This window comes from Pseudomonas sp. IT-P395 (genome assembly GCF_949767675.1).
GTDB lineage: Bacteria > Pseudomonadota > Gammaproteobacteria > Pseudomonadales > Pseudomonadaceae > Aquipseudomonas.
In genome coordinates, this window is the sequence record NZ_CATKPW010000055.1 from 54,583 (window position 1) to 111,889 (window position 57,307).

General features: G+C 60.9%; 52 protein-coding genes (1 of these 52 cut by a window edge). 26 read left to right on the forward strand and 26 right to left on the reverse strand.

Annotated elements, in window-relative coordinates; all coding sequences use genetic code 11:
- Positions 1-197 precede the first annotated feature (197 nt).
- A complete protein-coding gene (locus ACM6IN_RS22405) occupies positions 198-2,291 on the forward strand; it encodes a mechanosensitive ion channel family protein (RefSeq protein ID WP_414916718.1) in 2,094 nt (697 codons plus the stop codon).
- Positions 2,292-2,433: 142 nt separating this feature from the next.
- Here ACM6IN_RS22405 and ACM6IN_RS22410 read toward each other — a convergent pair whose 3' ends face one another.
- On the reverse strand, positions 2,434-6,720 hold the full coding sequence (locus ACM6IN_RS22410) for a DEAD/DEAH box helicase (RefSeq protein WP_414916719.1): 4,287 nt from the start codon (positions 6,718-6,720) through the stop codon (positions 2,434-2,436).
- A 323-nt stretch (positions 6,721-7,043) separates the two neighbouring features.
- Between ACM6IN_RS22410 and ACM6IN_RS22415 the strand changes: the two genes are divergently transcribed.
- Both ACM6IN_RS22415 and ACM6IN_RS22420 read left to right on the forward strand, forming a co-directional pair.
- Positions 7,044-7,928: a sugar nucleotide-binding protein gene (locus tag ACM6IN_RS22415; protein WP_095113992.1), complete on the forward strand. Its 885-nt coding sequence runs from the start codon at positions 7,044-7,046 to the stop codon at positions 7,926-7,928.
- Positions 7,921-8,853 (forward strand): NAD-dependent epimerase/dehydratase family protein, encoded by a 933-nt coding sequence (locus tag ACM6IN_RS22420; protein ID WP_007910966.1) that lies wholly within the window; start codon positions 7,921-7,923, stop codon positions 8,851-8,853. The genes ACM6IN_RS22415 and ACM6IN_RS22420 overlap by 8 nt, the downstream gene beginning before the upstream one ends.
- A gap of 366 nt (positions 8,854-9,219) precedes the next feature.
- Here the strand turns inward: ACM6IN_RS22420 and ACM6IN_RS22425 are convergent, their stop codons facing one another.
- The 5 genes from ACM6IN_RS22425 to ACM6IN_RS22445 all read right to left on the reverse strand — a co-directional run bounded on the left by ACM6IN_RS22425 (position 9,220) and on the right by ACM6IN_RS22445 (position 13,413).
- On the reverse strand, positions 9,220-9,918 hold the full coding sequence (locus tag ACM6IN_RS22425; protein ID WP_007910962.1) for an OmpW/AlkL family protein: 699 nt from the start codon (positions 9,916-9,918) through the stop codon (positions 9,220-9,222).
- A 248-nt stretch (positions 9,919-10,166) separates the two neighbouring features.
- Positions 10,167-10,685, reverse strand: coding sequence for a DUF3299 domain-containing protein (locus tag ACM6IN_RS22430; RefSeq protein WP_007910961.1), 519 nt, complete (start codon positions 10,683-10,685; stop codon positions 10,167-10,169).
- 11 nt (positions 10,686-10,696) lie between these two features.
- Complete coding sequence (locus ACM6IN_RS22435) at positions 10,697-11,962, reverse strand: ABC transporter permease (protein WP_095122172.1); 1,266 nt, start codon at positions 11,960-11,962, stop codon at positions 10,697-10,699.
- Position 11,963: 1 nt separating this feature from the next.
- Entirely contained in the window at positions 11,964-12,674 is a 711-nt protein-coding gene (locus tag ACM6IN_RS22440; RefSeq protein WP_016984101.1) for an ABC transporter ATP-binding protein, read from the reverse strand.
- Between the two features lie 139 nt (positions 12,675-12,813).
- Positions 12,814-13,413 (reverse strand): DUF2796 domain-containing protein, encoded by a 600-nt coding sequence (locus ACM6IN_RS22445; protein WP_007910957.1) that lies wholly within the window; start codon positions 13,411-13,413, stop codon positions 12,814-12,816.
- 135 nt (positions 13,414-13,548) lie between these two features.
- Here ACM6IN_RS22445 and ACM6IN_RS22450 point away from each other — a divergent pair, with 135 nt between their 5' ends.
- Positions 13,549-13,908 carry a hypothetical protein gene (locus tag ACM6IN_RS22450; RefSeq protein ID WP_095113996.1) on the forward strand — a complete coding sequence of 120 codons (360 nt, stop codon included), beginning with the start codon at positions 13,549-13,551 and terminating at the stop codon, positions 13,906-13,908.
- An 88-nt stretch (positions 13,909-13,996) separates the two neighbouring features.
- On the opposite strand, the gene trxA is transcribed toward ACM6IN_RS22450, so the two are convergent.
- The 3 genes from trxA to ACM6IN_RS22465 all read right to left on the reverse strand — a co-directional run bounded on the left by trxA (position 13,997) and on the right by ACM6IN_RS22465 (position 16,182).
- Positions 13,997-14,869, reverse strand: coding sequence for a thioredoxin (gene trxA, locus ACM6IN_RS22455; RefSeq protein ID WP_123375850.1), 873 nt, complete (start codon positions 14,867-14,869; stop codon positions 13,997-13,999).
- 198 nt (positions 14,870-15,067) lie between these two features.
- Positions 15,068-15,721 carry a class I SAM-dependent methyltransferase gene (locus ACM6IN_RS22460; RefSeq protein WP_414916720.1) on the reverse strand — a complete coding sequence of 218 codons (654 nt, stop codon included), beginning with the start codon at positions 15,719-15,721 and terminating at the stop codon, positions 15,068-15,070.
- Complete coding sequence (locus ACM6IN_RS22465; protein ID WP_414916721.1) at positions 15,718-16,182, reverse strand: YbaY family lipoprotein; 465 nt, start codon at positions 16,180-16,182, stop codon at positions 15,718-15,720. The genes ACM6IN_RS22460 and ACM6IN_RS22465 overlap by 4 nt, the downstream gene beginning before the upstream one ends.
- 128 nt (positions 16,183-16,310) lie before the next feature.
- Here ACM6IN_RS22465 and nrdR point away from each other — a divergent pair, with 128 nt between their 5' ends.
- From nrdR to ACM6IN_RS22525, 12 genes are all read left to right on the forward strand, one after another.
- Entirely contained in the window at positions 16,311-16,775 is a 465-nt protein-coding gene (gene nrdR, locus ACM6IN_RS22470) for a transcriptional regulator NrdR (RefSeq protein WP_007910946.1), read from the forward strand.
- Positions 16,772-17,905, forward strand: a complete 1,134-nt coding sequence (gene ribD, locus ACM6IN_RS22475) for a bifunctional diaminohydroxyphosphoribosylaminopyrimidine deaminase/5-amino-6-(5-phosphoribosylamino)uracil reductase RibD (protein WP_414916722.1) — start codon at positions 16,772-16,774, stop codon at positions 17,903-17,905. The genes nrdR and ribD overlap by 4 nt, the downstream gene beginning before the upstream one ends.
- A 47-nt stretch (positions 17,906-17,952) precedes the next feature.
- Positions 17,953-18,630, forward strand: coding sequence for a riboflavin synthase (locus ACM6IN_RS22480; protein ID WP_007910941.1), 678 nt, complete (start codon positions 17,953-17,955; stop codon positions 18,628-18,630).
- 16 nt (positions 18,631-18,646) lie between these two features.
- Positions 18,647-19,738 (forward strand): bifunctional 3,4-dihydroxy-2-butanone-4-phosphate synthase/GTP cyclohydrolase II, encoded by a 1,092-nt coding sequence (gene ribBA / locus ACM6IN_RS22485; protein ID WP_007910939.1) that lies wholly within the window; start codon positions 18,647-18,649, stop codon positions 19,736-19,738.
- 91 nt (positions 19,739-19,829) lie between these two features.
- Positions 19,830-20,306 carry a 6,7-dimethyl-8-ribityllumazine synthase gene (gene ribE, locus ACM6IN_RS22490; protein WP_003228649.1) on the forward strand — a complete coding sequence of 159 codons (477 nt, stop codon included), beginning with the start codon at positions 19,830-19,832 and terminating at the stop codon, positions 20,304-20,306.
- Positions 20,303-20,803 (forward strand): transcription antitermination factor NusB, encoded by a 501-nt coding sequence (gene nusB / locus ACM6IN_RS22495; RefSeq protein ID WP_007910937.1) that lies wholly within the window; start codon positions 20,303-20,305, stop codon positions 20,801-20,803. Before ribE ends, nusB begins: the two co-directional genes overlap by 4 nt.
- 27 nt (positions 20,804-20,830) lie before the next feature.
- A complete protein-coding gene (thiL, locus tag ACM6IN_RS22500) occupies positions 20,831-21,796 on the forward strand; it encodes a thiamine-phosphate kinase (RefSeq protein WP_414916723.1) in 966 nt (321 codons plus the stop codon).
- Positions 21,793-22,296 carry a phosphatidylglycerophosphatase A gene (locus ACM6IN_RS22505; protein ID WP_007910933.1) on the forward strand — a complete coding sequence of 168 codons (504 nt, stop codon included), beginning with the start codon at positions 21,793-21,795 and terminating at the stop codon, positions 22,294-22,296. Before thiL ends, ACM6IN_RS22505 begins: the two co-directional genes overlap by 4 nt.
- A 37-nt stretch (positions 22,297-22,333) precedes the next feature.
- Entirely contained in the window at positions 22,334-23,086 is a 753-nt protein-coding gene (locus tag ACM6IN_RS22510) for a substrate-binding periplasmic protein (RefSeq protein WP_414916724.1), read from the forward strand.
- A 221-nt stretch (positions 23,087-23,307) separates the two neighbouring features.
- Complete coding sequence (ribA, locus tag ACM6IN_RS22515; protein WP_016984117.1) at positions 23,308-23,925, forward strand: GTP cyclohydrolase II; 618 nt, start codon at positions 23,308-23,310, stop codon at positions 23,923-23,925.
- Entirely contained in the window at positions 23,922-24,341 is a 420-nt protein-coding gene (locus ACM6IN_RS22520; RefSeq protein WP_122661425.1) for an MFS transporter, read from the forward strand. Before ribA ends, ACM6IN_RS22520 begins: the two co-directional genes overlap by 4 nt.
- The gene (locus ACM6IN_RS22525) at positions 24,341-25,141 is read left to right on the forward strand and encodes a cobalamin-binding protein (RefSeq protein WP_414916725.1); all 801 of its coding nucleotides are present in this window, start codon (positions 24,341-24,343) and stop codon (positions 25,139-25,141) included. The genes ACM6IN_RS22520 and ACM6IN_RS22525 overlap by 1 nt, the downstream gene beginning before the upstream one ends.
- A gap of 108 nt (positions 25,142-25,249) precedes the next feature.
- On the opposite strand, the gene ACM6IN_RS22530 is transcribed toward ACM6IN_RS22525, so the two are convergent.
- From ACM6IN_RS22530 to ACM6IN_RS22545, 4 genes are all read right to left on the reverse strand, one after another.
- The gene (locus tag ACM6IN_RS22530) at positions 25,250-27,136 is read right to left on the reverse strand and encodes a TonB-dependent receptor domain-containing protein (protein WP_095114004.1); all 1,887 of its coding nucleotides are present in this window, start codon (positions 27,134-27,136) and stop codon (positions 25,250-25,252) included.
- A gap of 139 nt (positions 27,137-27,275) precedes the next feature.
- The gene (gene dxs, locus ACM6IN_RS22535) at positions 27,276-29,174 is read right to left on the reverse strand and encodes a 1-deoxy-D-xylulose-5-phosphate synthase (protein ID WP_414916726.1); all 1,899 of its coding nucleotides are present in this window, start codon (positions 29,172-29,174) and stop codon (positions 27,276-27,278) included.
- 91 nt (positions 29,175-29,265) lie between these two features.
- A complete protein-coding gene (gene ispA / locus ACM6IN_RS22540; RefSeq protein ID WP_095114006.1) occupies positions 29,266-30,153 on the reverse strand; it encodes a (2E,6E)-farnesyl diphosphate synthase in 888 nt (295 codons plus the stop codon).
- Entirely contained in the window at positions 30,150-30,392 is a 243-nt protein-coding gene (locus tag ACM6IN_RS22545; RefSeq protein WP_003228627.1) for an exodeoxyribonuclease VII small subunit, read from the reverse strand. Before ACM6IN_RS22545 ends, ispA begins: the two co-directional genes overlap by 4 nt.
- A 355-nt stretch (positions 30,393-30,747) precedes the next feature.
- Here ACM6IN_RS22545 and ACM6IN_RS22550 point away from each other — a divergent pair, with 355 nt between their 5' ends.
- From ACM6IN_RS22550 to ACM6IN_RS22575, 6 genes are read left to right on the forward strand one after another with little or no spacing between them, the layout of a single operon-like run.
- Complete coding sequence (locus tag ACM6IN_RS22550; RefSeq protein ID WP_007910916.1) at positions 30,748-31,539, forward strand: YfaP family protein; 792 nt, start codon at positions 30,748-30,750, stop codon at positions 31,537-31,539.
- A 36-nt stretch (positions 31,540-31,575) separates the two neighbouring features.
- Entirely contained in the window at positions 31,576-33,288 is a 1,713-nt protein-coding gene (locus ACM6IN_RS22555) for a DUF2138 domain-containing protein (RefSeq protein ID WP_414916727.1), read from the forward strand.
- Positions 33,273-33,923, forward strand: coding sequence for a DUF1175 domain-containing protein (locus ACM6IN_RS22560; RefSeq protein WP_007910912.1), 651 nt, complete (start codon positions 33,273-33,275; stop codon positions 33,921-33,923). Before ACM6IN_RS22555 ends, ACM6IN_RS22560 begins: the two co-directional genes overlap by 16 nt.
- Positions 33,920-38,494 (forward strand): alpha-2-macroglobulin family protein, encoded by a 4,575-nt coding sequence (locus ACM6IN_RS22565; protein ID WP_414916728.1) that lies wholly within the window; start codon positions 33,920-33,922, stop codon positions 38,492-38,494. The genes ACM6IN_RS22560 and ACM6IN_RS22565 overlap by 4 nt, the downstream gene beginning before the upstream one ends.
- 1 nt (position 38,495) lies before the next feature.
- Positions 38,496-40,115, forward strand: a complete 1,620-nt coding sequence (locus tag ACM6IN_RS22570; RefSeq protein WP_095114010.1) for a DUF2300 domain-containing protein — start codon at positions 38,496-38,498, stop codon at positions 40,113-40,115.
- Between the two features lie 3 nt (positions 40,116-40,118).
- Positions 40,119-40,931, forward strand: coding sequence for a YfaP family protein (locus ACM6IN_RS22575; RefSeq protein WP_414916729.1), 813 nt, complete (start codon positions 40,119-40,121; stop codon positions 40,929-40,931).
- Between the two features lie 54 nt (positions 40,932-40,985).
- Here the strand turns inward: ACM6IN_RS22575 and ACM6IN_RS22580 are convergent, their stop codons facing one another.
- From ACM6IN_RS22580 to ACM6IN_RS22630, 11 genes are all read right to left on the reverse strand, one after another.
- Positions 40,986-41,282, reverse strand: coding sequence for a type II toxin-antitoxin system RelE family toxin (locus tag ACM6IN_RS22580; RefSeq protein WP_016984129.1), 297 nt, complete (start codon positions 41,280-41,282; stop codon positions 40,986-40,988).
- Complete coding sequence (locus ACM6IN_RS22585) at positions 41,272-41,511, reverse strand: type II toxin-antitoxin system RelB/DinJ family antitoxin (protein WP_123375863.1); 240 nt, start codon at positions 41,509-41,511, stop codon at positions 41,272-41,274. The genes ACM6IN_RS22580 and ACM6IN_RS22585 overlap by 11 nt, the downstream gene beginning before the upstream one ends.
- Positions 41,512-41,941: 430 nt before the next feature.
- On the reverse strand, positions 41,942-42,688 hold the full coding sequence (locus ACM6IN_RS22590; RefSeq protein WP_042704877.1) for a helix-turn-helix transcriptional regulator: 747 nt from the start codon (positions 42,686-42,688) through the stop codon (positions 41,942-41,944).
- A 223-nt stretch (positions 42,689-42,911) separates the two neighbouring features.
- Positions 42,912-43,439 (reverse strand): inorganic diphosphatase, encoded by a 528-nt coding sequence (gene ppa, locus ACM6IN_RS22595; protein WP_003205933.1) that lies wholly within the window; start codon positions 43,437-43,439, stop codon positions 42,912-42,914.
- A 112-nt stretch (positions 43,440-43,551) separates the two neighbouring features.
- Positions 43,552-44,364, reverse strand: a complete 813-nt coding sequence (locus tag ACM6IN_RS22600) for a zinc-dependent peptidase (RefSeq protein ID WP_007910894.1) — start codon at positions 44,362-44,364, stop codon at positions 43,552-43,554.
- A 4-nt stretch (positions 44,365-44,368) separates the two neighbouring features.
- Positions 44,369-45,019, reverse strand: coding sequence for a DedA family protein (locus tag ACM6IN_RS22605; RefSeq protein WP_007910892.1), 651 nt, complete (start codon positions 45,017-45,019; stop codon positions 44,369-44,371).
- 229 nt (positions 45,020-45,248) lie between these two features.
- A complete protein-coding gene (locus tag ACM6IN_RS22610) occupies positions 45,249-45,710 on the reverse strand; it encodes a GNAT family N-acetyltransferase (protein ID WP_007910890.1) in 462 nt (153 codons plus the stop codon).
- 115 nt (positions 45,711-45,825) lie between these two features.
- Complete coding sequence (gene eutC / locus ACM6IN_RS22615) at positions 45,826-46,650, reverse strand: ethanolamine ammonia-lyase subunit EutC (RefSeq protein WP_123375936.1); 825 nt, start codon at positions 46,648-46,650, stop codon at positions 45,826-45,828.
- A 5-nt stretch (positions 46,651-46,655) separates the two neighbouring features.
- Complete coding sequence (locus ACM6IN_RS22620) at positions 46,656-48,050, reverse strand: ethanolamine ammonia-lyase subunit EutB (RefSeq protein ID WP_038361972.1); 1,395 nt, start codon at positions 48,048-48,050, stop codon at positions 46,656-46,658.
- A 52-nt stretch (positions 48,051-48,102) separates the two neighbouring features.
- Complete coding sequence (gene eat / locus ACM6IN_RS22625) at positions 48,103-49,554, reverse strand: ethanolamine permease (protein ID WP_007910884.1); 1,452 nt, start codon at positions 49,552-49,554, stop codon at positions 48,103-48,105.
- A gap of 178 nt (positions 49,555-49,732) precedes the next feature.
- A complete protein-coding gene (locus ACM6IN_RS22630) occupies positions 49,733-51,253 on the reverse strand; it encodes an aldehyde dehydrogenase family protein (protein ID WP_414916730.1) in 1,521 nt (506 codons plus the stop codon).
- Between the two features lie 301 nt (positions 51,254-51,554).
- On the opposite strand from ACM6IN_RS22630, the gene ACM6IN_RS22635 reads away from it, so the two are divergent.
- From ACM6IN_RS22635 to ACM6IN_RS22650, 4 genes are all read left to right on the forward strand, one after another.
- Positions 51,555-53,468 (forward strand): sigma-54-dependent Fis family transcriptional regulator, encoded by a 1,914-nt coding sequence (locus ACM6IN_RS22635; protein ID WP_414916731.1) that lies wholly within the window; start codon positions 51,555-51,557, stop codon positions 53,466-53,468.
- Between the two features lie 266 nt (positions 53,469-53,734).
- The gene (gene mpl, locus ACM6IN_RS22640; protein ID WP_414916732.1) at positions 53,735-55,084 is read left to right on the forward strand and encodes a UDP-N-acetylmuramate:L-alanyl-gamma-D-glutamyl-meso-diaminopimelate ligase; all 1,350 of its coding nucleotides are present in this window, start codon (positions 53,735-53,737) and stop codon (positions 55,082-55,084) included.
- Positions 55,081-55,728 carry a flavin prenyltransferase UbiX gene (gene ubiX / locus ACM6IN_RS22645; protein ID WP_007909567.1) on the forward strand — a complete coding sequence of 216 codons (648 nt, stop codon included), beginning with the start codon at positions 55,081-55,083 and terminating at the stop codon, positions 55,726-55,728. The genes mpl and ubiX overlap by 4 nt, the downstream gene beginning before the upstream one ends.
- A complete protein-coding gene (locus ACM6IN_RS22650; protein ID WP_007909569.1) occupies positions 55,721-56,005 on the forward strand; it encodes a YceK/YidQ family lipoprotein in 285 nt (94 codons plus the stop codon). Before ubiX ends, ACM6IN_RS22650 begins: the two co-directional genes overlap by 8 nt.
- Positions 56,006-56,132: 127 nt before the next feature.
- Here ACM6IN_RS22650 and ACM6IN_RS22655 read toward each other — a convergent pair whose 3' ends face one another.
- Positions 56,133-56,774: an oxidoreductase gene (locus ACM6IN_RS22655; RefSeq protein ID WP_007909571.1), complete on the reverse strand. Its 642-nt coding sequence runs from the start codon at positions 56,772-56,774 to the stop codon at positions 56,133-56,135.
- Between the two features lie 27 nt (positions 56,775-56,801).
- A protein-coding gene (locus ACM6IN_RS22660; RefSeq protein WP_414895089.1) for a C13 family peptidase crosses the window boundary here: on the reverse strand, positions 56,802-57,307 show its 3' end. The gene runs 1,222 nt beyond the window's last position; the window shows 506 of its 1,728 coding nt (coding positions 1,223-1,728); its start codon lies off the right edge, out of view — the gene reads right to left on this strand; the stop codon is at positions 56,802-56,804.

A 57,307-nucleotide genomic window follows, 5' to 3' on the forward strand; every position in this document is an offset into this window, starting at 1 on the left:
ACAAGGGGGAAGGGAGCTGGTTTTTATGGTTTTCAGGGTCTGAGTTCGACTCCGGACTTTCAGATCGGTGCAGCCGGATCAGGCAACTCGGTCAGTTCCCTCTCCCTCTGGGAGAGGGCTAGGGTGAGGGGGCTCTTGAACTTGCCACACAAAACTTGATCAGTTCCTTACAGGTTCAGCCAAGGGAGATCGGAGTTTTGGGCAAGTTCAGGATCGCTATTCTGCTGGGAGCACTGCTGTTTCTCGGCGCCAGTGAAATCGACGCCGCCGCATTGCCGGGCGTCCCGGCCGCCACCGAAGAAGCGGCCAAACCCGAACCGATTGTGCAGGGCGGGCTGCTCGGTGCGATCAGTTCGAGCATCGATGATGTACAAGACAAACTCGATCTCAACGAACACCTGGTCGATGCCTGGCGCCTGCGCGCTGATCGCGCCGCCGATGAAGTGGACAAACTGGTCAACCAGCCGTCGAATCGCTCGGGCTGGAGCGTCGCCGGGGATTTCCTCTCTTTGTCCGGCACTTGGCTCGGCAGTTTCGCGCTGCTCACCGTGCTCGGCAGCCTGTTGACCAAACGCCTGCGCGAGGGTCGCTGGTTGCGCACCCGTCAGCGTAGTCAGGATCTGATTGGTTACTTGCTGCCTTACACCATTCCAGCGCTGATCTGCCTGCCGCTGACCCTCTACGTCAGCCATTTTCTGCAAGCCTCGGTGGGACGCGCGCTGGCGCTGTGTCTGGCCTACGCCACCAGCAGCGGCATCTTTTCCACCTCGATGTTGTTGTGTGTGGTGGTGATGTTCAACGTCGGCCACAAACGCCCGGCGGCGCGGATCATCCGTAATTACTGCCCGCGACCGCTGTTCCTGATCGGCTTTCTCGCCGCCCTCAGCGATGCGCTGACCAGCCCGCAGATCGCCCGCCAACTGGGCGGCAATATCACCAGCAGCGTCGCGGTATTTACCGGCCTGATCGCCTCGGTGATTTTCGGTCTGCTGGTGATTCGCCTGCGTCGCCCGGTGGCGCATCTGATCCGCAATCGTTCGCTGAGCCAGCGCTTGAAACAACCCTCGTTACAGGAATCGCTGCGAATCTTTTCCGGGCTGTGGTATTGGCCGATCGTGCTGATGGTGCTGGTCTCGGCGGTCAATCTGATCGGCATCGGCGAGGACAATCAGAAAGCCCTGCGCTGCGCGCTGTTCACCACGGTTTTGTTAATCGGCACGGTATTCCTCAGCACGATCCTGCAGCACTTGTTCAAGTCACGAAAGGCCGAAGCGATCCAGCGCAGCAGCGCCTACAAGGAACGATTCCTCAGCCTGTTGCATGCGTTGCTGCGGATCGTCATCGCCATTGCCTTCATCGATATCCTCGGACGGATCTGGGGCGTGTCGTTGCTCGATTTTGCCCAGAGCAGCACGGTCGGAAGAGCAATCAGCAACGCGTTAAGCAGCATTGGTTTGATCTTCCTGGTGACGTGGTTGTTGTGGGTGGTACTCGACACGGCGATCCAGGAAGCGCTGAAGCCGCCGCTCAGCAAACGCGCGGCGCGCCAGCCGAGTACGCGGGTAAAAACCATTTTGCCGCTGCTGCGCAACGCGATCAAAATCATCCTCGTGGTGATCTGTGCGATCACCACCATGGCCAATCTGGGGATCAACGTCGCGCCATTGCTGGCCGGAGCCGGGGTGGTCGGGTTGGCCATCGGTTTCGGCTCGCAGCAACTGGTGCAGGACGTGATCACCGGGCTGTTCATCATCATCGAAGACACCCTGTCGATTGGCGATTGGGTGGTGCTCGATTCCGGGCACGCCGGTACAGTCGAAGGGCTGACCATTCGCACGCTGCGCCTGCGTGACGGTAAAGGTTTTGTGCACTCGGTGCCGTTTGGTCAGATCAAGGCAGTGACCAACCAATCGCGGCAGTTTGCCTTTGCTTTTTTTTCGGTGCAGTTCACTTATGACACGGATGTGGATAAAGCCATCGAGCTGATTCGAGAAACCGGTGATTCGATCCGCGAAGACCCGTTCCTCAAGTACAACCTGCAAGGGCCGCTGGATGTGTTTGGCGTGGACAGGATGGATTTGAACGGCGTGGTGCTGACGGCGCAGTTCCGCACGGTGTCCGGTGGGCAGTATGCGGTGAGCCGGGCATTCAACCAGCGTTTGAAGAAGCTTGTGGATAACAGCCCTGAGGTGCATTTCGCGCAGACTTATCCACAGCAGGTTTTGTTGCCAAAGCGGGAGCAGGAGGGGGAGGTGGTGGCGAGCGAGGTGCCGCAAGAGTCGCGGACTTAACCGGTAGATTTTTTGGTGTTAGTGCTGACCTCATCGCTGGCAAGCCAGCTCCCACAGGGTTTTGGGTGATGCTGGAATAGAAGGCATACCACAAATCACTGTGGGAGCTGGCTTGCCAGCGATGAGGCCAGAACAGTCGCCCTCAATGCCGGATCAGCTTGCTGCGCACCTGCTCCATATCAATCTGATCCAGCTCCAGCCAGAATTGTTGCTTGCCGGCAATCTCCGCCGCTACTGGCAAACCATCGCGATACACCAGCCGATTACTCACCAGCGCCGGCACTTTCACCCCCGGCAATAATGTCCCGGCCAGATTCAGCGGATCAACCCCACACACCGCTACCAGACTGCCGTCATGCGGCCGCCGACGGACTTCGCGCAATAACGGAATCGCCTCAGGCAAGGCAAACTGTTCCCCCGCCAAACCACTGACAAACCGCCCGCCACGAATCTCGCCCCGCGCTTCCAGCCGATGAAACGTACGCAGCAATTCTCGCCAACTCGGCAACCAGTCCGCTTCGCGCTCCAGCAAGCGCCAGAACACCACGCCATAGCGCCGCAACAACGTCATCGCGACGTGCTCCAGCGTCTCGCTGTTATCCACAGCCGCGCCACGCCGCAACAACGCCCAGCGCCCGGCATCGTCCATCCCACCGATAAACGCCCCGCGCCCACGCCTACTGCTGCGCTGCTGGCGCTTGCTTGCCGGGGTGATCAACGCGCGCAGGCCGGCGAAGCTGTCGGCATTCACCAGGCCGGCGCCGACCAGCTCCTGCAAGGCGATCTCCAGCTCGGTGCGCAGCAGGTGCGCTTCATGAATCAGCTCATCGAAAAACAGCGCACCGTGCTGACTCAAAGCGTCAAATACCTTCTGGGTTTTCGGCGAGAGTTCGCTCACTGGGGTCTGTTCGGCCAACGCGCTCCACAAACCGACCTGACTGCGTGGCAGCAACACGATCGGCGTGCTGCGCAATGCCGTGCCACTGACTTTTTGCCGGGCACTGAGGCGCATCCACACCAGTCTGCCGTTGCGGCACAGGTCATCCAGCCAGCTCGGTGAATAGTCCTTGAGACGGGCCGGGAGAAGGTCGCTGTCCCACGCCGAAGCCGCCGCCGCGTAACCTTCGAACTGGCCGACAATCGCAGGCAATACGGCGCTGCCCTGACCGCGAATCGCGGGCGAAAGATGCTGCCAGTCGAACAGAAAGCGCATGAAATCCTGCAACGCCACCGGCTCGATTTCCCGGCGCAGGCGCTTGACCGTGTAGCGATGAATGCGCGCGAGCAGATGCCGTTCGCACCATTCTTCAACGTTGACCTTGGGCGTGAACTGACCGCGCAGCACATAACCTTCGCGTTCCAGTTGCGCGAGGGTTTGATGGACTTGAGCGGTCGGCAGCGCGAGCGGTTCGGCAATCGCGGATAACGGCAGTGGTCCGAAGGCACCGAGGCGTGCGCGGATCACCTCGACCAGTGCTGCATCGAACGTCCAGATTTCAGCGAATCCCGGCAACGCCTCCAGCTCGGGTTGCAGAATCGCCTGTGGATAAAGCGTTTGCAGGCAGGTCAGGCGCTCGCGCGCGAGCCATAAACAATGCTCGGAGTCGATCTGCAAACGGCAGGCGCGCCCGCTGCGGGCCAGGGTTTCCAGCCATGCGCGCCAGCCTTCGTTCGCTTGCACTTCCTCATCGCTGATGCACGCCAGGCTCATCAGCGCCTCATGCATTTCGTCCACAGCGTTCGGCGTCGGCCAGGCTTCTTCACGCACGGCGGCAATCGCGTCCGCATCCAGTGCACCGAGATCATCGGTCGATTGCGGATCGCTCCAGCGCCGGTTGATCACCGCCTGAGTACGGCGTTCTTCCAGCGGTGCGTCGTCGAGAAAGGTGTACGGCCGCGCACTGAGAATTTCAGCGGCGAGCGGCGAGGGCGCCGGCAGGTCGCGGCTGATCAAACGCACCTCGCCACGCTCCATGCGCCGCAGCAGATTGAGCCAGCCTTCGCTGTCCATCGCCTCATGCAGGCAATCGTCCAGTGTCTGCTCGATCAACGGATGCTCGGGAATTTCGCGTTCACCGGCGAGGTTTTCCAGGCAGGCAATCTGATCGGGAAACACGCTGGCAATCAGGTCTTCGCTTTTCATCCGCTGCAACTGCGGCGCAACTTTGCGCCCGCCGGTGAAACGCGGCAGCGCCAGCGCCACCCCGGCGTTCCAGCGCCAGCGCACGCCGAACAGCGGCGCATCAAGCACCGCTTGAATGAGGATGTGCTCGGCGCTGTTGCTGTGCAGGTAACGCCAGATATCGTCGAGTTCAAAGCTGTGGCTGGTGGACAGCGACAGCACGATGGCGTCCTCGCTGGCGGCGGCCTGCAATTCGAAGTTGAAGGTGCGACAGAAACGCTTGCGCAGGGCCAGGCCCCAGGCGCGGTTGATGCGGCTGCCGAACGGTGAATGGATGATCAGTTGGGTGCCGCCGGACTCGTCGAAAAACCGCTCCATCAGCAGCGTGTCCTGCGAAGGCAGGGCGCCGAGGGTTTGCCGGGCGCGAGCGAGGTATTCGACCAGTTGTTCGGCGCTGGCGCGGTTGAGGCCGAGGGTCTGCGTCAGCCAGTCGAGCGCCGGTTGCAGATCGCCGGGGCTGGCACCGAGTAGCTCGTCGAGTTGTGCTTGCAGACGTGCGACAGCGGATGACAATTCATCGCTGCGCCCCGGCGCTTCGCCGAGCCAGAATGGAATGGTCGGCGGCTGGCCGTGGGCATCTTCGACACGCACCTTGCCGGTTTCCACGCGCAGGATCCGGTAGGAGGTATTGCCAAGCTGGAACACATCGCCGGCGATGCTTTCCACCGCGAAGTCTTCGTTGACGCTGCCGATGTTCAGGCCTTGCGGTTCGAGCATGACGCTGTAGTCGGCGTTATCGGGAATGGTGCCGCCGCTGGTCACGGCGGTCAGTTGTGAACCGCGACGGCCACGCAAGGTGCGACTGACGGCGTCGCGGTGCAGGTACGCGCTGCGAATGCCTTGGCGACCGTTGTAGCCTTCGGAGAGCATGCTCAGCAGGGCCTGATAGTGTTTTTCGTCGAGGTCGCGATAAGGCGAGGCTTGGCGGAACATCGCCAGTAAGGCGTCCTCCGGCCATTCCTGACAACTGACTTCGGCGATGATCTGCTGCGCCAGCACATCCAGCGGCGCTTCGGGGATGTGCAGGGTATCGAGCTCGCCACGGCGCACGCAGTCGAGCAGGGCGGCGCATTCGATCAGGTCGTCGCGGGTGGTGGCGAACAATCGGCCCTTGGGTGTGCCGCCCACCTGGTGCCCGGAACGGCCAACCCTTTGCAGAAACCCGGCGATGGAGCGCGGCGAAGCAATCTGGCAGACCAGATCGACTTCACCGATATCGATGCCCAGTTCCAGCGAGGCGGTAGCGATCAATACCTGCAGTTCGCCGCGCTTGAGGCGTTGTTCGGCGTCGAGGCGAAACTCTTTGGCCAGACTGCCGTGATGCGCGGCCACCGCGTGCTTGCCGAGGCGTTCGCTGAGGTGCCGGCTCAGGCGCTCGGCGAGGCGCCGGGTGTTGACGAAAATCAGCGTGGTGCGGTGCTCGCGAGCGAGTTCAGCGAGGCGGTCGTAGACCAATTCCCAGACATCGTTGGCCATGACTGCCGATAGCGGCACTGGCGGCACTTCGATGCCCAGATCCCGTGGCCGGGCGTGGCCTATGTCGATGATTTCGCAGGGGCGCTCATGGCCGACAAGAAATTGCGCCACGGCTTCGACCGGTTTCTGCGTAGCGGATAGACCGATACGGGTCAGCGGTTCGGCGCACAACGCCTGCAGGCGTTCAAGACTGAGGGCCAGATGACTGCCGCGTTTGCCAGCGGCCATCGCGTGGATTTCATCGATGATCACTGTCCGTGTGGTGCCGAGCATTTTCCGTCCGGATTCGGATCCGAGCAGCACGTAGAGTGATTCCGGTGTGGTCACCAGAATGTGCGGCGCCGATTTGCGCATGGCCGCACGTTCTTTCTGCGGGGTGTCACCGGTGCGCACGGCGGTGGTGATTTGCAGCTCGGGCAGACTCATCTGCCGCAGTTGTCCGGTGATCCCTGCCAGCGGGTTTTGCAGGTTGATGCGAATGTCGTTGGACAGCGCCTTCAGTGGCGAGACGTAGACCACCAGCGTTTCGTCGGGTAGACCGTCGGGATTGTCCAGGCCTCGGTGGACGAGGTCGTCGAGCACGGCGAGAAACGCGGTGAGGGTTTTGCCGGAGCCAGTGGGCGCGGCGATCAGCGTCGAACGGCGCTGGCGGATCAACGGCCATGCGCGCGCTTGGGCGGCGGTGACCGTCGGGAACGTGTTGCTGAACCAGGCGCTGACGGCGGGGTGAAAGCCTGCCAGGGCCGCGTCCGTGGGGATGGGCAGATTCATGGCTTAAGTTATGCGGGCGCGGGTGGGAAGATGCAAGTACCGCTGGGATCTTCAGCGTCTGATAGGGCCTCTTCGCTGGCAAGCCAGCTCCCACACGGATTGATGTCGTTCACAGAATTTGTAATCAGCGCTGGACCCTGTGGGAGCTGGCTTGCCAGCGATGGTGCCAGTTGCCACGACACAAATCCCGGCGATCTACACTTTACGGATGACGGTTGCGCACTAAACCCGCAAAATGCAACGATTCCGGTAATTATCGACGACGGTTCCACGAGATCCGTCGCTAAAGCCATCGTTCCAATCAGACTGGGCCTGCTGACTCTATGCGAATGCGCCTTATGTTACTGGGCGGCGGAAATGCCCTTGGGCAGGCGCTGATTCGCCTCGGTGCAGAGGAAGACATCGGTTTCCTCGCCCCCCGCCCGCCCGAAAACGGCTGGGATGCCGCGAGCCTGACGCAACTGCTCGACGACACCCGTCCCGATGCGTTGATCAACCTCGCCTACTATTTCGACTGGTTCCAGGCCGAGGCCGTCAGCGAAAGCCGCATGGCCGGGCAGGAACGTGCGATCGAGCGTCTGGCCGAACTGTGCCAGCACCACAACATCGTCCTCGTCCAGCCTTCCAGTTATCGGGTGTTCGATGGTTCGCGTGCCACGGCGTACAGCGAAAAAGACGAACCGGTGCCGCTGGGTCTGCGCGGTCAGGCATTGTGGCGCATCGAACAAAGCGTTCGCGCCACGTGCCCGCAACATGTACTGCTGCGCTTCGGCTGGCTGCTTGATGACAGCCCGGACGGCACCCTCGGGCGTTTCCTCGCTCGTGCCGAGCAGCCAGAAGAATTGCTCCTGGCCGATGACCGCCGTGGCAATCCGACCCCGGTCGACGATGCCGCGCGCGTGATCATTTCGGTGCTCAAGCAACTCGATTGCGCCGCGCCGCTGTGGGGCACTTACCATTACGCAGGCCACGAGGCGACCACGCCGCTGGCGCTGGGCCAGGCGATTCTGACCGAAGCGCGCAGCCTGCACGCTCTGGCCATCGAAGCGCCGACCGCCCAGGCTCACGCCGCGCGGCCGGACGCTAGCGAAGAGCCGCAACACGCCGTGCTGGCCTGCAAAAAAATTCTGCACACTTTCGGGATCAAGCCGCGCGCCTGGCGTGCCGCACTCCCGGGCTTACTGGATAGGTTCTACCGTCATGGCTGAAGGGACTGTTTTAATCACCGGCGGAGCCGGTTTCATTGGCTCGCACCTGACCGATGCCTTGCTTGCTCAAGGCCATTCGGTGCGCATCCTCGACGATTTGTCGACGGGCAAGCGCAGCAACCTGCCGCTGGACAATCCAAAGGTCGAGCTGATTGTCGGTGATGTCGCCGATGCGGCGCTGGTGGCCAAGGCCATGCAGGGCTGCAGCGCGGTCGCTCACCTGGCGGCGGTGGCGTCGGTGCAGGCGTCGGTGGATGACCCGGTGAAGACACACCAGAGCAATTTCATTGGCACGCTGAATGTCTGCGAAGCCATGCGTCTGGCCGGGGTCAAACGTGTGTTGTATGCCTCCAGCGCAGCGGTCTACGGCAACAATGGCGAGGGCGAGTCGATTGATGAAGACACGCCCAAAGCGCCGCTGACGCCCTATGCCTCGGACAAACTGGCGGGCGAGCATTATTTCGATTTCTATCGCCGCCAGCATGGCCTGGAGCCGGTGATTTTCCGCTTCTTCAACATCTTCGGCCCTCGTCAGGATCCGTCCTCGCCGTATTCCGGGGTGATCAGCATTTTCAGCGAACGTGCGCAGAAAGGTTTGCCGATTACCGTGTTCGGTGATGGTGAGCAGACGCGCGATTTCCTGTACGTCGAAGATCTGGTCGATCTGCTGGTGCAGGCGATCGAAAAGTCTGAGGTCGAAGTCGGTGCGGTGAACGTCGGCTGGAATCAGTCGATGAGTCTCAAGCAGATGCTTCAGGCGCTTGAATCGGTAGTCGGTGAGCTGCCGCCGATCAGCTATGGCCCGGCGCGTTCCGGTGATATCCGGCATTCGCGGGCGAACAACGCTCGTCTGCTGGAACGCTTCAAGCTGCCACAGCAGACGCCGATGAGTGTGGGTTTGGCGCGGTTGCTTGGTCGCTCCTGAAAAGAGCCCCTCACCCTAGCCCTCTCCCAGAGGGAGAGGGGACTGACCGTAGCGTTTGTGAGAAATGCGCCGACGTGAGATACCGGGTTGAGCTCAGATTTTGAAGAGCACACAAATCGGCTCCCTTTCCCCCTCTCCCTGAGGGAGAGGGCTGGGGTGAGGGGGATGATCCAACTCACGCTACACTTTGCGGCAGACATGAAAAAGGCGCCCTTTGACAGGCGCCTTTTTCACGGCCGGAATATGTCGCTACTCCTGTGGCAAGGGGATGTTATCCCCCGATCAACTGCGTACGGTCGCCGTCAGTTCTATGCCTGCTCACCACCAAGCCTCATCCACCACCACGTGAACGTTCGATAACTCGACTTAGAACTTATAGCCCAAACCAACCATGTAGATGAACGGATCGACATCGACGTTTACCCGTGCGCGCGTGCCTGGGGCAACGGCGTTGTTCTCGACGGTGGCGCGGGTGTCGATGTCGATGTAACGCACTTGGGCGTTGAGCATGATGTTGTCGGTCAGCATGTAGTCGGCACCGACCTGCCAGGCCAGACCCCAGGAGTTTTTCGCCTTGAAGTTGCTGAAACCGTTGGCACTCGCTTCGCTGCCGACGTGTTCGTCATAGATCCAGGTGTAGTTGATACCGCCACCGACATACGGCTGGAACGGCGACTTCGAGTCCAGCGGGTAGTACACAACGCTGAGGGTTGGCGGCAGGTGTTTCAGGGTGCCGAGCTTGCCATTGGCCGCTGGCAGGGCAGTGCCCTTGAGCTTGACGTCATGCTCGAACGGCGTGGCCGCGAGCAGTTCGAGGCCGACGTGATCGGTGAGCATGTAGGCGAAGTTGAGACCCAGTTGGGTGTCGCTGCTCATGGTCGCCTTGCCGCCCAGATTGGTGCCGCTCAACGGACCCTGATCGACCTTGACGCTGGAACTGTCGGCCTTCGGGTTGACGGTGATCGCACCGGCGCGGATGAGGATGTCACCGGCTTCGTGGGCGTGGGCGAGCGGGGCTGCGAGCGCGAGGGCAAACAGCGAGGCGCTGAGCAAGGACTTGTTCATGGGGGCTCCGAAAGGACGTTAGAAATGTCTGATGTCCTATGGTACGAAGCCAACTGATACGGTCTTTTGACTCAGCTCAATGAAACAGTGAAGGGGCAGATTTCTGTGGAGCCTTGAGGGCCCCATCGCTGGCAAGCCAGCTCCCACAGGTTCCGTTGGTGTTCACGAAATATGTGAACGACTCGATCCCCGTGGGAGCTGGCTTGCCAGCGATGGGGCCCTTACAAACAGCATAAAATTATCGGGATTCACTCCGGCAGCTCATACACATAAATCTTGTCGGCATCCATCTGATACCCGGCATCCGCCAGTTCGCTGCTCGACGCCTTGACCTGCAACGGTCCCTCGACCCAATACGGCTGATACAGCTCATCGAGCTTCACGCCCAACTCGCTTTTCACATGCACAATCTGGTTCGACGGCGGTGGCGGCACGTGGATGCAGGCGCCGAAATACGGCACCAGCAAAAAGTCCGTGGTGCGTCCTTCTTCATTGACTTCCAGTGGCACGATATAACCCGGCAAACGAATGTTCTGCCCGTCGAGTGCCTGCACCACCGGCGCGTCCGGCAGGTCCTGCTTCGCCGCTGGCGCGGACTCGGCAGACAACGCATCGCCCATCTTCGACAGGTCGTGCAGCGGCGTCATGTTCGGCACTTCCGGCGCGGCGTCCGGTGGAATCATTTCCGACCACGTCAGGTCTTTCGGCGCTGCTGCCCACACGGGCAGGGCGATCAGCAACAGCAGCGCGAGTGCAGCGCGGGGCATGGTGAACATCCTCATAAACGGATCGACAGGCCATCGGCCAGGGATTGGCGATAAGCGCGCCAGGCCGGCACGCTGCCCATCAGCAGCGCGGCCGCCAGAATGCCACCGAGCAGCGTCCATTCATACTCGCTCGGCCACGCCAGCGGCAGGTACAAACCGTAATTGGCCTGTACATAACCCTGCGCAGCGGCGATACCGATGTACAACAACGCAACGCCGGCAATCACTCCGGTCAGCGCCAGGGCAAACGCCTCGAGCACCAGCAGACTCGCGATATGCCACGGCCGCGCCCCGACCGAACGCAGAATCGCCATCTCGCGGCGACGCTCGTTGAGGCTGGTGAGAATCGCTGTGAGCATGCCGATCAACCCGGTCAACACCACAAACAACGAGACCACGAACAGCGCTTTTTCAGCGGTACTCATCAGACTCCACAACTCTTGCAACGCCACGCCCGGCAGAATCGCCAGCATCGGTTCGCCACGGAATTCATTGATCTCGCGTTGCAGCGCAAACGTGGAAATCTTGCTGTTGAGACCGAGCATAAACGCGGTGATCGCTTGCGGCGTCAGGTCCATGTTGCGTGCCTGATCGGCGCTGATTCGGCCGTTACCTCGCGCCGGTACGCCGTTATGCCAGTCGATGTGAATCGCCTCCATGCCGCCGAGGCTGATGTGCAGCGTGCGATCGACCGGGGTGCCGGTGCGCTTGAGAATGCCGACCACGGTGAACGGTTTGTCGTCGTGCTTGACCAGACTGATCGCGGCCACGCCGTGGGCCAGCACCAGTTTGTCACCGAGCTTGTAATGCAGCGCATCTGCGACCTCGGCACCCAGCACCACTTCAAACGGGTCCGTCGCAAACGCGCGGCCGTCGGCCAGTGCCAGGTGTTGCTGGCGACCGTACTGGTAATGCTCGAAATAGGCTTCGGTGGTGCCCATCACGCGATAACCGCGATGGGAGTCGCCGAGGGACATCGGAATCGCCCACTTCACTTTCGGGTTGCTGGCGAAGTGTTCGAAGCTGTCCCAGCGGATGTTGTTGGTGGCGTTGCCGATACGGAACACCGAGTACAGCAGCAGATTTACCGAGCCGGAGCGTGCGCCGACGATCAGGTCGGTGCCACTGATGGTGCTGGCAAAACTGGCTTTGGCTTCGGTGCGCACTCGTTCAACGGCAAGCAGCAAACAGACCGACAGAGCGATCGCAAATGCGGTGAGCAGAGCAGTAAAGCGGCGGTTGGCCAGGCTGGCCATGGCCAGACGAAACAGATACATCTCAGACCTCGGCAGATGTGGCGGCGCGATTGAGTTCGGCCAGGGACAGGTGACGGTCGAACAGTGGCGCCAGGCTCTGGTCATGGCTGACGAACAGCAGACTGGAACCGGCCTCGCGGCATTCGGCGAACAGCAGGCGGATGAAGTTTTCCCGGGCGTCGTAATCCAGCGCCGAGGTCGGTTCGTCGGCGATCACCAATTCAGGCTGGCCGATCAATGCGCGTGCGGCAGCGACCCGTTGTTGCTGGCCGATCGACAGCGAGTCGGCGCGGCGGCTGAGGATGCTTTCATCTTTCAATCCCAAGTGGGCGAGCAGGGTAGCGGCGGCTTGATCGACGCTGCCGTGGCGCTGTTTCGCTCGTTGCGCACGCAGTTTCGAGAAGTGGCACGGCAGCTCAACGTTCTCGCGCACCGAGAGAAACGGTAGCAAGTTGAACTGCTGGAAAATGTAGCCGGTGTGATCGACACGGAAGGTATCGCGAGCGCCGGCGGAGAGTTCGGTGAGTTCCTGGCCGAGCAGACGAATGCTGCCGCGACCGGGTTTCTGCACGCCACCGAGCAGGCCGAGCAGGGTGGTCTTGCCGCTGCCGCTGGGGCCTTTGAGGAATAGGGTTTCACCAGCTTCCAGACGAAACGCCGGGATGTCCAGCAGCGGCGGGTGACCGGGCCAGTTGAAGCCCAGGTCGGACAGTTCGATGAGTGCTTGGGTCATGGCACCAGTTTCATGAGGTGAACACATTTCCCCCTGTAGGAGCTGCCGAAGGCTGCGATCTTTTGATCTTGGTTTTTTACAATCAAAAGATCGCAGCCTCGTTTCACTCGACAGCTCCTACAGGGAATTTACGGTGTGATCAGAATTTCAGCGCGGCAGCCTTGGCCGTCACTTCGGTACCTTGCTGGCCGCTGGCGCTGATCAGTTGTACCTGAATTTTCTGCGTCGCCGGGAAGGTCTTGAAGACGTTCGCCAGATCGAGGGTCTTCAGCGCGCCCGGTGTGGCGCAGTTGAACTGATAGTGCGCGTGGATTTCGCTGTGGTCGTGGTGATGCTCGTGGCCGTCCTTGTCCGCTTCATCGTCGTCATGATCATCGGCATCCGGCTTGTCGCCGAACAACGGGCTTTCCAGTTCCTGACTGACCACTTTGCAACCGGCAGCGGCGGGCAGGCTGAACAGGGCCAGCGGTTTTTCCAGTTGCGCGCGGGCGGCAGCGACTTTGGCCTTGTCGGCATCGCTGGTGGCGACGTGTTCGAAACCGACGAGGTTCATCGCCGGGCTTTCCAGCTCAAGCTCCAGGGTTTGACCATCGAGCGCCGCGTTCAATCGACCGACGCCGTGTTCATGCGCGCCGAGGCTGCCGTGTTCATGGTCGTGATCGTGGTCATGCTCATCGGCAGCATGGGCGATGGCCAGCGGCAACAGGGCAAACGGCAAAGCGAGCAGCAGACGACGCATGGCGGTCTCCGGGAAGTAAAGTGAAGAGTTTGTTATGTAATCTTATAACGAAAGTGCGCAGAGTTTGCCCGTGCGCTTGGCGTTGCACAAGTCCCGTGGGAGCATGCAGGTCAGAAAAGTGCAGGAGCGAACTCAATGTTGCGGATACGCGGAACCGTCGGCGAAGTGCCGGTGGACTTGACGGTGGAATTGGATGACGGCGATTGGGCGAAGCTCGGTTCAGCGCTGAATGGGCAGGCGCCGGTCGCTCAATCTGAGGCGGTCGCATCAGCCCCGGCGGCGAAACCGCTGAATCAGGACGATGCCCTGTGGCAGGTCGCCAAGGACCTGTTGCGCAAGGCCGGGCAACTGAGCGGGCCGGATCTGCTCGATCAGCTGGAAGGGCTGACCGGCAGCGCGGCAGCGGGCAAGCGCTTGCTGGTGCGTTTGCGCCATAGCTCGGACGTGAAAGTGGTGAGCGGCGGGGATACACCGCTCTACAGCTGGATCGAGTGAGTTGCAAAAGATCGCAGCCTGCGGCAGCTCCTACAAGGGTGTACACGATCCCAATGTAGGAGCTGCCGCAGGCTGCGATCTTTTGATCTTAATAAAGCGCAGCAAACATCTTGCGGCGGTACACCGTCACCAGCGGATGATCATTGCCCAGCAACTCGAACACCTGCAGCAAGGTTTTGTGCGGCAGACCTTCGCCATAGTTGCGGTTGCGGATGAACAGCTTCAGTAGTGCATCCAGCGCCGCCTCGTATTGCTGACGCGCCAGTTGCTGGATCGCCAGTTGATACACCGCTTCATCGTCCTGCGGATCTTTCGCCAGGCGCGCTTTCAGGTCGGCGGCATCCGGCAGATCACGCGCCAGGCCAAGGAATTTGATCTGCGCCTTGGCGCCGGCCAGTGCGGCTTTGTGCTCATCACTCTTGACCGCATCCAGCACGGTTTGCGCTTCGTCCAGCTCGCCGCGTTCAGTCAGGCAGCGCGCGTAGAGGATTAGCGCCTTGGCGTTAGTGTTGTCTTCGGTGAGCATCACCACCAGCGCCGCTTCGGCGTCGGCGTAACGACCGTCATCGAACAATGCCTGAGCCTGCTCGAACGGATCGGCCGCGGCCGGTGGCGGCATTTGCACGTGCGGCTCAAGCAAGGCACGCACGGCGGATTCCGGTTGCGCACCGGCAAAACCGTCGACCGGTTGACCGTCCTTGAACAGCACCACGGTTGGCAGGCTGCGAATACCGAAACGGGCGACGATGTCCTGCTCGATATCGCAGTTGACCTTGGCCAGCAGCAACTCGCCCTGATAGCTCTCGGCAATGCTTTGCAGCATAGGCATCAGCGCCTTGCACGGCGCACACCATTCGGCCCAGAAATCCACCAGCACCGGTTTGTTGAAGGAAGCCTCGATCACCGACTGGTCGAAATCGGCCGTCGTGGCGTCGAAGATGTATGGCGTTTGCTGACTCATGGGGGATCTCGTCAAAGCGTGGATGGGGCAACTATACGGCTTGGCGGGGTGTGGCCGGAAGCGGGGCAGATTTGAGAGGTGTATCGCTAGGCAGGACGCCATCGCTGGCAAGCCAGCTCCCACAGGGTTCTGTGTCGTATACGAAATGTTGGTTCGACTCGGTCACTGTGGGAGCTGGCTTGCCAGCGATGCTTTTGGCTAGCGCCGCGCCTGGTACAGGCTGACATGCTGAAATTCCTCAGGCTCGGCCAGATCCGGCAACGTCATCGCCTCAAGCATTTCAATGCGTTCATACAACGGATGGCGAAAATCCCGAACCCGCGAATCCGCCACCAACGCCTCTCGCCCACGGCTCAAAAACGCATCGAGCAACGGCAGATTCGCCCGGTCATACAACACATCCGCCACCAGAATCAGATCAAACCGATCGGCTTCGGCAAAGAAATCCGTCGAATAACCCATCTCGACATCATTCAACGCGGCATTCGCCCGGCAGGCGGAAATCGCCAGCGGATCGAGATCGCACGCCACCACCTCCAGAGCCCCGGCTTTCACCGCCGCAATCCCGGCAATCCCGGAACCTGCGCCGAAATCCAGCACGCGTTTACCGCGCACCCACTCGGGAAACTCTACAAGATAACGCGCCACCGCCAGACCGCTGGCCCAGCAGAAACCCCAATACGGTGGCTCGTGCAGAATTCGCTGAATTTCTTCCTGACTGAATTCGCGATCCATGTTGTCGCCATCGATCAGCCACAACTGCAAATCAGTGTCGGGCAAGGCACAGACCTTGAGTCTGGCGTCGCCGAGCAATTCACCCAGCGCCTGTTGCAGGTCGAGCGGTGCATTCATGGTGCTTTGACAAATTGCAGTTGGCCCAACGCCTGAGTGGTTGGCTGGCTGATGGTTTGCGACGGCAAATGCAGGATCAACTGACCGGACTGGCTGGCGCGGCCACGCAGCTCGACCCGCGCACCGGCCGGATAAGCATCCGGGTTGAAGCGCAGGCGGAATGGCAGGATCTGGTTGTTGCCGATCAGGCTGGAACTGGCGAGCAATTGTTGCGGGCGATCCTTTTCGTCGATCACCAGCAGCGCCAATTCCACTTCGGCACCGGCCGGCACGCCTTGCAGGGTGCCGCTCAGTTCGCGTTGATAGGCCGGCAGCGGACCGAGGTCGGCAGCCTCTTTGGCTTTTTTCTGCGCTTGCTGCGGTGCCGGGCCTGGCGTTGGCGGCTGAGGCTTGGGTGCATCGCTGCCACAGGCCACCAGCAGGCTGAAAAGACTGAGCAAAACGAGCGGACGTAACGGCATTGGATGCTCCGGCAAAATGAAATCCATGGATCAAACGATCATGCCGTTCTGTATACCGCAAAGCCTATGGCTTGTCTTGCCACCGGGATGCGCTACCATGGCCCTCCCTTTTTTTGTTGCCAGCCACCATGCACTGTCCCTTCTGCGGTGCCAACGACACCAAGGTCATCGACTCGCGTCTGGTCGCCGAGGGCGAACAGGTGCGCCGCCGGCGTGAATGCCTGGCCTGCGGCGAACGTTTCACGACGTTCGAGACGGCCGAACTGGTGTTGCCGCGCCTGATCAAAACCGATGGCAGCCGCCAACCGTTCGACGAAGAAAAACTCCGCGCCGGCATGCAACGCGCGCTGGAGAAACGTCCGGTGAGCGTCGAGCGCCTCGAATCCTCTCTGGTTCACATCAAGCACAAGCTGCGCGCCACCGGCGAGCGCGAGGTCAAATCCCTCGTGGTCGGCGAGCTGGTCATGGCCGAGTTGCAAAAGCTTGATGAAGTTGCCTACATCCGTTTCGCTTCGGTGTACAAGCGCTTCCAGGACCTCAACGAGTTCCGCGAAGAAATCGACCGCCTCGCCCGCGAACCGGTGAAAGAATGACCGCCGCCGCCGAGCAGGCCATCCTCGACGCCCACTTCATGGCGCGCGCGCTGGAACTGGCGCGCAAAGGTCACTACACCACCCATCCCAATCCTCGGGTTGGCTGCGTGGTGGTGCGTGACGGGCAGATTGTCGGCGAAGGCTGGCATGAACGCGCCGGCGAACCGCACGCCGAAGTCCATGCCCTGCGCGCCGCCGGTGAGCTTGCCCGGGGCGCGACCGCTTATGTAACTCTCGAACCGTGCAGCCACCATGGCCGCACACCGCCGTGTGCCGATGCGCTGGTGAATGCTGGCGTAGGCCGCGTGGTCGCAGCGATGCGTGATCCGAATCCACAAGTGGCTGGGCGTGGTTTGCAGCGCTTGACCGATGCCGGCATCGCCACTGAAAGCGGTGTGCTCGAAGCCGAAGCGCGCAAGCTCAATCAAGGTTTTCTGAAACGCATGGAACACGGCTTGCCGTTCGTGCGGGTCAAGTTGGCCATGAGCCTCGATGGTCGCACGGCAATGGAGAGCGGCGAGAGTCAATGGATCACCGGTCCCGCTGCTCGTTCGGCAGTCCAGCGTTTGCGCGCTCAGGCCGCCGTGGTGCTGACCGGCGCCGACACAGTGCTGGCCGATGGCGCGCGGTTGACTGTGCGGGCCGACGAGTTGGGTCTGGATGCCGAACAAACCGCATTGGCCATGAGCCGTCCACCACTGCGCGTGCTGATCGATGGACGCCTGCGGGTGTCGCTGGATGCGCCGTTCTTCAAGGCCGGCCCGGCGTTGGTCGCCACCTGTGTCGCGATCGAAGAGCAATACGCTCACGGCCCCGAGTGCCTGATCGTGCCGGGTGATGACGGTCAGGTCGATCTGCATCAGTTGCTGATTGAACTGGCCAACCGTGGCGTCAATGAGGTGCTGGTTGAAGCCGGCCCGCGTCTGGCCGGCGCTTTTGCTCAGCTTGGTCTGGTCGATGAATTCGTGATCTTCATCGCCGGCAAGTTCCTCGGTTCTTCGGCGCGTCCGCTGCTCGACTGGCCGTTGGCCTATATGAAGGACGCTCCCGAGCTGAAAATCACTGAAATTCGTGCGGTGGGCGATGACTGGCGAGTCACTGCCATCCCTGCTCGACCGGCGAGCGTATAATTCCCGGCCATCGCGTTAGCGCTGGCTCAGTTCTCAAGGAGAACCCCATGTTTACCGGCATCATCGAATCCATCGGCAGTATCCGCGCACTGACCCCAAAGGGCGGTGATGTGCGGGTCCACGTCGCCACCGGCAAGCTCGACCTGAGCGACGTCAAACTCGGCGACAGCATCGCGGTCAACGGCGTTTGCCTGACTGCCGTTGAGCTGCCGGGCGACGGCTTTGCCGCCGACGTCAGCCGTGAAACACTTGACTGCACCGCCATGAATGACCTGAAAAGCGGCAGCCCGGTCAATCTGGAAAAAGCCCTGACCCCGACCACCCGTCTCGGCGGGCATCTGGTCAGCGGTCACGTCGACGGCGTCGGCGAAATCGTCTCGCGCAGCGACAACGCCCGCGCCGTGGAATTTCGCATCCGCGCGCCGAAAGAATTAGCCAAGTACATCGCCCATAAAGGCTCGATCACCGTCGACGGCACCAGCCTGACCGTGAACGCCGTCGATGGCGCCGAGTTCATGCTGACGATCATTCCGCACACCCTGAGCGAAACCATTATGGCGTCGTACACGCCGGGTCGCCGGGTGAATCTGGAGGTCGATTTGCTGGCGCGCTATCTGGAGCGCCTTCTGCTTGGCGACAAGGCTGCAGAATCGGGCTCGTCACAAAAGCCTGGCGGCACCATCACCGAAAGCTTTCTGGCCGCCAACGGCTACCTCAAATCCTGACTGAAGGGGGTGCCTTGTGGCGCTCAATAGCATCGAAGAACTGGTTGAAGACATCCGCCAAGGCAAGATGGTCATCCTCATGGATGACGAAGACCGCGAGAACGAAGGCGACCTGATCATGGCCGCCGAATGCTGCCAGGCCGAGCACATCAATTTCATGGCCAAGCACGCCCGTGGCCTGATCTGCATGCCGATGAGCCGCGAGCGCTGCGAACTGTTGAAGCTGCCACTGATGGCGCCACGCAACGGTTCCGGTTTCGGTACCAAGTTCACCGTTTCGATCGAAGCCGCCGAGGGCGTGACCACCGGCATCTCCGCCGCTGATCGTGCGCGCACCGTGCAAGCGGCTGCCGCCAAGGATGCCAAGGCTGAAGACATCGTCAGCCCGGGCCACATCTTCCCACTGATGGCGCAGGCCGGCGGCACCCTCGCTCGCGCCGGCCATACCGAAGCCGCTTGCGACCTGGCGCGCATGGCCGGTTTCGAGCCAAGTGGCGTGATCTGCGAAGTGATGAACGACGACGGCACCATGTCTCGTCGTGCCGAACTCGAAGAGTTTGCCGCTGAACACAACATCAAGATCGGCACCATCGCCGACCTGATTCACTACCGGATGATCCACGAACGTACCGTTCAGCGGATTGCCGAGCAGCCACTGGACAGCGAACTGGGCCAATTCAACCTGGTGACCTATCGTGATTCCGTGGAGGGCGACGTGCACATGGCGCTGACCCTGGGCACTGTTTGCGCCGAAGAACCAACGCTGGTTCGCGTGCACAACATGGATCCGCTGCGCGACCTGTTGATGGTCAAGCAACCGGGCCGCTGGAGCCTGCGCGCCGCCATGGCTGCGGTTGCCGAGGCGGGCAGCGGTGTGGTGCTGTTGCTCGGTCACCCGCTCGACGGCGACGTGCTGCTGGCACATATCCGTGAAACCGGCGATCAGGCCGCGCCGAAAAAACCGACGACTTACAGCATCGTCGGTGCCGGTTCGCAGATCCTGCGCGACCTCGGTGTGCGCAAAATGCGTTTGATGTCTGCACCAATGAAATTTAATGCGATATCCGGTTTCGATCTGGAAGTTGTAGAATACGTGCCCTCCGAATAATGACCGGTTGTTTCCGGACCCGAATTCGCGGCAAATAAATCACTGAGGGACGCGTAGCAGACGCGTCCCGGCTCTTTAAGAGAACTGACGAATGACCCTGAAGACCATCGAAGGTACCTTCATCGCCCCTAAAGGCCGCTACGCTTTGGTAGTGGGCCGCTTCAACAGCTTCGTCGTTGAAAGCCTGGTCAGCGGTGCAGTTGATGCCCTGGTTCGCCACGGCGTGAGCGAAAGCGACATCACCATCATCCGCGCACCTGGCGCCTTCGAAATCCCGCTGGTTGCGCAGAAAGTCGCCCAGAAAGGCGAGTTCGCTGCAATCATTGCGCTGGGCGCGGTCATTCGTGGCGGCACCCCGCACTTCGAATACGTGGCAGGCGAGTGCACCAAGGGTCTGGCCCAGGTCTCCATGGAGTTCGGCGTTCCGGTTGCTTTCGGCGTCCTGACCGTTGATTCCATCGAGCAAGCCATCGAACGTTCCGGCACCAAGGCCGGTAACAAAGGTGCCGAAGCTGCCCTGTCCGCTCTGGAAATGGTCAGCCTGCTGGCGCAGTTGGAGGCCAAGTGATTAGCGACGAAAGCGATCGTTTCAACCCGCGCGATCCGAAACCTGCGGATGCCGGCAAGCCCTCGAAAAGCGTCAAGCGTCGCGAAGCCCGTCAGCTCGCGACTCAAGCGCTGTACCAGTGGCACATGGCCCGGCAATCGCTGAACGAGATCGAAGCGCAGTTTCGCGTTGATAACGATTTCACCGATGTCGATGGTGCTTACTTCCGTGAAATCCTCCACGGGGTTCCGCAGTTCAAGACTGAAATCGACACCGCTCTGACGCCTTGCCTGGATCTGGCGATCGAAGAGCTCGACCCGGTTGAACTGGCCGTTCTGCGCCTGTCGACCTGGGAGCTGCTCAAGCGCGTTGATGTGCCGTACCGCGTGGTGATCAACGAAGGTATCGAGCTGGCGAAAGTCTTCGGTTCGACCGACGGCCACAAGTTCGTCAACGGCGTACTCGACAAGCTGGCCCCGCGCCTGCGTGAAGCTGAAGTGAAGGCGTTCAAGCGCTGATCGGCGCTTGAATCCTTTGTCTCAGCCATGGGCGAGTTCGAGCTGATCCGCAATTTCTTCGCCGCCGCGCCTTGTGCGCAGGGCGGCGAAGGCGTTGCTCTGGGAATCGGCGATGACTGCGCCTTGCTCGCTGTTCCCCCTGGGGAACAGCTGGCGATCTCCACCGATACGCTGGTGGCCGGCGTGCATTTTGCCGACCCCTGCGATCCGTTTCTGCTCGGTCAGCGCTCGCTGGCCGTTGCGGTCAGCGATCTGGCCGCCATGGGCGCCGCGCCCGTTGCCTTTACCCTTGCCCTGACTGTACCGACGGTGACCGCCGATTGGCTGCAAGCCTATGCCCACGGTTTGAACCGCATGGCGCAGAGCTGCGGCGTTGCGCTGGTGGGCGGCGATACCACGCGTGGACCGTTGAGCCTGACGGTAACCGTGTTTGGTCGTGTGCCTGCGGGTCAGGCGCTGACTCGCAGCGGCGCGCAACCGGGCGACTTGTTATGTGTCGGTGGTGAGCTGGGCAATGCGGCCGGCGCCTTGCCACTGGTGCTCGGTCAGCGTGAGGCCGAAGCACACATCGCCCAACCGCTGCTCGATCATTACTGGTCGCCACAACCGCAACTGGCCCTCGGCCAGGCCCTGCGTGGCAAAGCCACCTCGGCACTGGACATCTCCGACGGCTTGCTCGCCGACTGTGGCCACATTGCGCTGGCGTCGCAGGTGCGACTTGAGATTGAACGCGAGCGCGTACCGCTGTCGGATGCATTAGTAGCGTTTCTCGGTCAGCGCGGCGCCGAGCGTGCCGCGCTGAGCGGTGGCGATGATTACGTGCTGGCGTTTACGCTACCGTCCGTCGAGTTGCCGTCGCTGCTGGCCAATGGCTGGCCGATCCATGTGATCGGTCGCGTATCAGAAGGTCAGGGCGTGGTTCTGCTGGATCGCGAAGGGCACGACATCACCCCGCAAATCCGGGGCTATCAACATTTTCAGGAGACACCGTGACAGATCACCCGAAACAGGTTCCGGCCGAATTCGTTCCGCCGTCGGTCTGGCGCAATCCCTGGCATTTTCTTGCGTTCGGCTTCGGTTCCGGCACCTTGCCCAAGGCGCCGGGCACGTGGGGCTCGCTGGTTGCGCTACCCTTTATCCCGTTGTGGCAGATGCTGCCCGACTGGGGTTACTGGCTGATGCTCGGGATCACCATGCTGTTCGGCTTCTGGCTGTGCGGCAAAGTGGCTGACGATCTGCGGGTCCACGACCACGAAGGCATCGTCTGGGACGAAATGGTCGGCATGTGGATCACCCTGTGGCTGGTGCCGGAAGGCTGGTACTGGTTGCTCGCGGGTTTTCTGGTGTTCCGTTTCTTCGACATTCTCAAGCCATGGCCGATTCGCTGGATCGACCGGCATGTCCACGGTGGTGTAGGGATCATGCTCGACGACGTACTGGCCGGTGTGTTCGCCTGGCTGGCGATGCAGGGTCTGGTGTGGATTTTCGCCTGATTCCAAGGGATATCAGGGGCAAGTGAGGGGACTAGGGATGGCTCGACGCTGGTTGGCGCTAGTGGTTTTGGCTTTGCTGAGCACCGTGGCCGGTGCGCAGGACGCCGCGCCGACGCCGACGGTCATCCATCTGGCCAGCGAAGACTGGGAAGACTACACCGCCGCCGACGGCCATGGCCTAGGCTGGGACGTGCTACGCAAGGTGTTCGAGCCGGCTGGGGTCAAGCTCGATATCCGCAGCGTGCCTTACACCCGTTCGGTCGGGCTGGTGCAGTTGAAGGAAGTCGACGCGCTGGTCGGTTCCTATCGCGACGAAGCCGAGCAGGTGTTGTATCCGCACTGGAATTTCGATTCCGACCACATCTACGCGTTGGGCCTGGCGAGCAATCCGGTGCCGACCCAGGCGACGCTGGGCAAGTATCGACTGGCCTGGGTGCGCGGTTATCGCTACGAAAACTATTTGCCCAACATCAAACGCTACAACCAGATCGAGCGTCGCACCGGGATTCTGTCGATGCTCAAGCAGGGGCGGGCGGATTACTACATCGATGCGCTGACCGAGATTGAAGCGGTGGTGAAAACCGCAGCCGATCCGGCACAGTATCGCTATTCGCACCTGGCCGAGCTGCCGCTGTTCCTCGGCTTTGCCGACACGCCACAGGCACGGGCGCTGATGGCGCTGTTTGACCAGCGTATGGAGCAGTTGGTGAAGAGCGGCGAGTTGAAGCCGATCTTTGAGAAGTGGCAGCAGCCGTATCCCTTCACTAGGGGCGCGACGAATCCCCTGTAGGAGCTGCGGCACGCTGCGATCTTTTGATCTTGATTCTAAAACCAGATCAAAAGATCGCAGCCTCGTTTCACTCGACAGCTCCTACAGGGATCCATGTCGACCGGGTAGTTATCAAACTTTTTGATCGTTATGCCCGATAATTCAGCCTAAGCGCCGGTAGGAACCTGCTGTTACAATGCCGGCCTGCGAATTTTCAGACTCTTTAGATCAGGAGCACACCGGTGCCTGTCGTCTTTGTCGCCGCTTCCAAGCTGCCAACGCCTTTTGCGCAATTCACCATGCACGGTTTTCTCGATGAAGCCACCGGCCGTGAGCACGTCGTGCTGAGCCTGGGTGAAATTGCCGACGGTGCCCCGGTACTCGGCCGTTTGCACTCCGAATGCCTGACCGGCGACGCCTTGTTCAGCCAGCGCTGCGACTGCGGCTCGCAACTCGAAGGCGCCCTCAAAGCCATCGCCCGTGAAGGCCGTGGCGTGTTGCTCTACCTGCGTCAGGAAGGTCGCGGCATTGGTCTGCTGAACAAGATCCGTGCTTACGAGTTGCAGGACGGCGGCGCCGACACCGTTGAAGCCAACGAACGTCTGGGCTTTGCCGCCGACCAGCGCGACTACGCCATGTGCCTGCCGATGCTCGAGCATCTGGGCGTGAAATCCCTGCGCCTGATGACCAACAACCCGCGCAAGGTCAAAGCCTTGACCGACATGGGCATCACCGTCGCCGAGCGCGTGCCGCTGCACACCGGCCACAACCCGCACAACAAGCTCTACCTGGCGACCAAGGCCAGCAAGCTCGACCACATGATGGGCAATGAGCATCAGGGCGAGGTTGATCGCGCGTGACTCGCGGTCAGGTGCGGCGCCGATTGTCGGTCGATTGGTGGAAATACCTCGCGCTGGCGCTGGTGCCGTTGTTCGTGCTCAACGCGCTGTTTGGTCAGGGCGAAGGGATTCTGCCAGTACTGGCGATGCCGTTTTTCATTGCCGGCGTCGCGTCGATGTTTGTCAGCCTGAAGTTTTTCGGCCGCTACAAACATGCGCTGATCGCCACGCAAAAAGCCCTCGATACCCCGGATGAACCGGCCGCGTGGATTGCCCTCGCAGCCCGTCGTCGTGCGGCTTTTCTCGCGGCAGCTTTGCCAGCGTGGATCGGCGCACTGGCGGTGTTTGTTGGTCTTGAAGCCGTACCGTTGATGTTGCTGGCGTTGTCCACGGCGGTACTGTTTTATCTCTACCGTATCCCGCGTCAACTCGGCTGATGCGTCGTCTGTGGCTGGCGCTTCTGCTGCTGGCCGTCAGTGGCCCTGCGCTGGCGCAACTGCGGGTGGTCAGCCTCGCACCGTCGCTTTCTGAAATTGTCGTTGAGCTGGATTCGGCTGACCTGCTGGTCGGCGTGCTCGATGCCGGGGAGCGTCCTGCTGAAATTGCCAACGTCCCCTCTGTCGGCCGCTATGGCCAACTCGATATGGAACAGCTGCTGAGCCTCAAGCCTGATTTGTTGTTGCTGTGGCCCGGGAGTGTCGGCCCGGCGCAGCGCGATCAATTGACCCGTCTGGGTATCCCGACCTTCGTCGCCGAGCCGCATTCCTTCGAGCAACTCACTACCCAGATAGAAGCCATAGCCACGCAATTGGGGCGACCTGAACGTGGGGTGATACGGGCGGCGGCGTTGCGCCAACAACTCGCGGAGTTGCGCCAGCGCTATCGCCGGGACCTGCCGTTGCGGGTCTTCTATCAGGTCTGGGACAAACCGCTGTACACCGTCGGTGGCGGGCAAATCATCAGTGATGCGCTGGAAGTGTGCGGGGCGCGCAATGTGTTCGCTGATTTGAGTCTGCCGGCGCCGCAGGTGAGTATTGAGGCGGTGTTGCAGCGCGATCCAGAGGTGATTCTGGCGGGGGATCAGGCGCAGTTGAATGCCTGGAAGTCGTGGTCGCAAGTAGTCGCGGTCAAACAGGGGAAATTGCTGTTGGTCACCGACAAAGGCCTTGAGCGCCCAAGTGGCCAAATGATCAGCGCTACCGCCAAACTCTGCCAATTGATCGCGCCGGACAGGTAACCCTGTAGGAGCTGCCGAAGGCTGCGATCTTTTGATTTTGCTGTTTGACTGAGTCGGAATCGCCGAAGATCAAAAGATCGCAGCCTTCGGCAGCTCCTACAGGGGGTTTCAGTGGATTTCGGGAGTCCAGGTGACACCAAACATCCACACCCGACCTTCCTCGCGATAACCATACTGGCTGCCGTCGTAGCTGTAATTCGCGCGGCTGTAGCCCTTGTCGAAAAGGTTATCGACCTTCAGATCCAGCTTGATCTCGCGGTTCAGCGCCCAACTGCTGCGCAAGCCGAACAGCGCATAGCCACCCAGCGCCTGCTCATTTTTCAGGTCGTCATAACTGCTGCTGACCGCCTGCCAACTGGCGCCGAGGCTGACCTGATCAAACTGTCGATCCAGATCCCAACTCAACGTCCGCCGCGCACGCCGTGCCAAGGTGTGCCCGGTATCGCGATCGCGCGGATCGATGATCGCCACGCCGAGGTTACTCTGCCAGCCGAACAGTTCCTGTTTCAGCGCTGCTTCAAAGCCGTTGATTCGCGCCGAAGCGACGTTCTCCGGACGTGAGTTGCTGCCGAAGATGATCGCGTCTTCCAGGTCGGTACGGTAAATCGACGCTTCCAGGCGGCTGCTGTCGCTCAACTGACTGCGCCATTGCAGCTCGTAGCTTTTCGAGGTTTCCGGTTTCAGATCCGGGTTGCTGAAGTCCGGGTAGTACAAGTCGTTGAAGGTCGGCGCGCGGAAGCCTTCGCTGTAGCTCAGCAACAGATCGTTGTCCGGGTTCAGCGGCAATGTGAAGGTGCCGCTCCAGGTGTTCTGGCTGCCGAACTGCTGGTTATCGTCGTGACGCAGACCCAGTTCGGTGGAGAAGCTGTCGGCCTGATAACGATGCTGGATGAATGCGGCGCGGTTCCAGCGGCTATCTTCGTCGAACGCGGTGCTGCTGTTGACGCGGTCTTCGTACCAGTCGCCGCCGAGGATCAGGCTGTTGCGTGCGTCCAGTGTCAGGTCGTTCTGCCAGTTCACCGAGTCGCGGTAGGTGTTGAACACCGTGCGTTCGTCGCTGAGCTTGTCGAGGGTCTTCTCGCGGTTCTCGGTATGGCCGAACTCGACGCGGGTTTTCCAGATTTCGTTGACCCGGGCATCGACGTAACTGCTGACACTGCTGACGTTGAAATCGCTGTAGGGCTGCTGTTGGACCGATTCGAAAGTGTTCATGTCGAAGCGGCCGAACGGGTTGTCGAACTCGCCCTTGCCCCGGTTATCCAGCAGATTGGCGCCGACTTCGATGTCATCGGTCAGCGCATGGCTGAGGCTCAGGCTGACGGATTTATTGCGGTAGGCGTCATGATCGCCATCACTTGGATACGACTCGTGAGTGCGGTCAATTCCGGCGGTTTCATCCAGGCTGGCGCCGAGGTTGAAACGGGTTTTGTCATCGCCGCCGGACAAGCCGAGACTACGCTCCCACGTCTGGTTGCTGCCGAAACCAACGTGCATCCGTGGCTGCAAACCCTGCTCGGTACCGCGGCGGGTGAAGATCTGGATCACCCCGCCAATCGCGTCGCTGCCGTAAATCACCGAACGCGAACCGCGCAGCACTTCCACCCGCTCGATCTGCTCGATGTTCAGATGCTGCAGGTTGCTGTCGCCGGACGTCGAACTGCCAATGCGCTGGCCGTCGACCAGCACCAGACTCTGCGCCGACTGCGTGCCGCGAATGTAGATCCCCGGCAGACTGCCGCGCCCGCCGGCCTGCGCCACTTGCACACCGGGAACGCGCCGCAGCAGGTCCGGCACATCGCTCGGTTGCAGGCGGTCGATGTCTTCACGGGTGAATACCGTGTTGGCGGCGCTGCTGTCGTTGCGGGCTTCGACCTGGCGGTTGGCGGAGATCAGCATGTCCGGCAGCTTCAATGCTTGATCCCGTTCGAAGGTGTCGGCGAGGGCGTTGGCGGTCGGCAGCAGGAAGAAGGGCAGGGCGAGGCGCGAGAGTTTCATGGACAGTCCACTGGTGTTTCAGATGTACACAAATCAAATGTGGGAGCGAGCCTGCTCGCGAATGCGGTGATCAGTCAGCAATGTATTGACTGACAGTCCGCTTTCGCGAGCAGGCTCGCTCCCACAGGGGGTAATGCGTTTATTTGTCGAGTAAGGCCAGACGCTCACGAATCGACGCTTCGATCCCCGCCTCATCCAGCCCGCACTCGGCCAGCATCTGCGCAGGCTTGGCGTGCTCGACGTAGATATCCGGCAAGCCCAGATGCAGCATCGACTTGAGAATATTCTCGCGCGCGAGGAACTCGCTGACCGCGCCACCGGCGCCGCCCATGATCGCGTTCTCCTCGATGGTCACCAGCAATTCGTGGCTGTCGGCAATCTCGCGCACCAGCGCTTCATCCAGCGGTTTGACGAAACGCATGTCGACCACAGTGGCATCGATTTTTTCAGCGACTTTCAGCGCTTCGGCCAGTTGTACACCGAACACCAGCAAAGCCACTTTGCTGCCCTGACGACGGACGATGCCTTTACCGATTTCAATCGGCTCAAGATCTTTGTCGATGGCCGCATTCGGGCCGCTGCCGCGCGGGTAACGCACCGCCGCCGGGCCGTTGTACAGGTGGCCGGTGGTGAGCATTTTACGCAGTTCGTTTTCATCGCTCGGGGTCATGATGACCATGCCCGGGATGCAGCGCAGGTACGACAGATCGAAGCTGCCGGCGTGTGTCGGGCCGTCTTCGCCGACCAGACCGGCGCGGTCGATGGCGAACAGCACGTCGAGGTTCTGCACCGCGACGTCATGTACCAACTGGTCGTAACCACGTTGCAGGAATGTCGAGTAGATCGCCACCACCGGTTTTGCGCCTTCGCAGGCCATACCGGCAGCGAACGTCACGGCGTGTTGTTCGGCAATCGCCACGTCGAAATAGCGCAGTGGGAAGCGTTCGCTGAACGCCACCAGATCCGAGCCTTCCTTCATCGCCGGGGTAATCCCGACCAGACGTGGATCGACGGCAGCCATGTCGCACAGCCACTCGCCAAACACCGCTGAGTATTTCGGCCCGCTGGCCTTCTTCGGCGCGGCGGCCGGAGCGTCCAGTGGTTCGAGTTTGGTGATGGCGTGGTAACCGATCGGGTCGACTTCCGCCGGGGCGAAGCCTTTGCCTTTCTTGGTGACGATGTGCAGGAACTGCGGGCCTTTGAGGTCACGCATGTTACGCAGCGTGGCGATCAGGGTCGGCAGGTCGTGGCCATCGATCGGGCCGATGTAGTTCCAGCCCAGCTCTTCGAATAGCGTGCCGGGGACCAGCATGCCCTTGGCGTATTCTTCGGTGCGACGAGCGATTTCCCAAGCGCCGGGCAGGCGCGACAGGACTTTCTTGCTGCCCTCACGCATGCTCGCGTAAGTGCGGCTGGAAAGGATCTTCGCCAGATAATTCGACAGACCGCCGACATTGCGCGAGATCGACATATCGTTGTCGTTGAGGATCACCAGCATGTTGGCGTTGACTTCCGGCGCGTGGTTCAGCGCCTCGAAAGCCATGCCGGCGGTCAGTGCGCCGTCGCCAATCACCGCGATTGCCTTGCGATCACTGTTCTGCAGGCGGGCGGCGATGGCCATGCCCAGTGCAGCGCTGATCGAAGTGCTGGAGTGGCCGACGCCGAAGGTGTCGTACTCGCTCTCGGCGCGACGCGGGAAGGCTGCAATGCCGTCCTTCTGGCGCAGCGATTCCATGCGCTCACGGCGACCGGTAAGGATCTTGTGCGGATACGCCTGATGACCCACGTCCCACACCAACCGGTCGTCCGGCGTGTCGAAGACGTAATGCAACGCGATGGTCAGCTCGATCACGCCCAGGCCTGCACCGAAATGCCCACCGGTCTGACCGACCGTGTAGAGCAATTCCAGGCGCAACTCATCGGCCAGGGTTTCCAGCTCGGCTTCGCCTAACCGGCGCAGGCCGTCCGGCGTGTTAGCGCGGTCGAGCAGGGGCGTGGTCGGGCGCTTGCGGGGAATCTCATGAAACGTCGTGGGCATCAGGCGAATCGTTATAGGTATAGAAGATGCGGCAGTTTACCTGATGCATCGCCCCCTGCCCACGCGTTGGTCTTTTTTGACCGATTGCTGATCAGTGACGCCGCTCGACGATATACCGGGCCAGCTCGCGCAACGGCTCGGCGGCCGCGTCAAACGGTCGCAGGGCGTGCAGGGCCTGATCGCGCAGTTCCAGGGCGTAGGCCTTGGCGGCGTCGAGACCGAGCAGCGCCGGGTAGGTCGGCTTGTCACGGGCAATGTCGGCGCCCTGGCGTTTGCCGAGGGTGGCGGTATCGCTTTCGACGTCGAGAATGTCGTCCTGCACCTGAAAGGCCAAGCCGATGGCCTGTGCATAAGTCTGCAGGGCACGGAGTTCATCCTGCTCGGCACGGCCGCTGGCCAGAGCGCCGAGTTTGACGCTGACTTCGATCAGCGCGCCGGTCTTGTGCCGGTGCATCTGCTCGAGGGCTTTCTGATCGAGCTTGAGGCCGACCGATCCAAGGTCGATCGCCTGACCGCCGACCATGCCTGCAGGGCCCGCAGCCTGGGCGAGTGCGGTGACCATTTGCAGGCGGATGTCGCTGCTGCAATCGCTCAGGCGCGGGTCGAGCAGGGCGCTGAACGCCAGACTCTGCAAACCGTCACCGGCCAGGATCGCGCAGGCTTCATCGAATTTTTTGTGAGTGGTTGGCTGGCCGCGACGCAGATCGTCGTCGTCCATCGCCGGCAAATCATCGTGAACCAGCGAGTAGGCGTGGATCAGCTCAACCGCGCAGGCCGCACCGTTGGCTTGCTCAGCCTTGCCACCGAGCGCTTCGCACGCCGCGTAGGCCAGCAACGGTCGCACGCGTTTGCCGCCGTTCATCACGCTGTAGCGCATGGCTTCGTAAAGCCGCGCCAACTCCGGCAACGGTGCGTTGAACAGGGTTTCCAGCGCTGCGTTAACCCGGGTCTGACTGGTCGCCGTATACGCTGCAATCATTCTGGCTGTTCCGCGTCGAAGGGTTCCTCGGCGAGTTCGCCATCGCGCTCCAGCAGCACCTGCACCTTCTGCTCGGCTTGCGCCAGCGCTGCCTGGCAGTCACGGGTCAGACCGATGCCCTGCTCGAAAGCGGTCAGCGAGTCTTCCAGCGACAATTCACCGTTCTCCAGACGCTCGACCAATGTTTGCAGGTCGGCGAGGGACTGTTCGAAATCCAGTGCAGCTTTTTTGCGGGCCATGGCGGCGATTTCCGGTTGACGTTAAACCGGCGCGACACTAGCAGATAGGGGGTTTATGGGCAAATGAGCAGGGCTTGGCCCACCCTTATTCCTGTGGCGATTGAGCAAGGTTGAGGTTTATTCGGCTCATTTTGTGAGCCGAATAAATTCGCTATTCGGCTCACACGTCGCAAAAAGCATGTTTCCTACAGCAACAGCACATGTATCTGATTGTTAAAAAACCGCCGAATCGCTAATCTTCGCGCCTTCTACGACCCCATAGTCACGGGTCTTTCAGACGAAACGCAGTTTTCACCGCTGTGAAGTACCGAGGATCGGGTGCAAGGTTTCGTTCAGGCATGGCAGGAGGCATTACATGCGTTCATTTCTTTGGCTGCTGATCGGCCTGGCCTGCGCGCCCGCGCTGCTGGCGGCGCCGACGGCCGAGGTATCGGAGCCGGTGGGTGGCTGGCGCTATCACGGCTTGCTCGATCGCACGGAAAACCCGCAAGTCGCCTACCCGACGCCGCCGATCGATCGCGGCATCCAGCGCAATCGCACGATGATCCAGGGCCAGCTCAAGGCCATCGGCCATATGCGCCCGCCGCACAGTCTCGCGGTGAATGGCAATCCACTGAATCTGTACACCGACGACCAGGGCCGTTTTGCCCGGCCGTACGCGTTCGGCGCCGGCTCCAACAGTGTCGAAGTGATCAGCGCCGAGGGCCAGTCGCTCAAGCGTGTGCAATTTTATGAAGCAAACAATTTGCGCACGCCGGCGCGAATTCGTCTTGTCTTGGGCTGGGACGATCCGAAAGCCGAACTCGATCTGCACATTGTCACGCCCGACGGTCAGCATGCGTTCTGGGCGCGGCCGGCGCTGAGCAATGGCGGCGGTCTTGACCCGGATGGCGTTGATGGCCCCGGCCCGGAAATGTTCACCATGACCGCGCCGCTGCACGGCACCTACCTGGTTTACGTCAACTATTGGGGCAACTTCGGCAACGGCGGCTATAACTTCGAGGAGACCAGCAACCAGAACGAGGTGATCACCTCGCAAATCACGCTGGTGCTCAACGAAAACACCGTCGACGAAAAACGCGAAACGTTCATCGTGCCCCTGCGGGCAATCGGTGATCTGCTGCTGGTCAAGACTTTCAACTATTAAGCATCCCGCCACGGATGAAATCGGGTTTTGTTAACGATGAGTGATAACACTGTGACTCCAGCTGCCGATACGCCAGCGACTCAACCTTCCCGGAAATGGCCGTTGCTGCTGGCCGGGCTGTGCCTGGTGGCCGGTGTAGCGGGTGGTTTTGGCTGGCTGCTGCTCAAGCCCAAGGCACCGCCGGCGGAATTGGCCAGTGACAAACTTGGCCTGAGCCGCCCCGATGCACTGCTGGAAACCCGCTCGCTGAGCCAGTTGCCCAAGGACTTGCTGACGGTGCCGTTCCTCAAGGCCACGCTCACCGAAGATTTCGTCTTCTATTACGAGACCCATGCGGATCGCCTCGGCTTGATCGGCAGTCTGCGCCGGATCATCTACGAGCATGATCTGAAGTTGCAGGACAGCCTGATCGAGCAACTTTTCGATCAGCCAGCCGATGTCGCGCTGTGGCGTGGCGCGGATGGTCGCTTGAAGGATTTCCTGCTGGTGATGGATCGCGGTGGTCTGGCGAAACTGCTCGAGCCGTTGGCGAAAGTCGCGCTGGATGACACGCAGCTCAGTCAGATGGGCGAACTCAAAGTCGGCGGCGATAGCGTACCGCTGTTCCAACTGACTTATAACGCCAGCAAAGCCCTGTTGTTCGCCTCCCACGGGGACAAGCTGGTGGTGCTGTCCAATCCGGCCAAGTACTACGACCCGGAAAGCGGCGTGTCCGAAGAGTCCGGCCACGTTTCACCGCAAGCGCTGGCGGCGCTGCTCAATGGCGAAAAACTCTTCCCTGAAGCCTTCGGTCTGCCGGCGAAAACTGCGGAAACCAAGCAACGCCTGTCGGTCAACTCCAGCGTTCTCGCCATGGGCTATCAGCGCTTCATTCCGAACTTCGCCGGGCTGCGCTTCGACATGGATGACAAGGGTTGGCACAGCTACCTCGCCATGGACGAACTGGAAAACCAGCCCGACTTCGATTTCAAACCGGTCTGGCAAGCCATGCCACTCGGCGCCAGTGCCTGCGTAACCCTGCCGGTCGCGGCCGAACCGCAAAAACCACTGCTGGTAAAACTCGGCGCCGAAGAAGCCGTGGCGCAAACCCTCACCGAACACGTGGCCGGCGCGGCGGGCCTTTGCTGGTACGCCGATTCGCGTTTATATACGCCGCTGTTGGTCGCCAGCCTTAAAGACGAAGACAGCAGCAAACTCGATGGTGACCTCGGCAAACTGTTCGGTTCGATGGTCGGCGCGTTCGAGGCCAACGTCGAAGAAAACGTCTTCCCCGTGGTCGAGAAACAGGAAGGTCAGAACCACGTCTGGCAGCGTCAGGTCAGCTCCAACTTCGGCCCGTATGCGGCGAAGACTGCCGAGAACCCGGACGCAATCAGCGGCAAGGCGTTCATGAAGGTCAGCCTCGCCCGTCACGGCTCGACACTGCTGTTTTCCCTCGACGACAAACTGGTCGACAAGGCCCTCGGCACCCTCGACAAACGCTTCCCGCCGATGGCTGACGTGCTGCCCAAAGACGTGCTGATGCCGATCTACTTCGGCCCGGACTCGATGGCGCAACTGATGCAGCAGGAAACCCTCGACAGCCTGCCGCAGGACATGGAACCGGTGTTTTACAACGCCGCGCAAACCTATCTGATCCCGAAATTGCGCACCCTTGGTGGCTACGGCAAATACGCGCTGACCCTGCCGGAAGGCAGCGAGCCTGACGGCCACTGGCAGTGGTTGCCGCTGGAATGGAAAGCGCTGTGACCACACTGATCCGCAGCCTCGGCCTGCTCGCGCTGTTACTCAGTGCGGGCGCCCGAGCCGTTGAAGCGCCGGCGCTGGATCCGGCGCAATCCCAGGTGTTCCGCGCCTGGTTCGTGCGCATCGCCCAAGAGCAACTGAGCCAAGGGCCGAGCCCGCGCTGGTATCAGCAGGACTGTGCCGGGCTGGTGCGTTTCGCCGCCAACGAAGCGCTGAAAGTCCATGACGAAAAATGGCTGCGCAGCAATGGCCTGTCCAATCGCTATTTGCCGCCGGAGCTGTCGCTCAGCGATGACCAGCGCAAGTTCGCCCAGCAATGGCAGCAGGGTGGCGGCAAGGTCGGGCCGTACGTCAACGCGATCAAACTGATTCAGTTCAACAGCCATCTGGTCAGCCGCGACGTGTCGCAGGCGCGGCCCGGTGATTTGATGTTTTTCGATCAGGGCGACGACCAGCACCTGATGATCTGGATGGGCCGTTACATCGCCTATCACACCGGCACCACTACCCCGACTGACAACGGCATGCGTTCGGCAAGCCTGCAGCAACTCATGACATGGAAGGACACCCGATGGATACCCGACGCAGCCAACCCCAACTTCATCGGCGTCTATCGACTGAACTTTCTCTCCCAATGACCGGTGCCCGCATGTTGCGACTCTGTTCCCGAATTCCTTTGCTGCTGGCGCTGTTGCTGCCAGTGGCTACCGCCAGCGCCGAAGATTCGGTCGGGCCGAGCGGCTACACGCCGGTCTCCGGTGAAAGCTTCTTCCTGCTCGCCGATAGCAGTTTCGCTGCCGACGAACAGGCGATGGTGCGCCTCGAAGCGCCGGGCCGTGATTACCGTCGTTTCCGCATGGAACCGTATGGCGGCGCCGACATTCGTGTGTACCGCATCGACAAGCCGCTGGATTTCCTCAAGCGCCAGAAGAACCTGCACCGCGTGGTCAGCGATGGCCAGTTCAAGGGCGAAGGCCTGTCCAACACCCTCGCGTACCTGTGGGACAACTGGTACCGCAAATCCCGGCGGGTGATGCAGCGCGCGTTCTCCTATGAATCGCGCAAACAGGTCACCGAAGAAGTGCCGGAACTGAAGATGGGCAACGCCATCGCCGCGCCGACGCCGTACGACGCGCAGCCGCAATTTGCGCTGATCCCGGGTCTGCCGGTGGTCAGCCAGTTCCGTTATCCGCTGTGGCAGGCCAAGCCGATTCAACCGCCGGCCGGGGTCAATCTGGCCGGGTCTTCGAGCGATTTCGTCAGTGTCGCGCCGGGTAACGTTTACATCCCGCTGGGCAATCTGAAGCCGGGTCTGTATCTGGTTGAAGCGCTGATCGGTAAATACCGCGCGACCACCATGGTTTTCGTTTCCAACACTGTGGCGGTGAGCAAGATTGCCGGCGATGAATTGCTGGTCTGGGCCGCACGCAAACACGAAGGCAGCTCGGTACCGAAGGTCAATGTGTTGTGGACTGACGGCCTCGGCGTGATGAGCAGTGGCGCCACTGACGCCGATGGTTTGTTGCGTTTGAAACACGTCAGTCCGGAGCGTTCGTTCGTGATTGGCGAGGATGAAGAGGGCGGCGTCTTCGTCTCGGAAAACTTCTATTACGACAGCGAAATCTACGACACCAAACTCTATGCCTTCACCGACCGGCCGCTGTATCGCCCAGGTGATTGGGTATCGCTGAAGATCGTCGGTCGCGAATTCAAGAATGCGCGGGATTCGGTGCTGCCGGGCGCTGCAGATGTCACGGTCAGCGTGCTCGATGCCACCGGTACCGAGTTGCAGCATCTCGACCTGAAACTCGATTCGAAGGCTGGCACTCAGGGCCGCTTCCAGTTGCCGGACAACGCCGTCGCGGGCGGTTACGAGATTCATTTCAACTACAAGGATCAGGCTTACAGCAGCGCCTTCCGTGTAGCCGAGTACATCAAGCCGCACTTCGAGATTTCGCTGAATCTGGCCAAGCAGGATTACCGCACCGGCGAGCCGGTCAAAGGCAGTCTGGTGCTGCTGTATCCGGACGGCAAACCGGTGGCTAACGCCAAACTGACCCTGAGCCTGCGTGCCCAGCAACTGTCGATGGTCGACAACGAGCTGCAATACCTCGGGCAATTCCCGGTGGAACTGACCAGCACCGAACTGACCACCGATAGCAAAGGTAACGCGACCCTCGACTTGCCAGCGGCCGATAAACCGAGCCGCTACATGCTCACCGTGTTCGCCAGCGATGGTGCGGCGTATCGGGTCAAGACCACCAAGGAAATCCTCATCGACCGTGGCGCGGCGAGCTTTCGTTTGAGCGCGCCGCAACGCTTCAGCGCGGTCGGCGACAAGGTTGCGTTCAGCTACGCCAACGAGGGCGGCAGCGAGCCAGGCAAAGCGGTGACGCCGAGCACGTATGGCTGGGTGCGTCTGGAAGACCAGAGCACGGGCGAAGGCAAACTTGCGGCGACTGATAAAGGCTTCAGCCTCGCTTTCGAGCGTCCAGGCACTTACAACCTGACCTTGAAAGATCAACACGGTCGCGTACTCGGTGCCACCGGGCATTCGGTCACTGGTGACGGTGTGAAAGCGGTGCCGGGTACTGTGGAAATTGTCCTCGACAAGCCTGAGTACAAGGCCGGTGATGAAGCGCTGGCGCTGATCACCTTCCCGGAACCGGTCAGCGACGCATTGCTCTCGCTGGAACGCGACAAGGTCGAAGCCACCGCGCTGCTGGCCAAGGGCGCCGACTGGCTGAAACTGGAAAAACTCAGCGACACCCAATACCGCGCGCGCATTCCGGTGAAGGACAACTTTGCGCCGAACCTTACGTTCTCGGTGCTGTACACCAAGGGCGGTCAGTACAGCTTCCAGAACGCCGGGATCAAAGTGGTCGCGCCGCAAATCGACGTGGCGATCAGCACCGACAAAGCGGTGTATCTGCCGGGCGATACGGTCACGGTTGACCTGAGCACGCAGTTCGCCGGCAAAGCAGTGCCGGCGCATCTGACGGTCAGCGTCGTCGACGAAATGGTCTACGCGCTGCAACCCGAAGTTGCGCCGACCATCGACCAGTTCTTCTATCACCCGCGCCGCAACAACGTGCGCACCAGTGCGAGCCTGTCGTTCATCAGTTACGACGTGGCGCTGCCGGGCAGCCCCGGCGCGCCGGGCAAAGCCAACCGCAGCGAGCGCGGGGTGAAAGTGCTGGAGCGGCCGCGTCGTGAAGACGTCGACACCGCTGCGTGGCAGCCGGAGTTGTTGACCGGTGCCGACGGCAAAACCCGCTTCACCTTCAAGATGCCGGACTCGCTGACCCGCTGGCGCATTACCGCCCGCGCCATCGCCGATGACGGTCAGGTCGGGCAGAAGAAGCAGTTCGTGCGTTCGGAAAAACCGCTGTACCTGAAGTGGAGCGGGCCGAGCAAATTCCGCAAGGGCGATCAGCCGCAACTCGGTGTGTTTGCGTTCAGTCAGGCCGAAAAGCCGGTCAAGGCTGAACTGGTCACTCACTATGCGGGCGCCGAACAGCGTCTGCCGGTGACCCTGAACAACGGCATCAACTACCTGCCGCTGCCGGCGTTCACATTGGCTTCCGGCGAATGGACGGCGGAGTTGGTGCAGGACGGCAAGACCGCCGACTCCCTCGCCGTGCGCCTGAGTGCGACCGGTGACGGCTGGCAAGTCACTCAGACTCAAAGCCTCGACGTGGCCAGCGGTGACACACCGTTGAGTCTGCCGACCGATGCCACCGATATTCGTCTGCGTCTGGATGACAGTCCGCAAGCGTTGCTCCGCTCAGCCCTCGACGATCTGCTCAGCTATCCGTATGGAGGCGTCGAGCAGACTGCCAGCCGTTTGCTGCCGTTGAGCATTGCCTATCCATCGCTGGCATCGAATCCGCAGATTCGTGATCGCTTGCGCCTGATCATGCAGAACAGCCGGCTGCGGCTGGTGCAAATGGCCGGACCTTCGGCGAGCTTCACCTGGTGGGGTTACGACGGTGAGCCGGATGCGTTCCTCACCGCTTACGCCTACTACGCCGACTGGAATGCCAGCCAAGTGTTGGGGCTGACCTTGCCGCCGGAGCACTGGCAGCGGGTGCTGGAGGTGTACGCCAAGCAAGCGCCGAACACGCCATTGCTGCAACGGGCGCTGATTCTGTCGTTTGCCAAGCAGATGCATTTGCCGGTGAACACGTTGCTCAGCGGGTTGATGGACGATCTGGCCAAGGCCGGTGAGGGTAACGCCGAGACGTTGATGGACGACGGCGAAGACAGTCTGGTGATGAGTGATCCGGATTCGGCGCTTGGTCTGGCGGCGGCGCGGGTGTTGACCGCTTCGTTGGCTACTCAATCGAAAGTGGCCTTGCCTGACGCGTTCAATCGTCAGCTGGCTGCGGCGCAACAGCGTCTGTCGGTCAGCTCGCAGCCGTTTGCCGAAGCGCTGAACCTGTCGCTGCAACCGTTCGATCAGGCCCTTGCGCAAGCGCTGTTGCAACGACTGTTGCCGCAGCAATCGACCCTTGAACGTGCGCTGGCGCTGACCTGGCTGCAACGCAGCATCGCCCAGGCATCGCCGACCATCGCGCTGACACCGGGTGAAGGCTGGAAGAAAAACTACGGTGCAACCGGTGAGATGTACTGGACTTGGCAAGGCGCCACTCCGGTGCCGAGCGTGTTGACGGTGTCCGGTACGCAAGAGCGTCCGCTGCGCGCGGCGTTGAGCTTCCAGACCCAGCAACCGGCGGTCGATCCGATGGCCGTGACCATCACTCGTCGCCTGTCGCGACTGGTGCCGGGCGATGAAGCCTTCACCTTCAAACTGGAGCCGGTCGGGTCCAAGCCGTTGTCCAGTGACAGTCTGTATCTGGACGAAGTAATCCTCACCAGCAAAGCGCCGAAACCACTGCGCTACGGCATGCTTGAAGTGCCGCTGCCACCGGGCGCCGATGTCGAGCGCACCACCTGGGGCATCAAGTTACAAGGCAAGGACGGCACCGAGCCGACCGCGCTGGAGAAGGCGCGATTCGAACCGGGCCAGTTGGCCTACGCCGTGCCGGTCGATGCGCTGAGCGGCGAATTGCGCCTGCGCCATCTGGTGCGCTTCTCGCAGAAGGGCCAGTTCAGCCTGCCGCCGGTGCGTTTCAAGCAAGTCTACGCACCGCAGCATCAGGCCCAGGAAGCGAAAGCCGCCCTCGGTCAGGTCACGGTCAACTGACATGAGCCGGCCGCTGCTGTGGCTGCTGATGTGTGTGATCCCTGCGCTGGCAACGGCGCAGGACGAGCCGTTGCGCGTGGCCTACAAGGGCGAATTGTTGTCGTTGAGTCAGACGCAACTGATCAAGCGTGAACCGTTGCCGTCATCGCTGGATACGCCGCTGGGCAGTCTGTGGAAGTTGTTTGTCTACGCATGGCTGGTGGATACCGGAGCGCGGGAGCCGGCGTATGAATGTCGCGGGCAATCGAAAGACGAGATTTATTGCTGCTCGGCGGGTGGCAAGATCGAGCGTGATCAGGCGTTGGTGAAATCCTGCGGGTTGTATTTCGAGCCTGCGCGGTTAGGGATTTCGGCGGCGGATTGGCGAACCTATTGGCAGGCGCGGAGGGCGCCGTCCTGGTTGCTGGATCTGCCTTCGGTGCAACCGGCTCAACGGGTTTCCGTGGTTGAACTGCTGAAGGTTATGGCCTCGTTGCCGGCGCAGGATCAGGCGCGTCGAGTGCTACTCGACGTGGTTCTGAACGCGGCGGACGGCAATGTCGTTGGTGAACTGGGCGGGCGCTTGCGGGTGAAAACCTGGAGCTGGCTCGGTGATCAGGACCCACAATCGCGGCAGGGCGGGTTTGCTGGTTGGACGGCGGATGATGCTCCGATCTGGGCGGGCGGACGTGGCACCAGCCAGATGGTCTTGCGCCATTATGGACAGGCATTGGCGACGGTGTTGCCAGCGGCATGGCCAGCAGAGGCGGGGCGTTGTGTTGAAGTCAGATTGTTCTCGCGCTATCCGGTTTCGCGGGTTTTGACTGGCGAGCGGGTGGTCACTTCCGGCCCGTTGCAGGGCGACTACCGCGTCGAATTCGCCAACGGCAACGCGCTGGATATCCACAGCGACGGCGAACTGTTTCTGCTCAACGACAAACTCGTCGCAAGGCTTGATCGCGAAGAATACGTCGCGAGAGTACTGGAACGTGAAGCCAAACCCGAACCTGCCGAAGCCGCCAAGGCGTTGGCCGTGGCGATTCGCACGTATCTGCTGCAAAACGCCACGCGCAACGGCGACTGCCTGAGTATCGACGACAGCAGCAATCGCCAGCGCGTCGCACCACGGCCAGCTTCGTTGGAATCACGCAACATCGCGGCGTGGACCGCAGACCTGGTGTTGGCCGGCAGCACCGTCACTTATCACTCCGATCAACCCGGCCCGGACAAACTCGCCTGGCAACAAGCCGTCGAGCAAGCCAAGGCCGGTCAACGTTACGACGCGATTCTGCTGCACGCCTATCCGCGCGCCAGCCTCAGCCGCTGGGACAACCCCGTCGCTTCCTGCGAAGCGCTGCCCGCCGCACAAGACTGGCTGCAGAAACAGCGACGCGGCTGGCGTCCGAAGCTGGAAAGCGAAACCGGCTACAACGAAGTCAGCACATTCGCCGTGTGCAAACTGGCGTTCGGTCGCCCGTTTGTCGACCGTGAACGACAACGCATCTACGTGCGCGGCGTGCTGACTCTGCAGGATCGCCTCGATCTGACCCACGAATATCTGCACCTGGCTTTTGAAGCACATCCCAACGGCCAGGATGAAACCTACATCGAAGGGCTCGCCCGTCACCTTTTGCTGGAATAGACCATGACACTCCGTTATCCACAGGTCTTGCTGCTGCTCTGCACGTTGACCGCGCTCTCGCCGGCCATCGCCGCCGGTGGCGTCAAACTCGACACCCCGGTCGGCGGCTGGCGCAGTGGCGCTCCCGAAGGCGAGGGCGAAAGCTTCCGTCAGACCGTCAACTACCCGGCCTCATCGGTCAACACCCCGATCGGCCAGGCCAACACCGCGCGCATCAGCGGCGAGATAAAAGCTGCGCGGAAGGACAACGAACCCGGTCGTTTGATCGTCAACGGCGTGAGCATGCCGCTGAAAATCGACGACAGTGGCCGCTTCGACCGCCCGTTCTCCTTCCCCAACGGCAGCAACAGCGTCGAAGTGCGCAGCCCCGACGGTCAGCAGCGTCACCGCACGCAATTCCTCAACACCAGCGGCGGCGCCACCCCAGCGAAATTGCGCGTACTGCTGGCATGGGACAGCGACGGCACCGACCTCGATCTGCACCTCGTCACCCCCGACGGCGCGCACATCTGGTACGGCAACCGCAGCGCCGCCAACGGCGCCGCGCTCGACGTCGACGTCACCACCGGCTACGGCCCGGAAATCTTCGCCATGCCGGCGCCGATCAAGGGCCAGTATCTGGTGTATGTGAATTACTACGGCGGTGGCTATCGCGGGGATGAGGATGGCGGCGATGAGGCGGTGCAGCCGCTGACCACGGCGCAGGTCACGGTGATTACAGAGGAAGGGACGCCGAGCGAGAAGATGGAGACGTTTCTGATCCCTATGCGCGCGGTGGGAGAGCTGACGCTGGTGAAGTCATTTAGTTATCCGTGAGGGAATTGGGCTGCGGGTTGCTGCCCAATTTCATGTCGCAGACATTGGACCGACTCAGGGCAGGAGCGAAAGACGGTCCTGCGCAACCTCGTAAGCAGCTTCTCTCTCTCGCTTCCCGATTGCGATTACGAACACCACAATCTCTTGATCAAGGACCTGATAGATCAGGCGATAGCCAGCGCTTTTCAGCTTCACTTTGTAGCAATCCGGGAGCTCGCGAAGTCGATTGGCTTCTATTCGAGGATTCTCCAATACCTCTGTGAGCTTCTTCTTGAACTGGTGGCGAACCGTATCGCCGAGTTTGTTCCACTCCTTTAAAGCACGACGATCAAATTCAAGGTTATAGGTCATCCAGACTTATCTTGACTCGTTGAGGTGCCGCGAGGCGTTCGGTGACTACGGCTATGAGTACTTCATCTTCCTCGCTGAGCAATGCTGCTTTGAAGGGTAGCTTGCCTCGCTCGGCGACGTATTGGAGTGTCTGGCGCAAAAGCTCTGAGGGGGTTACTCCCAACTTTTCCAGTTCGGCGAAGGAGCGCTGCTTCAGATCATCGTCGATGCGAATGTTGATGGAGGCCATGATGAAATACCTGTAATGACGTTTGTCGTTACGGTATCAAGAGGATCTTCTGTTCGACAAGCGCGAATTTATGTTTCAGACGGTAGGCCGGGTTTATTTCAGGCATTAAAAAGCCGGCTTGTGGCCGGCTTCTCGGGGACTGGCTTGGCCTATTTTTGGTAAGCCTTGCCAGCCTTCAAAACGTACATCCGGATCTGCGTCCGGCTGTGGGACTTGGTCAGACGTTGGTCTGCCGCGTCGGGCGCTGTCTGAGCCGCGGGGCGGGTCGATGCGCAAATGTGGGGCGCAGGATACTGAGTTTTGTTGTGGATTCCCAGCCTGAAGTGCGGTTTAGAGCGACCGCAGTCGAACAAATTCGAGATTTGTACCGATTATCAGGGCCTCATCGCGAGCAGGCTCACTCCTACAGGGGGCTTTGCGGGCCGTGAGATCAAAGAAACGGCACCACCGGCCGCCGTTTGCTCACCGTCGACCACCAGAACACCCAGCCCAATATGTGAATCCGTTGCTCTTCAATCTGCGCCGGGTGGAACACTTCGTCCGGGTATTCGGCGCTGTTGTGGCTGCGCAGGCGCAGGCCGTTGCCGGGCATACGGTGCAGGTATTTGATGCGCAGCATGCCGTCGTGTTCGATGGCGTAGATTTCGCCGTCCACCACTTTTGTCAGGCCGCGGTCGATGGCGACGATGGAGCCGTCTTCGATGCGTTCGGCCATGCTGTTGCCGATCATGTGCGCGCAGATGGCGTCGGCGTGGCGGATTTCCAGTTGATCCAGTGGTGCACGCAGCAGGCGGATGGACAGGTCCGGGTCCTGAATGACGTGGGTTTTGTCGGAGCCGTTGGTCAGGGGTGTTTCTTTGAAGAAGGCCAGTTCAATGTCGTTGGGATGGATGAATCGGTAGGCGCCCTGTGGATCGTGGGCGTCAAAGCTGTCGCCGTTGCTGGCAGGCGGAGTCAGGCTTGGCAGCTCTTTTGTGCCTTCGCCGGTTTTCAGCCATTCGCTGTTGACGGACAGCAGGCGTGAGACTTCTTCCATGCGATACGCCGGGACGCCCCGGGTGTACCAGTTGTGGACATTTTGGGCTTCCGTGCCCCAGAACTTTGCGAAACCCGTTGTCGAGATGTTCGCAGCTTCCAGGAGTGCCTTGAATCTTGGACCGCTAGTGTTCTTTCTCATAAACACGGAGTCTACGGCCGTGCCAGAGCGGTTTGAATAAACCGGACGTTCAAAAACGGGCTGAATTTTGCGACGGGATGTAAGACGATCTTGTGGGAAATTACACAGGCTAAAACTTTTCTGTAGTCCGCCATAAACACTCTGTTTAAGACGACTTTTGCCGAGCACAAAAAACCCCGGATCAACCGGGGTTTTCTTCAAGCCTCGCGCGTAGCGCAGGTGCTTAGCCTTTGTAGGCGGCAACCGACTTGGTGATCGCTTCGCGGGCGGCGTCTGCACCGGCCCAGCCTTCGATCTTGACCCATTTGCCTTTTTCGAGATCTTTGTAGTTCGCGAAGAAGTGCTCAATCTGCTGGATCAGCAGTGGCGGCAGGTCGGTGTATTCCTTCACATCGACGTAAAGCTGGGACAGCTTGTCGTGTGGCACTGCGATGACTTTGGCATCGCCGCCGCCGTCGTCAGTCATGTTCAGGATGCCGACTGGACGCGCGCGGATCACCGAGCCTGGCGCAACCGGATAAGGGGTCACAACCAGCACGTCGAGGGGATCACCGTCGTCAGCCAGGGTGTTCGGGATGTAACCGTAGTTGGCCGGGTAGAACATTGGGGTGGCCATGAAACGGTCAACGAACAGGCAATCGCTGTCTTTGTCGATTTCGTATTTGATCGGCGCGTGGTTGGCCGGAATCTCGATCGCGACGTAGATGTCGTTCGGCAGGTCTTTGCCAGCCGGAATCTTGCTGTAGCTCATTGGGCGTTGCCCCCGTAGTTGACCAAAAACACTTGGCCGGATTGACCAAAAAGTGGCGGCGATTATAGGCATATTCTGCCGTCGGCGCCATGTACCGAAAGTCGTGCAGAGCTTAGTCGTGCGCCTGATAGACCGGGTCTGTGGCCTGAAGTTGCCGTAACCGGCTCAACGGGTCCTGACGGTAGAAAAGCTGTAGCTGCGCATAGACCTGTGGATAAGCCTCGTGCAGCAGATCCGGGGCGCTGAAAAAGTACTCGCTGGTAACGGCAAAGAATTCGGCCGGGTTCTCGGCGGCGTAGGGATCTATGGCGGTTTCGGCGTCAGGATTGCGATCGAGCTGACGGTTGAGATCGTCGTAGGCGTGTTGCATCACTTCGGCCCAGTCGCTGACGCGCATGTCAGCATGCAGTGGCGGCAGACCGTTGGCGTCGCCATTGAGCATGTCGAGTTTGTGCGCCAGTTCGTGGATCACCAGGTTATAGCCTTCCCAGCCACCACTGGCCATCACGCCCGGCCAGGCGAGGATGATTGGCCCCTGTTGCCAGGCTTCGCCGCTGTGTTCACCGTCCCACTCATGCTCGACGCCGCTGGCATCGCGATGACGTTGCGGGCTGAGGAAATCGTCGGGATACAGAACAATCTCGTGAAAACCCTGATACCAGTTCAGGTCGCCCAGATTCAGCAGTGGTAATTGCGCCTGGGCGGCGAGCAGCAGGCGTTGTTCCTGATGCAGTTCGACGCCGGGCAGGGCGCTCAGGTGTTTGTCCTCGAGAAACAGCACGCAGGCTTCGCGCAGCCACTGGTCTTCGGTAGCGCTGATACCGTCAAGGAAACTCAGGTGATGGCGCACCCGCTGCCACATCTCGTCGGCAATCGGGTGCCTGGCCAGAATGCGCCGGCGACGCCAGGCGCTCAGCGACCACATCGGCTTAGTGCGATTGGGCTTTGGTGCCGCCGAAACGGCTGCGAACCACGCCGAGGATCATCGGCACCAGCGACAACAGAATGATCGCCACCACCAGCAACGACAGGTTTTTCTTGATGAACGGTACGTTGCCGAAGAAGTAGCCCAGCGTCACCAGACCGCCGACCCAGAGGATGGTGCCCAGCACGCTGAAACCGAAGAAGCGCGGGTATGGCATCTTCGCTACGCCGGCGACGAACGGCGCAAAGGTACGGATGATCGGCAGGAAGCGCGCCAGCGTTACGGTCTTGCCGCCATGCTTGTCGTAGAAGTCGTGGGTTTTTTGCAGGTAATCGCGACGGAAGATTTTCGAGTTCGGGTTGCTGAACAGTTTCTCGCCAGCCGTTCGTCCGATCACGTAGTTGGTGCTGTCGCCAAGGATCGCCGCGAGCATCAGCAGGCCGCCCAACAGCACCGGATCCATGCCACCGCCCGCCGCAACGGCACCGGCAATGAACAGCAACGAGTCACCCGGCAGGAAGGGCATCACTACCAGACCGGTTTCACAGAAGATCACCAGAAACAGGATGGCGTAGATCCATGGCCCATAGTTGTTCACCAGCAAATCGAGGTACACATCGAGATGCAGGATAAGGTCGAGCGGGTTGAAATCCATGGGGGCACCTGTGTGACGGCCCGACTCGGCAGGCCTGTGCGGATGACTTCGTGTAAGCCTACAGCGGGGTGTAGTTTTTCTTACAAGCCGGAAAGCTCGGGATTATACGGTCTGAAGGATGAAAAGCGCGTTGGTTTTGTAGCGGGGGATGTCGGGATGTGAGGATTTGTCAGACAGATAATCATTGTGGCGAGGGAGCTTGCTCCCTCATCACAGGCAAACCGCGCGATCAGAGTTCTTCGCTGATCGGCAGCACGTAGTTCTTGAACTCGGTGTCTTCCTTGAACCCGATGGACTCGTAGGTTTTCTGCGCGACTTCATTGTTGCTGCTGGTGGAGACGCGCATACGCACCGCCTGGGTTTCCTTGGCCATTTTTTTTGCGGTGCGGATCAGGTTATCGGCGACCAGTTGGCGGCGGGCGTCTTCGGCGACATAGATGTCGTTGAGGATCCAGACGCGCTTGAGTGACAGCGAAGAAAAGCTTGGGTACAGCTGACAGAACCCCATCAGCTTCTTGTCGTCATCATCGGCCAGCGCCAGATAGATCACCGACTCCTTGCGGCGCAGGCGTTTTTCGAGGAAGGCGCGGGAGGAATCCGGGTAAGGCAGGGAACCGTAGAACTCGCGATATTTGACGAACAACGGGGTCAACAAATCCAGATGTTCGAGGGTCGCTTGAATAATCCGCATGATAGGTCTCGTCTTCAAGTGGCTGTCTTCAACTGCTCTGACGGCGATGGGAAACCCGTGCGGCCGTGCATCGATCCTGCCTGAAACCTGCGCAGAAACGCAATGCGGAAACGGTTCAGGCAGGGGGCGGGCTGAGTAGGAAGTTTCCTTTCATGTCCGCACCGGCGTCCGACTCCAGCGTCTGAACCTGTGCTTCGTCCTTCAGATTCACGCCCGACAGCTGTCTGCGACAAGCTTCCCGCATCAAGTACAGCAAGCGATGCGCCGCCATGCCGTAGCTCAAGCCTTCGAGCCGTACATTGGAAATGCAGTTGCGGTAGGCGTCGGTCAGGCCGATCTTTGGATTGTAGGTGAAATATAAACCGAGGCTGTCTGGCGAACTGAGGCCCGGGCGTTCGCCGATCAGCATCACCAGCATTTTTGCGCCGAGCAGTTGGCCGATCTCATCACCGACGGCAACGCGGCCCTGTTCCACCAGGACAACGGGCGCCATCGACCAGCCGTCGGCGCTCATCTGCTCTTCCAGTCGCGTGAGAAACGGCAAGGTATGCCGATGCACCGCCAGTGCCGACAAACCGTCAGCCACGACAATTGCCAGATCGACACCGCCCGGATGCGCCGCTGCGTACTCGCGCAAGGCCTGCGCCGATTCTTCGCTGAGCTTGCGCCCCAGATCCGGGCGTTGCAGGTAGCTGTTGCGATCCACGGCGGCGCTGTGCAGCAACAAGGATTCGCGTCCGCGCTCGTTCAGTTGCGCGCTGAGTCCGGCATGATCAAATGGCAGATGCACGGCATCACGTGCCTGGGCATGGGCAAATTGAAAATCCAGTTGCGCGCTGGTCGGCAGGCTGGTGCCGGTGCGGCCGAGAGCGATGCGTGCCGGGGTCAGGCGGCGCAGTTCCAGCCACGGGTTTTGCGGGTCGATGGGCGGTTTTTCCATGTGACTCATCCCAGTTGCGCCAGTGCCTGGCGGAAGGCCGGCGGCAAGTTGTTGCCAAAGCGAACCTTGCCGTCCGCTTGCGTGAAGATGCCCATGTTGGCCAGCCATTGCTCGAACTCCGGCGCCGGTTTCAGGCCCAGGGTCTGCCGGGCGTAGAGCGCGTCATGAAACGAAGTGGTCTGGTAATTGAGCATGATGTCGTCGGAGCCGGGGATGCCCATGATGAAGTTGATCCCGGCGACCCCAAGCAACGTCAGCAAGGTGTCCATGTCGTCCTGATCGGCTTCGGCGTGGTTGGTGTAGCAGATGTCGCAGCCCATCGGCACGCCGAGCAGCTTGCCGCAGAAATGGTCTTCGAGGCCGGCGCGGATGATCTGTTTACCGTTGTAGAGGTATTCCGGGCCGATAAATCCTACGACGGTGTTCACCAGAAACGGCTTGAAATGTCGTGCTACGGCGTAGGCCCGGGTCTCGCAGGTCTGTTGGTCGACGCCGTGGTGGGCGTTGGCCGACAGTGCGCTGCCCTGACCGGTTTCGAAATACATCAGGTTCTGCCCGAGAGTGCCGCGGTTCAGGCTCAGACCGGCGTCGTAGCCTTCCTGCAACACGTTGAGGTTGATGCCGAAACTGGCGTTGGCCGCTTCGGTGCCGGCGATGGACTGGAACACCAGATCCAGCGGCACGCCACGGTTGATCGCCTCTATGGAGGTGGTGACGTGGGTGAGCACGCAGGCCTGAGTCGGGATGTCGTAGCGCTGGATGATTGCGTCGAGCATCTCCAGCATCGCGCAGATCGAGGCGATGCTGTCGGTGGCCGGGTTGATGCCGATCATCGCGTCGCCATTGCCGTAGAGCAGACCGTCGAGAATGCTCGCGGCGATGCCGGACGGTTCGTCGGTCGGGTGATTGGGTTGCAGGCGCGTCGACAGCCGTCCGCGCAGGCCGAGAGTGCCGCGAAACTTGGTTACCACGCGAATCTTTTGCGCCACCAGCACCAGATCCTGCACGCGCATGATCTTCGATACGGCGGCGACCATTTCCGGGGTCAGGCCGGGGGCTAGGTTGCGCAGGCTGGTTTCGTCGGCGGCGTCGCTGAGCAACCAGTCGCGGAAACCACCCACGGTGAGGTGGCTGACCACGGCGAAGGCCTGTTTGTCGTGGGTGTCGATGATCAGCCGGGTGACTTCATCGGACTCGTAGGGTATCAGCGCTTCTTGCAGGAAATGCGTAAGCGGAATGTCTGCCAGCGCCATTTGCGCAGCCACGCGCTCGCCGTCATTGAGCGCGGCGACGCCAGCGAGGAAGTCCCCGGAGCGCGCCGGGCTGGCCTTGGCCATGACGTCCTTGAGACTGTCGAAGCGATAGGTCTGGGCGCCGACCGTGTGAGCGAAACTGGCCATACACAATTCTCCGTGACGGCGCAGACCGAGCCTGCGCCGGGATTGTCGGCACTCAGTGCAAGGCTTGCTCAGCCTTCTGGATCGCCGCGAATTCTTCTTCCGGCGTGCCTGCTACCAAGTGATGTCGACTGTAGAACGCAAAGTAAGCAATTAACACTCCATAGATGACGGCGGCACCGATTACCACCCGTGGATCGACCAGGAAACCCGCGACCACGGCGATGCACGCCAGCACCAAGGCCACGCCGGAGGTGAAGATGCCGCCCGGTGTGCGGTACGGCCGGTCCATTTTGGGGCGGCGAATCCGCAAGGTGATGTGCGCGGCCATCATCAGCACGTAGGAAATGGTTGCGCCGAACACCGCCACCAGAATCAGCAGATCGCCCTGGCCGGTCAGCGACAGCCCAAAACCGATGATGCCGGGAATCACCAGCGCCAGGACCGGTGCCTTGCTTTTATTGGTTTCGGACAGTTTGCGTGGCAGGTAGCCGGCCCGTGACAGCGCGAAAATCTGCCGCGAGTACGCATAGATGATCGAGAAGAAACTCGCGATCAGTCCGGCCAGCCCCACGAGGTTGACGAAACTGCCCATCCAGGTCGAGCCGCCATAGGCTTTGCTCAACGCTTCGACCAACGGGTTACCGGAGGTCAGCAGCGAGTTGGCGCCCGCACCGCCGGGGCCGACGATCAGAATCAACAGGGCAAACATGAGCAGCACCAACATGGCGCCGATCAAGCCACGCGGCAGATCACGTTTTGGGTTCTTGGTTTCCTCGGCAGCCAGCGGCACGCCTTCAACGGCAAGGAAGAACCAGATCGCATAGGGAATCGCCGCCCAGACGCCGACATAGCCGAATGGCAGAAACGGACTGGCGCCCGCCGCAGCAGTGACCGGAATGTCGAGCAGGTTGGCGACGTCGAAGTGCGGCACCATGGCCACCAGAAACACCCCCAGCGCCAACGCGGCGACGGCGGTGATGACAAACATCAGCTTGAGCGCTTCGCCGACCCCGAATATGTGGATGGCAATGAAAATGATGTAGAAGGCCAGATAGATCATCCAGCCGCCGATGCCGAACAGCGATTCGCAGTAGGCACCGATAAACACCGCGATAGCCGCAGGGGCAATGGCGTATTCGATGAGGATCGCGGTGCCGGTGAGAAACCCGCCCCACGGCCCGAATGCACTGCGGGCAAAACCGTAGCCACCGCCAGCGGTGGGGATCATCGAAGACAACTCGGCCAGAGAAAAGCACATGCACAGGTACATGGTGGCCATCAGCAACGTCGCCAGGAACATGCCGCCCCAGCCACCCTGAGCGAGGCCGAAGTTCCAGCCGGCATAGTCACCGGAAATCACGTAGGCAACGCCCAGACCGACCAGCAGTACCCAGCCGGCGGCACCTTTTTTCAGTTCGCGTTGTTGAAAGTAATCCGATCCGACTTTTTCAAAGTCGACGGAGGCGCCGGTCGCCGGAGCGCCAGCCGGGGATTCGCTAGGCATAGGGTTTACCTTTCTTATTGTTGTATTGGCCCGGCTTTTTTGCCGGTGGGTAGCATGATCGTCCCCACGCTCTGCGTGGGGATGCCTCAACGGACGCTCTGCGTTCGGCTTTGGTGGGACGCGGAGCGTCCCGGGCGGCATTCCCACGCAGAGCGTGGGAACGATCAGTGCTGCAGGTTTAGAAGAAGCCCAACGGATTGATGTCGTAGCTCACCAGCAGGTTTTTCGTCTGCTGGTAGTGATCGAGCATCATCTTGTGAGTCTCACGGCCAACGCCGGACTTTTTGTACCCGCCAAATGCAGCGTGCGCCGGGTACAGGTGGTAGCAGTTGGTCCACACACGACCGGCCTTGATCGCGCGGCCCATGCGATAGGCGCGGTTGATGTCGCGGGTCCACAGACCGGCGCCGAGGCCGAACTCGGTGTCGTTGGCAATCGCCAGGGCTTCGGCTTCGTCCTTGAACGTGGTGATGCTCACCACCGGGCCGAAGATTTCTTCCTGGAACACGCGCATCTTGTTGGTGCCCTTGAGCAGGGTCGGCTGGATGTAATAGCCGGTCGACAGATTGCCCTCGAGTTTTTCCACCTTGCCGCCAGTCAGCAACTCGGCGCCTTCGCCCTTGGCGATTTCCAGGTACGAAAGAATCTTGTCGAATTGCTGCTCGGACGCCTGCGCGCCGACCATGGTGTCGGTGTCCAGCGGATCGCCACGTTTGATTTGCAGGACTTTCTTCATCACGACAGCCATGAACTCGTCGTAGATCGATTCCTGTACCAGTGCGCGGGAAGGGCAGGTGCACACCTCGCCCTGGTTGAAGAACGCCAGCACCAGACCTTCGGCGGCTTTCTCAATGAACGTCGGTTCGGCCTGCATGATGTCTTCGAAGAAGATGTTCGGCGATTTGCCGCCCAGTTCCACGGTGGACGGGATGATGTTCTCGGCGGCGCATTTCATGATGTGCGAGCCGACCGGCGTCGAGCCGGTGAAGGCAATCTTGGCGATACGTTTGCTGGTCGCCAGCGCTTCGCCAGCTTCTTTGCCGTAGCCCTGAACAATGTTCAGCACGCCCGGTGGCAGCAGGTCACCGATCAGTTCCAGCAGCACAGTGATGCCCAGCGGGGTTTGCTCGGCGGGTTTGAGTACCACGCAGTTGCCGGCGGCCAGCGCTGGTGCAAGTTTCCACGCGGCCATCAGGATCGGGAAGTTCCACGGGATGATCTGGCCAACCACGCCCAGCGGTTCATGAATGTGGTACGCCACGGTGTTGCCGTCGATTTCGGCAGCGCTGCCTTCTTGCGCGCGCAGGCAGCCGGCGAAGTAACGGAAATGGTCGGCCGCCAGCGGGATGTCGGCGTTGAGGGTTTCGCGGATGGCTTTGCCGTTGTCCCAGGTTTCGGTGATCGCCAGCAATTCGAGGTTGGCTTCGATGCGGTCGGCGATTTTCAGCAGGATCAGCGAGCGCGCCTGCACGGAGGTCGCGCCCCACGCATCGGCAGCGGCGTGGGCGGCGTCCAGTGCCTTGTCGATGTCTTCGGCAGTGGAGCGTGGGAATTCGGCAATTGGCTGGCCATTCACTGGCGAGGTGTTGGTGAAGTACTGACCTTTGACAGGCGCGACGAACTCGCCGCCGATGTAGTTACCGTACTTGGCTTTGAACGAGACTTTGGCGCCGTCAGTACCGGGGTGAGCGTAACGCATGATGATGTTCTCCTTGGCTTTGTACTTATTAGAGAAACGCGCAAGTGCGCTTGCTATAAGCGTAGAGCAAAGGTCGGGCCACTGCCGTGCAGGGCAGGTAAATCAAGGTGTTGCGTGATTTCTGTCGGACGAGTGGATCGCGCCTGTGATGGTTTCGGTACAGAGGGGGTGACAGTTTGTACCGCTTTCGGCACAGCCGGTGACCGGGCAGTCTTGCCAGCATTGCAATGCGGCGGTGGCTGGAGGATGCTGGGCGTCACCTCAGCATTGGGCCGTCGAGCCTCGGGGAGAACAATAAGAAATGCACGACAACCATTTGAGTCGCCATGCCCAACAGGTTCTCACCGCTACCCAGGGCAAACCGCACCTGCACGGTCCCGGTGCCGATCCATCAATTGCCCGTTCGTGGCTGCGCTGCCTGGAGGACTATCACCTCGACCCGGCGCTGAGCATGGCGCCGACCGTGCTCGAACATGGCCGCGTTCTCGAAAGCCGCGAACGTCTGCAGCAGGTATTGCAGATCGCCGGCAATGAAATGAGCAGCCTGCATCAACAACTTTCCGGCGCCGGCCATGCTGTGCTGTTGACCGACGCGCGCGGGGTGATCCTCAACTGCGTCACCGCGCCGGCCGAACGCAAGATCTTCGAACGCGCCGGCCTCTGGCTCGGTGCGGACTGGAGCGAGGCTTGCGAAGGCACCAACGGCATCGGCACCTGTCTGGTTGAACGGCAGGCGCTGACCATTCATCAGGATGAGCACTTTCGCGGTCGCCACACCGGCCTGACCTGTTCGGCGAGCCCGGTATTTGACCCGCATGGCGAACTGCTCGCGGTGCTCGACGTGTCGTCGGCGCGCCACGATGTCTCGCGACAGAGCCAGTTTCACACCATGGCGCTGGTCAATCTGTCGGCGAAGATGATCGAGAGTTGCTACTTTCTGCGCTGTTTCGATAACCAATGGTTGTTGCGTTTTCATTTGCAGGCCGAATCGGTCGGGTTGTTCAGCGAAGGTTTGCTGGCGTTTGACGGCGAAGGGCGGATCAGCGCAGTCAACCAGAGTGCACTGAATTTGCTTGGGCATATTCGTGGCGGCTTGCTCGGTAAACCGGTCGAGGCGTTTTTCGATTGTTCGCTGGATGAATTGCTTGGCCGCGCCAGTGCCCATGCCAGCGCCAGTTGGCCGCTGCGCACCCGTGACGGCCGACATTTGTTTGCCGTGTTGCGCGGGGAATCGCGCAAACCTGTGCCTATGGTAGCGACACCGGTAGTGGCTGAGGCGCCGCGCCTGTCGGGCATCTGTCTCGGTGACGAGACGTTGCAGGCCGATTTCCGTAAAGCCCTGCGCGTCTTCGAACGTGATGTACCGCTGCTGATCAACGGCGAAACCGGCTCTGGCAAAGAGGCCTTCGCCAAGGCTGTGCACCAGGCCAGCCAGCGTTCGCGCAAAGCTTTCGTCGCCCTCAACTGCGCGGCTATCCCGGAAAGCCTGATCGAGAGCGAGTTGTTCGGTTATCGCGGCGGCAGTTTCACCGGCGCAAGAAAGGACGGCATGCGCGGCAAGTTGCAGCAGGCCGATGGCGGCACGTTGTTCCTCGATGAAATCGGCGACATGCCGCTGGCCTTGCAGACCCGGTTATTACGGGTGCTGGAAGATCGGCAAGTGGTGCCGATCGGTGGCGAGCCCGAGGCCGTCAACGTGCGAATCATCAGCGCCACCCACCGCAACCTGCTGGAGCGGGTCGCCGATGGCAGCTTCCGCGAAGACTTGTATTACCGGCTCAACGGGCTGGAAGTGGCGCTGCCGGCGTTGCGTGAGCGTGGCGATAAATCGCAGTTGCTGGATTTTCTGCTGGCTGAAGAGGCGGGTGGCGAAACGATCCTGATCGAAGAGTCGGCGCGTCAGGCATTGCTGGCCTTCAACTGGCCGGGGAATGTGCGGCAGTTGCGCAATGTGCTGCGCACGTTAGCCGCGTTGTGTGATGAGGGGCGGATCGGGATTGAGGATTTGCCGGCAATGATTCGGCAGGGGAGTCCGGCAGTAATGGCGGTTAAGGAGTCCGATCATCCGCTGGAAGACGCCGAACGGTTGGCTCTGCTCAATGCGCTGGAGCAAACCCGCTGGCACATGACCCACACGGCGCAGCAACTGGGTGTCAGCCGCAATACTCTTTATAGAAAGCTGCGTAAGCACGGGATTGAGCGGCGAGTCAGTTAGAAGGCCCTCACCCTAACCCTCTCCCAGAGGGAGAGGGGACTGACCGAGTCGGTCTACTGATCTACGCCGACCTGAAATATTGGGCCGAACTCAGGATTTGAAAGCAACGTAGATCGGCTCCCTCTCCCTCGGGAGAGGGCTGGGGTGAGGGGCCGCAATCTACAGCGGAGCCTGAACCCCAAGCCCAACCATCCCCGCCCCTCACCTAAAGAGTGCGATTTCCCCCTCCCTACGCTAACCTGCGGCCATGTTTTACGAGGTCGACTATGCACATTCATATTCTGGGTATCTGCGGCACTTTCATGGGCTCGATGGCGGTGTTGGCCAAAGAGCTGGGCCATCACGTGACCGGCTCCGACGCCAACGTCTATCCACCGATGAGCACACAGCTGGAAGCCCAAGGCATTCAACTGACGCAGGGCTATGACCCGGCGCAGCTCGATCCGGCACCGGATCTGGTGGTGATCGGCAACGCCATGTCGCGCGGTAACCCGGCGGTGGAATATGTCCTGAACAAAGGCCTGCCGTACGTCTCCGGCCCGCAGTGGCTGGCTGACCACGTGCTGCAAGGTCGCTGGGTACTGGCGGTAGCCGGTACGCACGGCAAAACCACCACCAGCAGCATGCTCGCCTGGGTCCTGGAACATGCCGGCATGAGCCCGGGCTTCCTGATCGGCGGCGTGCCGCAAAACTTCTCGGTCTCTGCTCGCTTGGGCGGTACACCGTTCTTCGTGATCGAGGCCGACGAATACGACAGCGCATTCTTCGACAAGCGCTCGAAGTTTGTTCATTACCGCCCACGCACCGCGATCCTCAATAACCTTGAGTTCGATCACGCCGACATCTTCCCGGATCTGCCGGCGATCGAGCGGCAATTCCATCACTTGGTGCGCACCATCCCAAGTGAAGGTCTGGTCATCCACCCGACCACCGAGCCGGCCTTGCAACGTGTGATCGAAATGGGCTGCTGGACCCCGGTGCAAACCACCGGTGCCGGCGGTCAGTGGCAGGTCAAACTGCTGAGCGAAGACGGCTCGGCGTTCGAAGTGATGTTCGAAGGCGTGTCGCAGGGCGCCGTCGAATGGGAGCTGACCGGTCAGCACAACGTCGCCAACGCCTTGGCTGCTTTGGCGGCTGCGCGTCATGTTGGCGTGGTGCCATCGATGGGCATTGCCGGGTTGAGCGCATTCAAGAACGTCAAGCGCCGCATGGAGAAAGTCGCCGAAGTGCGCGGCATCACCATCTACGACGATTTCGCCCACCACCCGACGGCGATTGCCACCACTCTCGACGGTTTGCGCAAACGCATCGGCGACGCACCGCTGGTCGCGATCATCGAACCGCGCTCCAACTCGATGAAGCTCGGCGCGCACCGTGATGGTTTGCCCGACAGCGTGGTCGATGCCGATCAGGTGATCTGGTACGCCCCGGCCAACCTCGGCTGGGACCTCGCCGGCACCGCCGCACTGTGCACCGTGCCGTCGATTGTCAGCGATTCGTTGGAAGGCATCATCGAGCGCGTGAAGAGCCAGGCGCAGCCCGGCACTCACGTAGTGATCATGAGCAACGGCGGCTTCGGCGGCCTGCACGGCAAACTCGCCGAGGCGCTGCAATGAACACTCGTTTTGAGAGCAATGGCCCGGAACGCATCACACTGGCCATGACCGGTGCCTCCGGCGCTCAGTACGGCTTGCGCCTGCTCGATTGTCTGGTGCGGGAAGATCGCGAAGTGCACTTCCTGATCTCCAAGGCTGCGCAACTGGTGATGGCCACCGAGACCGATGTGACGCTGCCGCCGAAGCCGCAGATGATGCAGGCCTTCCTCACCGAATACACCGGGGCCGCCGCCGGGCAGATCCGCGTATACGGCAAGGAAGACTGGATGTCGCCGGTAGCTTCGGGCTCCGGCGCACCGGCAGCAATGGTCGTGGTGCCGTGCTCTACCGGGACGTTGTCGGCGATTGCCACCGGCGCCTGCAATAACCTGATCGAGCGCGCCGCCGACGTCACTTTGAAAGAGCGTCGCCAGTTGATTCTGGTGCCGCGGGAGGCGCCGTATTCGAGCATTCATCTGGAGCACATGCTCAAGCTGTCGAACATGGGCGTGACGATTCTGCCGGCTTCGCCGGGTTTCTATCACCAACCGCAGACCATCGATGACCTGATCGATTTCGTTGTGGCGCGGATTCTCAATCTGCTCGGCATTCCTCAGGACATGCTGCCGCGTTGGGGTGAGCATCATCTGAGCAGCGATGAATAAGCTGCTGGCGATTTTGCTGGCGCTGCAACTGACCGGTTGCGCCACTGCGCGCACCCTCGACGCCGCCAAGCCGGGCGCGCCTGTGGTGTACTCCGGGACGCGGCTGGATTTGTATGCATTGAATGGCGGGTGTTGCGCGATGGATCGGTTCGGGGCTGAGGCGCCGAGCTATCCGGGGGTAGACCTGCCAGCGAGTGCGTTGCTCGATACGCTGCTGTTGCCATTGTCATTGCTGACGGTGATCGGTGTGAGCTTCCAGGCAACGGGCGGATTGTAGTTAGACAGATCGTTGCCACGCTCTGCGTGGTAACGCCTCCGGCGAAGCTCTGCGTCATGCTTTGGGGCGCAGAGCGTCCGTGGCTGCATTCCCACGCAGAGCGTGGGAACGATCATGCGGCGGAAGATTATTTGCCGAGCTTGCGCAGCTCATCCGACTCGATCACCCGTACCCCATCCTGCTCTTCCAGGGCAAGGCGCCACATCGCCCGCGCCAAATGGCAAGCTTCGATGCCTCGGTATTTACCCGGAATCAGCTTCGACAAAGGTCCGGCCAGTTGCTCGGCAAGACGCGGTTCAGTTCGCTCACCCAACAACAGCGATGGCCGGCAAATGGTCAGTTGCGGCCAGTCCTGCGCACGCAATGCCTGCTCCATTTCGCCTTTGACCCGATTGTAGAAGACCGACGATTTCGGATCGGCGCCAATCGCGCTGATCACAATCAGATGCCGCGCGCCCATCTCCCGCGCGCGTTTGGCGAAGGCCACGACCATGTCCAGATCCACCGCGCGAAACGCCGCTTCCGAGCCGGCCTGTTTGATGGTGGTGCCGAGGCAGCAATAGGCGATATCGACGCGACCACTGAGCTGCGGCAGAAACGCCTGCGGATCGCCCACCGGATTTTCCAGGTGCGGATGTTCCGCCAAGGGTCGACGCGAAGGGGCGAGCACGCGTGAAATCGTTGGCTCGTTGAGCAAACGGTCGAGTAGATGTTCACCAGTCAAACCGGTGGCTCCGGCAAGCAATACGTGCTGAGGCGTCAAGTACATAGTGTCTCTCCCTTGATACTGTTCAGCTTAGTTGCTCTTTATCGCTCCGTCGTTCAACGCAGCACTTTGCAATGCTTTTCTGGCTTGCTGTTTGCGCAGCAGTTGCCAGTGCGAGAGCACGGTTTTCGGCGCCCAGATCTGCGGCTCCGACGCTTCGAAATTGTCCGCCAGTTCACGCTCGGCGACGGTGGCTTTGGCCAGTTTGAAGGCCTGCTCCAGATCGTCGGTCTGATTCAGAGCCTGGGCGAACAGCGCGTCGCCGAAGTAGGTGAAGTTAGCTTCTTCCGAGCAGCCGAAGGACACCCGGTCAGCGCGCGAGGCGGTCATGATCAGCGTGCGTTCGTCTTTCAGCGCGGGGATGAAACCGCCGGAGTAGCAGGCCGAGATCACGATGATCTTGTCGCGATTCTTCAGCGGCGCGAGTACGGCGGCGAGTTCGTCGGCGGGCAGGTCGGCCAGTTCCATGCGCGGCTGGTCGAGCACCAGTTCATGTTCGGCGGTGCCGTGGCTGGTCAGGTAGATGAACAGCAAAT

Coding starts and splice junctions, on each gene's coding strand:
- ACM6IN_RS22410 (WP_414916719.1), bottom strand. CDS start 6,720: ATGAATCTGCCCATCCCCACGGACGCGGCCCTGGCAGGCTTTCACCCC.
- ACM6IN_RS22415 (WP_095113992.1), top strand. CDS start 7,044: ATGCGAATGCGCCTTATGTTACTGGGCGGCGGAAATGCCCTTGGGCAG.
- ACM6IN_RS22420 (WP_007910966.1), top strand. CDS start 7,921: ATGGCTGAAGGGACTGTTTTAATCACCGGCGGAGCCGGTTTCATTGGC.
- ACM6IN_RS22425 (WP_007910962.1), bottom strand. CDS start 9,918: ATGAACAAGTCCTTGCTCAGCGCCTCGCTGTTTGCCCTCGCGCTCGCA.
- ACM6IN_RS22430 (WP_007910961.1), bottom strand. CDS start 10,685: ATGCCCCGCGCTGCACTCGCGCTGCTGTTGCTGATCGCCCTGCCCGTG.
- ACM6IN_RS22435 (WP_095122172.1), bottom strand. CDS start 11,962: ATGTATCTGTTTCGTCTGGCCATGGCCAGCCTGGCCAACCGCCGCTTT.
- ACM6IN_RS22440 (WP_016984101.1), bottom strand. CDS start 12,674: ATGACCCAAGCACTCATCGAACTGTCCGACCTGGGCTTCAACTGGCCC.
- ACM6IN_RS22445 (WP_007910957.1), bottom strand. CDS start 13,413: ATGCGTCGTCTGCTGCTCGCTTTGCCGTTTGCCCTGTTGCCGCTGGCC.
- ACM6IN_RS22450 (WP_095113996.1), top strand. CDS start 13,549: ATGTTGCGGATACGCGGAACCGTCGGCGAAGTGCCGGTGGACTTGACG.
- trxA (WP_123375850.1), bottom strand. CDS start 14,869: ATGAGTCAGCAAACGCCATACATCTTCGACGCCACGACGGCCGATTTC.
- ACM6IN_RS22460 (WP_414916720.1), bottom strand. CDS start 15,721: ATGAATGCACCGCTCGACCTGCAACAGGCGCTGGGTGAATTGCTCGGC.
- ACM6IN_RS22465 (WP_414916721.1), bottom strand. CDS start 16,182: ATGCCGTTACGTCCGCTCGTTTTGCTCAGTCTTTTCAGCCTGCTGGTG.
- nrdR (WP_007910946.1), top strand. CDS start 16,311: ATGCACTGTCCCTTCTGCGGTGCCAACGACACCAAGGTCATCGACTCG.
- ribD (WP_414916722.1), top strand. CDS start 16,772: ATGACCGCCGCCGCCGAGCAGGCCATCCTCGACGCCCACTTCATGGCG.
- ACM6IN_RS22480 (WP_007910941.1), top strand. CDS start 17,953: ATGTTTACCGGCATCATCGAATCCATCGGCAGTATCCGCGCACTGACC.
- ribE (WP_003228649.1), top strand. CDS start 19,830: ATGACCCTGAAGACCATCGAAGGTACCTTCATCGCCCCTAAAGGCCGC.
- thiL (WP_414916723.1), top strand. CDS start 20,831: ATGGGCGAGTTCGAGCTGATCCGCAATTTCTTCGCCGCCGCGCCTTGT.
- ACM6IN_RS22510 (WP_414916724.1), top strand. CDS start 22,334: ATGGCTCGACGCTGGTTGGCGCTAGTGGTTTTGGCTTTGCTGAGCACC.
- ACM6IN_RS22525 (WP_414916725.1), top strand. CDS start 24,341: ATGCGTCGTCTGTGGCTGGCGCTTCTGCTGCTGGCCGTCAGTGGCCCT.
- ACM6IN_RS22530 (WP_095114004.1), bottom strand. CDS start 27,136: ATGAAACTCTCGCGCCTCGCCCTGCCCTTCTTCCTGCTGCCGACCGCC.
- dxs (WP_414916726.1), bottom strand. CDS start 29,174: ATGCCCACGACGTTTCATGAGATTCCCCGCAAGCGCCCGACCACGCCC.
- ispA (WP_095114006.1), bottom strand. CDS start 30,153: ATGATTGCAGCGTATACGGCGACCAGTCAGACCCGGGTTAACGCAGCG.
- ACM6IN_RS22545 (WP_003228627.1), bottom strand. CDS start 30,392: ATGGCCCGCAAAAAAGCTGCACTGGATTTCGAACAGTCCCTCGCCGAC.
- ACM6IN_RS22550 (WP_007910916.1), top strand. CDS start 30,748: ATGCGTTCATTTCTTTGGCTGCTGATCGGCCTGGCCTGCGCGCCCGCG.
- ACM6IN_RS22555 (WP_414916727.1), top strand. CDS start 31,576: ATGAGTGATAACACTGTGACTCCAGCTGCCGATACGCCAGCGACTCAA.
- ACM6IN_RS22560 (WP_007910912.1), top strand. CDS start 33,273: ATGGAAAGCGCTGTGACCACACTGATCCGCAGCCTCGGCCTGCTCGCG.
- ACM6IN_RS22565 (WP_414916728.1), top strand. CDS start 33,920: ATGACCGGTGCCCGCATGTTGCGACTCTGTTCCCGAATTCCTTTGCTG.
- ACM6IN_RS22570 (WP_095114010.1), top strand. CDS start 38,496: ATGAGCCGGCCGCTGCTGTGGCTGCTGATGTGTGTGATCCCTGCGCTG.
- ACM6IN_RS22575 (WP_414916729.1), top strand. CDS start 40,119: ATGACACTCCGTTATCCACAGGTCTTGCTGCTGCTCTGCACGTTGACC.
- ACM6IN_RS22580 (WP_016984129.1), bottom strand. CDS start 41,282: ATGACCTATAACCTTGAATTTGATCGTCGTGCTTTAAAGGAGTGGAAC.
- ACM6IN_RS22585 (WP_123375863.1), bottom strand. CDS start 41,511: ATGGCCTCCATCAACATTCGCATCGACGATGATCTGAAGCAGCGCTCC.
- ACM6IN_RS22590 (WP_042704877.1), bottom strand. CDS start 42,688: ATGAGAAAGAACACTAGCGGTCCAAGATTCAAGGCACTCCTGGAAGCT.
- ppa (WP_003205933.1), bottom strand. CDS start 43,439: ATGAGCTACAGCAAGATTCCGGCTGGCAAAGACCTGCCGAACGACATC.
- ACM6IN_RS22600 (WP_007910894.1), bottom strand. CDS start 44,364: ATGTGGTCGCTGAGCGCCTGGCGTCGCCGGCGCATTCTGGCCAGGCAC.
- ACM6IN_RS22605 (WP_007910892.1), bottom strand. CDS start 45,019: ATGGATTTCAACCCGCTCGACCTTATCCTGCATCTCGATGTGTACCTC.
- ACM6IN_RS22610 (WP_007910890.1), bottom strand. CDS start 45,710: ATGCGGATTATTCAAGCGACCCTCGAACATCTGGATTTGTTGACCCCG.
- eutC (WP_123375936.1), bottom strand. CDS start 46,650: ATGGAAAAACCGCCCATCGACCCGCAAAACCCGTGGCTGGAACTGCGC.
- ACM6IN_RS22620 (WP_038361972.1), bottom strand. CDS start 48,050: ATGGCCAGTTTCGCTCACACGGTCGGCGCCCAGACCTATCGCTTCGAC.
- eat (WP_007910884.1), bottom strand. CDS start 49,554: ATGCCTAGCGAATCCCCGGCTGGCGCTCCGGCGACCGGCGCCTCCGTC.
- ACM6IN_RS22630 (WP_414916730.1), bottom strand. CDS start 51,253: ATGCGTTACGCTCACCCCGGTACTGACGGCGCCAAAGTCTCGTTCAAA.
- ACM6IN_RS22635 (WP_414916731.1), top strand. CDS start 51,555: ATGCACGACAACCATTTGAGTCGCCATGCCCAACAGGTTCTCACCGCT.
- mpl (WP_414916732.1), top strand. CDS start 53,735: ATGCACATTCATATTCTGGGTATCTGCGGCACTTTCATGGGCTCGATG.
- ubiX (WP_007909567.1), top strand. CDS start 55,081: ATGAACACTCGTTTTGAGAGCAATGGCCCGGAACGCATCACACTGGCC.
- ACM6IN_RS22650 (WP_007909569.1), top strand. CDS start 55,721: ATGAATAAGCTGCTGGCGATTTTGCTGGCGCTGCAACTGACCGGTTGC.
- ACM6IN_RS22655 (WP_007909571.1), bottom strand. CDS start 56,774: ATGTACTTGACGCCTCAGCACGTATTGCTTGCCGGAGCCACCGGTTTG.